Genomic DNA, 57,671 nt, shown 5'->3' with positions numbered 1-57,671 from the left:
CTTCTAAACCAATTGAGATATTGCTATCGCATCTTGCCGACCTTTGCCTTGGGCCTAGGTCTCAGCTTCTTACTGTCATCGCTTGTTCCCAGCCAAGCCATTGAAGTGTCTGCCGTTCCCAACCCGCGTCAAAACAACGTCTGGGTCACAGATATGGCCAATCTGCTCAGTCCCAGCAGTGAAGATCAGCTCAATCAGATGCTCTCAGCCCTGGAAGCCACCAATGGTGCAGAGATTGCGGTGGTCACCGTACCGGATACGCAGCCCTCAGCATCGCCCAAAACGTTCACAACAGAGCTATTCAAGACCTGGGGAATTGGCAAAAAAGGGGTAGACAATGGGGTTTTGTTTATGGTTTCTAAGGGCGATCGCCGCACGGAAATCGAAACAGGCTATGGCGTAGAAGGAATCTTACCCGATGCAAGGGTGGGCAAAATCATAAGGCTTGAAGTGACGCCACAGTTTAAGCAGGGCAACTTTGATGAGGGTATCGTCAACGGAACCCAAGCCCTGATCGCCTTGTTAGAGAACGAAATCTTTGAGCCACCGACACCCTTAGAGCAAATCAATCGATACACAGGCGGGCTATTTAGCAGTGCAAATGCTGTGGCCGTAGTATTCGTCGCCATCGTAGCTGCGCAGCTAAAGAGAATGCTCAAGGGAGGGCAGCAGGCTATTTTAGTTGCGCCGCTGGGGCGCACAGTCTCTGTAAAAACGGATGACTGGAGAGGGCAGTGGGTGGCGGGCCTCCGTTGGTTAGCCGGAGACTGCTCGCCTTTGGAGGGTACAGAGCGACGCCCCCTCAAGCTGGGTATTGTTCTTAATCCAACCCGAACAGTGTTTCAAGGCTGGTGGACCTTGTTTGGCCTTTTTGCGGGGCTTTGGGTTGTGTCCTCCATAATTGCAGGAGGCATACTGCTGAAGCTTCTGCTCATTTGGGCCTGGTTCGGCTATGAGCTTTGGTGCTGCGCTAAACGCGATATTAAGGGAAGAAAAGCACTAAAGACCGTTATGGTTACGCTCTTTACGTTTAGTTTCGTAGCTTTGTTTATGATGCTCGTGATATTTAGCATCTTCGAGGAGTTCTTTTTCCTACCCTCCTTGTTTTTGGCGGCTTTTGGTGGTGCCTGTGCGGGGTCACTACGGCTGTTGCGATCGCTCTGTGAGCATAACGAAGTTCTGTGTTTATCGTGCGATGGCCCCATGCAGCCCCTCGCGGAAGATGCTCTACAACAGCGTCTCAAGCCAGCAGAACAAGCGGCGAAGAAAATCAAAAGTACGATTTACGAAGGTTGGCAGTGTCCGGCCTGCAGTCCTGTTCTGGCTCAGGATGGCTTTGATCTGCACCTGTTCTCTGAAGTCATGCGGTCCCAGAAATTTGAGCGCTGCAGCGACTGTGATGCCCTCACAGTGACGAAAATATCAAAAGTTCTCACACCTGCGACAACCCGTGTGGAGGGAGAAAGACTGGTGACGAGACACTGTGCCTGCTGTGACAAAACAATTGAAAAACGAGTGGCTATTCCGCGCCGCTCTAGCTCTTCTTCCAGCTCTTCTAGTAGTTACAGCAGCTATAGCTATAGCTCATCGAGTTCTTCCAGCTCTTCCAGTAGTTCTTCCAGTAGTTCTTCCAGCGGCTCCAGTTTCGGCGGGGGCAGCAGCGGTGGCGGTGGTGCGGGCGGGAGCTGGTAGTGCTCCGATTCTCTTTAATTTCGATTTGCTAACCCATTTTGCTTCCTGCTATGAATTCTAAAAACGTCATTCCTGAAGAACTCGTTCCTGTCGTGCTAGAAAAGGCAGGCCAGCTTTATCTACAGAATACTGGCCCTGAGGGCTACTCCCTTGAGGAACTGATGGATGCAGGTTCAGAAGCTCAGATTCCAGCCGAGCTGATTCAACAGGCATACAGACAGCTTCAGCGAGAGCAGGAGGATGCAAAGCGGCGTCAGACACAACAGCGGCAGTATTTGATGATCGGAGGTGCGATCGCAACTCTCCTCCCTCTCCTCGGAACCATCTGGTTTGGCGCAACCTACAATTCTCTCAACGCCTCAAAATCCACCGTCGAAGGTAAATGGGCACAGGTAGAAAACCAGATGCAGCGCCGTGCTGATTTGATTCCACAGCTAACGCAGGTGGCGCAGTCCTACGCCAGTTCAGAACAGCAGATGATTCAAGAGCTAGCGAAGGCCCAGACTGCTTTTCTTAATGCGGAAACGATTGCCCAGAAGCAGGCTGCAGATGGGGGGGTGAAAGATGCGATCGCAAACTTCCAAACTATCACCGCTCGCAATCCCTCCCTTCAATCCAACGAACTGTTCATCAACCTGCAGTACGAAATTGCCGGAACCGAGAACCGAATGGCCACTGAGCGGATGCGCTACAACCAAGCAGTCCAGATCTACAATCAGTCACTACGAGATTTCCCCACCGTTTTGATTGCTGGAGGCCTGAAGTTTCAAGCTCAGCCCTTTTTTAAGAGCGTCCAAAAGTAAGGACTGGTTGAGATACGCTTTCCTACAGCCAGCGACAAAATATCTAGGGTGAACGGAATTATGGCGAGCCAAAAGAAAGAACCCCAAGGTTGCGGATGCGGCAGTATTCCCTTCTCCGTCATTCTGCTCTTCTTAGGGGCTGGATATTGGTGGTTCAGTCAACCGCAAAATCGAGAGATCAGCCGATACGTCCCCCCCGATCAAACCCTCACGCTTCCGGTTCTAGATCTAACCGTCAATCTAAATCCATCAACTCCTGCAGTGCCCCCGGTGCCAACGCCGCTCCCCACCGCCATTCTTCCGGCCACAGATCCACCTGAGATTGAGAAGGCACCCGAGACGATCACAGCAAAGCCACCGCAGGAGAGAGACCAGCCTCAGTCACCTTGGTATCAAAAAGAGATGCGAGGAATTTATCTGAGCCGCTATCAAGTCACCAACAACGCCTCGGAAGAAACCATTCGCGAAAGAGTCCGCTACTACCGTTCCCAGGGATTTAACACCATTCTCCACGGCGTTTGGGGGAATGCCTGCACCATGTACAAGAGCAAGGTGATGGCAAAAAAGCTCGGCTACGATAGCTGCCCCAATAAGTTTCAAGCTCAGTGGCTAGACTGGCTCATAGATGAAGCCCATAAGCAAGATATGCAGGTTCATGCCTATTTTGAGAAAGGCATCAAGATCGATAAAAACAGTCCGCTTTTCGATTTAGCCATGTCACAGAAATGGACGGTTCCTGGTATTGACCGCACCTACAGTAATGTCGAACATCATGTCCTAGACGTAGCAAATCCTGAGGTGTCTGATTTTTTCAGGGATATCCTGGCTGAGTTTGCTCAAAAGTATCCCACCATTGATGCGGTTCAGTGGGACGACTACTTGGGCTACCATGCCGAACTCCCTGGAGATGTCGATCGAACAGAAAGTCTGACTAAATTTTCTCAAGCGATGATTCAGGCGATGAAAAAGGTCAATCCTGATGTGAGCTTCGATCTCTGTCACCACAACCCCTACTGGTCCAAACGATATTTCGCTGCTGACTGGAAAAACTGGGATGTGGACCGCGTCTTTGTGCAGGCCTATAACGAGGCTAATTTTGACAAGGAGCTAGAATATGCCAGAAAACATGCAGGCATTGCGATCACCGACAATCAGCTCCATCGTCTACCCGAGCTGATCGAGAATAAAGCCATTAAGAGCGTGTTGGTTTTTCCGCTCTCCGGCAAGCCCGAGACCACTGCGGCCAACGTCAATCGCCTGGTTTCAAAGAGTGTGCAGGATTCCTGATTTCGTCAAAAGCATAGAAAAAAGGACCGCCACATCTGACAATCCCTGTTTTGTATTGCGTATACCTTATAGAAGGCATAAGTATCATGACGGCCGGGGTGACGGGTCGCTGTGCTAGAGATCACAGACTACTGTGATCTAAATCACTGCAAAAAGTTAGGTTCACTATTCTTTATTCAAGATGTTGGCTTCAGGCTTGATGCAGTGATCCAAGATGCTTTGTATTAGACCTTCTAGCGTATATTCTGACGCTTCTACATCGACCCGTCCCAGAAGCTGTTCACAGGTGGCAGAGGTTTGGGGACCGATGGAGGCAATCTGAGCCTGTTGAATCCACTGCAGCCAGTTTTGTCCTGCAGCCGTGGCGGTATGCTGCAAAAGCTGACAGAAGCACTGAACGGTCTTAGAGCTGGCAAAGGTAATCACGTCAACAGACCGCGTCTGCAGCGCTTCTAGCACTGAGGGGCTGATGCTGCGGGTACACTGTGATTGATAGGCAGGGGCTTCGGTGATGTCTGCCCCCTGAGCTTTGAACTGAGCAACCAATACGTCACGCCCTCCGGTTTCAACCCTTGGGAACAGCATGGGTAGATCGCGAAGATCTTGCTGCGGGAAATGTTCGACTAGGGAGTCGGCCACAAAGCTGGGAGGGATAAAGTCAGCCTGCAGTCCTCTCTCTTTGAGGGTGGTGGCGGTTTTGCGACCCACAACAGCAATTTTGAGGTGACTGAGCGATCGCAAGTCTTTCCCATTCTCGATTAGCCGATCTAAGAAGTAGTTGACGCCGTTGGCAGAGGTGAGAATCAACCAGTGGAATTTTTCTAGGGTTGCGATCGCATCATCCAATTCACTCCAGTCAGAAGGCGGAACAATCTCGATAGCGGGCATCTCTAGGACCGTGGCTCCGGCAGTAGAGATGCGATCGCAAAACCCTTTCGCCTGAGACGCCGAGCGCGTCACAAGGACTGTTTTACCCGCAAGCGGTCGATTGGCATCAGTCATGGATAGAGAACGTGACAGCAGGACATCATTGGCTGGCGACACCCGCTTGAAATCCTCGGCAGATTGAAGATGGCTGGGAGCCGCAACCTCCAAGGATGATCGTAGAGTGACCACCTCACCCACAACAATAACCGCCGGAGACAGCACTTCACCTTGGATTTGCGGCTCAATTGTTGCCAGTGTTCCCACCCAAACCTGCTGCTGCGGCCATCCACCCCGACGAATAATTGCGATGGGGCGGGCTGGATCTTGCCCCTGCCGCAAAAGCTGCTCAATGATTGTCGATAAAGTCTGGGTGCCCATCAAAATCACCAGAGTCTCTATGTGCGCCACTGCCGACCAGTTGATGAGATCAGGCGCGTGACCACTGATGACGACAAAACTTCCGCTCAATCGCGCATCTGTAAGCGGAATGCCCGCCAGCAAAGGAGCCGTAAACACAGAAGAGAGTCCCGGCCACACCTGGGCCGCACAGCCATGTCTTTTCAACATCTGCAACTCAGCCGCTGTTCGTCCAAAAATGAAAGGATCGCCGCACTTTAAGCGCACCACCCGTTTACCTTGCTGACACTGCTCGACCAGAAGCTGGTTAATCTGGTCCTGTGGCGTGCTCGGCTGCCCTCCCCGTTTGCCGACTGACAAACGCACACAGTCTTCTGTCGCCAAAGTTAATATTTCGGAATGGATCAGGGCATCATAAATAAGAACCTCGGCCTGAACAATCAGGCTTTTCCCAGCCAAGGTTAGATAGGCTAGACCCCCAGGTCCAGCACCAACAATATCTACCTTGCCCTGCTGCTTACTCATTTCCCTGAGAGGTACAGGTCTCCGTTGACCCTGCCCATTATTGCGACCAAGCTGTTCAATGACATGAGTACAATGGAGCTAACATCTAGACTGCATTGTACGGTCAAACAAAGCTGGTTCTAGATTGGGGGTGCGATCTTGATCGCGCAAAGCCAGTTCTCAAGCCCGTCACTGGCTGATCGGGAATATTTCAGTTAGTTTTTTAGATGTGACCTTTAAGGAGGAGCAGATGCGTCGATCTGCAGTTGGAGTAACCTTAACGCTCCTGGCAATAGCTTTAAGTGGATGCAATTCTGGCAGTGAGCTAAAGTCAAATGCCATTTCAAAAGATACAAAAGCTGTGCCGTCTGACACTGTAGAGGCGACATCAGTTCCAGAGGTTGTCTCGATCGCTGCAGTGGATCAGAGCACAACAGCCCCGGCCACCGTGGCCCTGATCCGTCCAACAGATCCTGAAGAACGGGTGCGCACCATCCAGAGCGGTCGGGCCGATCCCTTCCGTCCTTTGGTTTCGCCAGCTCAGCCTCAAAGTCGCCCTGGTTCTGGCGTTCGTCCCAGCGCAGGCGGCAGCGGCGGGCGGACAGCGCCAGGTGCTAGACCAACAACAAGGTCGACAGCAGCCACGCGGGGCAGCAGCACTCGCCTCAGCCCACCCAGTACGGCTACTCCTAAATCGTCACCGAGTACTTCTCCGGGTAAAGCGGTGCTTCCCCCTTTACCAGCCCCCGAACCTACGGCGGCAAAAGAAGTTCAGGTTCAGGGAATTGTCGTGATGGCTGGCAGACCGCAAGCCATCGTCCAGGCACCGGAAGAGAAGACCGCTCGCACGATCAGCTCCGGCGATCGGGTTGCTAACGGTCGGGTTCTGCTGAAGGGCTTCGACATGAGCAACCCCGTTGCGCCTAAGGCCATTTTTGAAGAGGCCGGCATGGAAGTTGCCATCGGCGTTGGTCAAGAGCCTATTGTGCTCGCGTCTGCCAGCTCTCAGGCTCCCGTTCGGGGCTTGTATAAAGTCGGATTGAACTAGTCCGAGCCTCAGGCTTGGGTCGTCCTTTCTGAGTACAAAAGGGTAAGACTCCCCGATACAATAGCTAAGCAACCCATACCGAGACTGCTGATTCAGGTCGTCTCGGTATTGTGCTATTTGGCCTAGAGTCGTATCGGAGCGATTATTCCCTTGGCAAAACTCCCTCGATGGTTACGCAGACTACAGAGTCGCAGCGTCTGGAGCACAGCTTTCCAGCGACCGCTACTTATCGCTTTATTCGGTCTTTGCATGGTCGTGACGGTCGGTTGTCGCCAATGGTTTAGTTCTGCGCCAACGCCCAGCCCGACGCCGACTCCAAGCACTAGTCCGCCCGCGATCACTAGTACGCTGACGCTGGGAACCACAGCCAAAATTCGCACGCTGGACCCGGCAGATGCCTACAAAGTGTTCACGGGCAATTTGCTCTACAACCTCGGGGATCGCCTCTATACCTACAAAGAGGGCGAACTTGTGCCGCAGCTCGCAACGGCAATGCCTGAGGTTAGCGAGGATGGTTTGGAGTATCAAATCGATCTGCGTCAAGATGTTGTGTTCCATGACGGGACGCCTTTTGATGCCAAGGCGATGGCTTTTTCACTGCAGCGGTTTATTGATAACGGCGGGCAGCCCTCCTTTCTGCTGTCAGATACGGTAGAGAAAGTAGATGAGATCGCATCTCATAAGCTCAAGATTCGTTTAAAGAAGCCCTTTGTCGCCTTCCCAGCCCTACTTGCATTTTCGGGACTGACTCCCGTTTCTCCCCAGGCCTATACAGATCAGGTCGAAACCTTTCGGCGATCAACATTTGTAGGCACAGGCCCCTATCGCCTGACCAGCGATACCCTAGACAACCTCAAGCTCACCCCCTTTGACCAGTATTGGGGCGACCCCCCTGAGAACAAAAGCGTCACCGTCAAACGCTACAACAACGCAGCCAGCCTCTACAATGCCTTCCGTTCCGGCCTAGTGGATATTGCCTATCAATCCCTCAACCCCGATCAAATCGGGGTATTGGTGAGTACTGCAGAGCAAACGGGTGACTGGCAAACGATTACCGGTCCTGGCAGCAACATCACTTACTTGAGCCTCAACCTCCGAGATCCGCCGCTGAACAAAATAGAAGTACGGCAGGCCATCGCTCTCGTCATTGACCGGCAAAGTCTGCAAAATCGAATCTCTCGAGATCAGGTAGAGCCACTGTACAGCCTCATCCCCAGTATTTATCCAGAGTCAAAGTCTGTTTTTCGGACTGCCGCCGATATTAACCCAGCAGCTCAGGCAAAGGAGCGGCTCAGAGCAGGAGGCTATTCCAAAAGCAAGTCCATCAAGCTGACCCTTGGCTATCGCAGTAACGTCCCGAGCGATGCTCCAGCCGCTCAAGCCATCAAATCATCAATAGAGCGACAGCTTGATGGCTTGGTCACCGTAGATCTTGAGAGCATGGACTCTGCACAGGCTTACATCAGTCAAAATCAAGGGCGTTACAACCTGTTTATGCTCGACTACACCGGAGACTTTTATGATCCTGACACCTATATCCAGCCCTTCTTAGCCTGCAGCAAAGGATCAGAAGAAGAGGGCTGTCAGACCGGAGCGACGGTTGTGCAAGGGTCGTTTTACTATCGAGAACGCATGAACCAACTCATCGATCAAGAGCGCCAGTCTCAAGATCCACAGGAGCGACAAAAGATTTTTGCAGAAATTCAAGACATCGTGGCGGAAGATGTCCCCTATATTCCGCTCTGGCAGCGGCGTGAGTACGCATTTGCCCAGGATAATGTTAAAGGCATTCGATTGGAGCCGACCCAACATCTCCCCTTCTGGCCCCTCAAAAAATCCTAAAGCCTCAAAAACATTGAAGGTTAACGCCCTATGTCTCGCTCCCATGCGCTCCAGGCCTACATCATCACCCGCCTCATGCTGGCTCCCCTTATGGTCTGGGTGATTAGCACCGTGGTGTTTTTACTGCTGAGAGCGACCCCCGGAGACACCGTAGACGTAATCTTGGGGCCGCGCGCACCAGAATCACAAAAGGCTCTCGTCCGGGAGCAGCTCGGGCTAGCAAAGCCACTGCTCGAGCAATACTTTGACTACCTCAAGCACCTGCTGAGCTTCGATCTGGGTACTTCTCTCACCAGCAGAGGTCAGCCGGTTTGGGATATTATTCAAGATTTTTTCCCCGCCACCGCTGAACTCGCGATCTGCAGCATGGTGTTTGCCCTCTTGATTGGCGTTGGAGCAGGTGTGCTCTCGGCCTCTCGTCCGGGCACTGCTCTAGATGCAGGAGGACGTTTGTTTGGCATCATCACTTACGCACTACCGCTTTTTTGGGCTGGCATGTTGCTGAAGCTGCTCTTTGCCGTCAAACTGGGCTGGTTTCCCAACGGGACTCGTTTCCCGATTCGAATGCTTCCCCCCGAGGGTCCGACCGGTCTATATCTCATTGACAGTCTCCTGAGCGGTAATTTCGAGGCATTTGGTGCCACGCTCTACTATTTAGCGCTGCCTAGCTTCACGTTAGGGCTGGTGCTGAGCGGTATCTTTGAGCGTATTGTTCGGGTCAATCTCAAGCAAACACTGAGGGCCGATTATGTTGAAGCGGCCAAAGCCAGGGGCATCCCTGAACGGCGGGTACTTTTGAGTCACGCGCTACGTAATGCCTTGATTCCCGTTGTGACCATTTTGGGGCTAACAACGGCCTCAATGTTAGGGGGTGCTGTGCTCACAGAGGTAACGTTCTCTTGGCCAGGGCTCGGCAATCGTCTTTATGCAGCGATTGGCGATCGCGACTACCCCACGGTGCAGGGCGTCATTGTCTTTTTTGCACTAATTGTTGTGCTTACCAGTATTGCGATCGATATTGTGAACGCCTACATTGATCCCCGCATTCGGTATTGATATTTGCTTGGACTTCAACCTACAGCAATAGAACCTGCTTTAGAATACTGCTGTTCTGCTGTCGCTCCTGATGGGGTCGCGGAATGTCGCAGTGTCGCAATATGTAGGACAGACAAAACTAGCCGGTTCCAATTGGGCTGATTAAGCGAGAATAAGACTCCTCCAGCTAATGCTGCCCACCCGACAGGGCCAAGAACGAGTGCAAGAGTCTGGCTCACGCCCATATAAACAGCAAAGGGTAAGGTGATACCTAACGCACCCGTCAGGCTCCCTAGTACAGTGCTCGCGAGCACATAAACACCGAAACCGCTCATTCTTGCTGCAAGCATTGCGCCGCCGCCTAGCAGAAAACCTTCAAGATGAGGATCGTCACTTTCTCGTGTCAGATCCATTAGGAGGTGTTGCCGTTGTTCTGGTCTTAACTGCTCCAACAGATGTTGAAACTGCTTCACAACGACGGCATCTTCAATCTCTTGCGTCGATAAGTCATGCCATGTGCGATCACCCAAGACCTCAGACCAGCTGATAGCCACTTGATCTGCAACATCTGTCACAACTTGCTTCCAAGAGGTGTAGCAGAAGATTTGCCCGATGCTTCCAAATCTTAAATACCGGATATGATTGCAAAGAGTATCTGGTGCGCTACCAAATCCTGAACCAGTCAGCTCAGCTAAGTTTTGGCGCTGTTCTTCGGTGGCAGCACTTGTGATCTCATAGAAGTCTTGCACGGCTCTAGTAGGTATTCGACTCTTGGACTAGAGTACCCACGTGCTCAAACAGCACATCAATGCGAGATCTAAAGCAAGCAGCAACTTAGAACACAAGGCTACATCTCTCTCACAATGGGCTGACCATCTTTGATCTCACCGATCAAAACTAAATCGGTCACATTTACAAAAATTCCGTTTTCGAGCACACCAGGAATATTGTTGAGGATCGCTTCTAGCTCCGGTGGATTGGCGATGGATTCAAATTTCGTATCAATCACCATATTGCCCTGATCAGTGATCACTGGACCATCTTTATTGACACCCATTCGCAAATCGGTCTTACCGCCCAACTTCTCTAAGGCTCGCATGACAGGGGCAATCGCCATCGGCAAAACTTCTACAGGGACCGGAAAGGTGGAACCCAAGGCATCGACAATCTTGGACTGATCGACGACAACAATAAACTCTTCGGCTAAGGAATCTACAACTTTTTCGCGGGTATGAGCTGCACCACCGCCCTTAATCAGATTCTTGGCAGGATCGACTTCATCTGCGCCGTCAATGCCGATATGGATACGCTCAACTTCATCTAGCGTTGTGAGGGGAATGCCGTACTGCTTGGCTAATACAGAGGCTTGAAACGAAGTAGGAACGCCTTTAATGTCGGTTAGCTCACCGGACTTGATGCGATCGCCTAAGAACTGAATGGCAAAGGCTGTCGTCGATCCAGTGCCTAAACCCACAATGGAGCCTGATTTAACCCGGTCAGCGGCGGCTTTACCCACCTGCTGCTTCATTAACTTGACCGGATCCATTGCGTCACTCATGCTTAACCTCTGGCGTCTGTATCGTTGACCAGTGTAAACCGAAATCTGTCTCTGCCTTACTGCGCAGAGGCTTAAAAAGCGCTGACGACTTCCATGACCTGTGAGACGTTGACATGAAAATTTGTGTAATGCACGTTTTTTTCACCCAAAAGATAGTGAAAATTATGGCCTAGAGATTTACTGATGAAATAGAAATAGGGCGTTATTGCAGTCCGTGGCGTTAGAGCTAAGAGGTTGATGGCCTCCGAGAAGATACAGTGCGTAAGTCCAGCCCCCTCCGCTCCAATCACAGATTCTGCATCGTAGAATAGCTCGATCTTATCTGCAATCGTCATATCTTCTAATACATATCTCTGATAACCCAGTCCCCTTAGTTCTTTATACAGCGCTTGCTCATTGAGAATGTGACGTTTGGATAGCGTCTCAGCAGCTTTGATTCGAGAAATCAATATCCGCTTGTTTTTACGCCGAGGTCGATCTGGCATAAATCTAGAGCGAATTTCATCTAGACAGAAGGAAGGTAAAAGATGCGTACCTTCTTCGGTTAGATAAGAAGGGAAGATAAGCTTTTCAATGTAGTAGAGCTTTCCAGAAATAACGGGATACATGCTCACGTTCTTTGGCAAGAGTCTTTCAAGAAAATAATTTTCTAGATCTTGTAAAGGATATGGATAGGGGCATAAAAGCTTGATCTCTTCGATGCAGGAGTATTCTGGGTGGCCAAGCAAGAACGCCCGAGAAATATTATCAATAACGGCGTGTGAATATGAATCGGGAGACCCTCGAATAATGCTGCTGTAGCCGCTGATAACTTCTAGGTTCTCTTGATGAAGTGCCTCCCACGTAACCCCGCGCTTCAGATGCGCATTCATCCAACCCGAGAGAACCGATTCAGATATTATTTCTCTGTCTTCTGTTAACAGAAGATTATATTCAGGACAGTAAATAACCCCTTCCAATGTTGTTGTATAGCTTGAGGGCGTTGTGTAGGTCTCTGCTTGAAATCGCCGATACTTGGGTAATAGAGGAAGTTGTGGGGCTTCCGGTGTTGCCATTGTTTCACAAGGCACTGCACTGATTTTGACAAGATCCTCTCCGTAAATTTTTTCAAGCGAGGTTATTTTGACTAGCTCATAGCTCTTAGCGGCAGTGATTAATATGCGAGCGAGGAATTGCTCTACTAAGTTTTGGCTACATAAATCTTCTACCCTAGATATTTTTAGAAATATCCTAACCACAGGGTATCTAAAGGGTCTTAGGAGAATTTTCATGATCTCCCTAAGAGTTATCATCGGAGATAAATTTTTCGCTGATGCTATTGGCTGCACAGATTTTACATCGCAGAGATAAAAAGATAATAGCGTATAAGGAAAACATGGATTATAAAGATTCCTAAAAGGACTATAAGTGCATGAATTCAGCGCTAGAAAAATATTTTTTGCCGACTTTAGATCCATAGATCAACAAAAAATACAAGTAGATATTGCTAAAATCATTCATATCTTGGTAAGGTGTTAATCCAAGTCGCTTTTGGTATGATGGCCTATCAATTTTGCTTTATAAATAAAAGACTGAGAGAACCTTCTCACTTGGCGGTTGCAACCGCAGCGACACAAGCAAAATCCGCCTTGTATGTTGAGAAAAGGTGGCAGGCCGATTCCGCCTAGGTCTCTAAGAGGATGTTTGAGAATTCGAGATTTCCATAAGAAAAGCCCTTTGGTTATAGGCTGTCGTTACCAAACAATAGCCACCAAAGAGCAATGCGTAAATCATATCCGAGCGACCTCACTCTAGAACAAGGAGAACTCTTAGAGTCTCTTTTGCCTGTAGCCAAACGCAGAGATCGCCCTGGAACAGACCTGCTGCTCCTCAATGCTATTTTCTACATCCTGTGTGAAGGCCGCACTTGGCGAGGACTGCCCGGTGACTTTCTCGCGTAGCAAACGGTCTACACCTACTTTCGCAACTGGCGTAAAGGCTGTCGTACATCCACTTCGAGGCTGTACGTCGTTTAAATTTTTAATGCAATACAGCAGTACCCGGCTGAGTTAGGACAGCCCTTCATTAGCACAGATGGGTTTCAGACATTTTTGTGTACTCAGCAATACGTGTGCCGCTACAGATCTGGGTTTACGGCCTTCAACAATCACGCGTGACCGTGCCAGGGTAACCCTTAGGCAAACTCTTGTCCCAACTGCATTGGGTTATGAACCGTGATCTTTTTCTTGTGGATCGAAATTTTTTCTTGATCCCTCAGCTCGCCTAGCAGGCGGGTGACCGTGACCCTCGTTGAACCAATCGCTTCCGCAATCGCTTGGTGAGACAGCTTGAGGTCAATGGTAATACCTGGACCGCTTTGAACCCCAAAATCCTTGCATAGAATCAGCAAAAAGCTGACTAGCCTTGACGCCATATCCCGATGGGCTAGCGTTTCAATCATCATTTCTGTTTGCAAGATCCGAGAAGACAAACCCCGCATCAGCACCATCGGCAGCTCAGAATCTTCTTTCATGGCTTTTTCAACCTGTTCAGTCGGCACCGACAACAGCTCTGTTTGCGTAAAAGCCACCGCATGATAGAAGCGATCAGACCGTTGCTGAGTCAACAGTGACAGAACACCGAACACGCTGTTTTCTCGCAGGAGCGCCACCGTAATCTCTTCCCCCGCTTCGTAAACTCGGGATAACTTAACGGCGCCTCGAATCAAGAAATAGACCCGCTCTGCAGGATCGCCGGGGAAGAAAATGGTCTTGCCACGCTCAAACGTCTCAGCCACTGGCGGAAACTGACCGTTGCTCATCTGACGAAAAACGGCTGCTAGAGGACTAACTTGAGTCATAATCATGCTTGCTTTGCCCCGGATTTTTCTCTACTCATAGGACTTAAAGAAGGCACGACATGTGAAACACTTGATATAGATGCAAGGCTCTTAACTGTCGGTACCACTTGATTTTCGCAATGAGATCGCCTGTGACCTCGCTCCTGCGTCTATAGCCGAGGAAGTCCAATCACGTCTAGTCCTCGCCTAAAGAGGCATCTAGACTACTTAAGCGGACTCGCAGAGGTTTGTGTGTATTATTTGATACAGAATCGTTCGTGCAAAATAAGAAACAGCTAAAAAATATCTACTTTAGCGGTATTTTTTAGCAAATTAGCTTTTATTTCGCCATCTCTACGCTTTTTAAGCGATATTTCAGCCTCATTGTCCAAATAGTCTGTCACTTAAACATAAGCCATGCTGAACTTGACCGGAAAGAATGCCCTCGTCACTGGGATTGCAAACAATCGCTCGATTGCTTGGGGCATTGCTCAGCAGCTCCAAGCAGCCGGGGCCAATTTAGGGGTCACCTATCTCCCCGACGACAAAGGTCGCAATGAAGGCAAGGTAAAGAAGCTGGTTGAACCACTTGCGCCTAGCCTGTTCCTGCCCTGCAACGTCCAGGATCAGGCCCAAGTTGACACCACGTTTCAAACGATTAAAGATCAGTGGGGCAAGATCGATATTTTGATCCACTGTCTGGCTTTTGCGAATCGAGATGACTTGACGGGTGATTTTAGTCAGACGAGCCTAGAGGGCTTCAACTTGGCTTTGGATGTCAGTGCCTACTCTCTGATCCAGCTTAGTGCTGCTGCAAAGCCTTTAATGACTGAGGGAGGCAGCATTATCACGCTAAGCTACCTCGGAGGGGTACAGGTGATTCCTAACTACAATGTGATGGGGATTGCGAAGGCGGCCCTAGAGATGAATGTGAAGTATTTAGCCTCTGAGCTTGGCTCTCAGAATATTCGCGTCAATGGTATCTCGGCTGGCCCCATTCGCACGCTGGCTTCATCGGCGGTGGGCGGTATTTTGGATATGATTCACCATGTTGAAGAGATGGCACCGCTCAAGCGCACCGTCACTCAAACAGAAGTCGGAAATACGGCTGCTTTTCTGAGCAGTGATTTGGCAAGCGGAATCACTGGCCAAATTATTTATGTGGATTCTGGCTACTGCATTATGGGTATGTAGATTTTAGGGCGATGATCATGCCCTGATCGATAACAGCACTCTAAGAACCTCCCACTTTCGCAAAGCACTTAGCACTCGAAATCGTGGCTCCGTTACAGCGCAGTTGTTGATGCTGATGACCTAGGTCTTTCGGTCAAGCTGCAGTGTCACCTATGGATCTGATTGCTACAGGCTTAATTGCTCAATGCCAAGGTGGGATGTTTCCAGAGTGGACCATTGGCACTGCGCGATGGCCAGATATTCTTAGATAAGTTAGGGTAACCTAATAGAATGATAATTGAGCTTATGGCTCTTGATTTATCTCCTAGATATTCACCTGCATGATTTGCCAGCAGTTATCTCTACGTTTGTTGTCTAGCCTTTTATTAGGGCTACAACTGCTGCTGCGCCTTGGGCGCACTATCTAATCACATATCACTTTTACCCGCTTTCAATAAGGGACTGTCACCTCTGACCTAGAGGGTGAGTTTTTGCTGACTAGGTTTCAGAACAATTTTTTGAATGTCTCTTCTATATGGACATGCACTTTGATGTGCGCTTGCTCATTCTATTTTTTGCTGATCTGGAGTAATTCTATGCTGCGACTTCAATCTTTTCTGGGGCTACGACTATTGGTGGGTTGTCAGAAGACAGCTCGGCACACTGACAGCCCACTCTCCGCCGCATACAAACCACACCGGAGAAAACGAAAATGTTGATTCAGCCTCAAACCAAGTACCAATCTTTTCAACCCATTGATTTGTCCGACCGTACTTGGCCCGCCAAGAGTATTTCGAGGCCACCTATCTGGCTCAGTACCGACCTGCGAGACGGTAACCAAGCACTGATAGAACCGATGAATCCGGCTCAAAAGCTGCAGATGTTCAACCTGCTGGTTCAAATTGGATTCAAAGAAATTGAAGTGGGTTTCCCCTCTGCTTCTCAAGCCGAGTTTGATTTTGTTCGCTATTTAATTGAACACTGTTTGATTCCCGACGATGTGGTCATTCAAGTGCTTGTCCCTGCGCGAGAAGATTTGATTCACCGTACTTTTGCCGCATTGAAAGGGGTTCCCCAGGCAATTGTGCACGTCTATAACGCGACTGCCCCAGCCTTCCGTCGTATTGTATTTGGGCGGGATCAAGACCAAACCATCGACCTTGCAACAACTGCGGCTCAGCTTGTCTACGATCTTGCTGCTGAACATCCTGAAACGCGGTGGCAGTTCCAATATTCTCCAGAGGTATTCACTTCAACGGAACTGGATTTTGCTCGAAATATTTGTAACGCAGTCCTGGATATTTGGCGGCCCACGCCTCAGCATCAGGCGATCATCAATCTGCCTGCCAGTGTCGAAGTGGCAACGCCTAATGTCTTTGCTGACCAAGTGGAGTGGATGCATCGACACCTCATTCCTAGAGACAGCGTTATTCTTTGCGTACATACCCACAATGATCGCGGTTGTGGCATTGCAGCGGCGGAGCTGGCCCAGATGGCGGGGGCAGAACGTGTTGAGGGCTGTTTGTTCGGCAATGGAGAACGAACCGGCAATGTTGATCTGGTGACCCTGGCGATGAATTTATATACTCAGGGCATTCATCCGGGGCTGGATTTTAGCCAGATTGATGAGGTGGCTCAAGTCGCTCAGGACTGTACACAGTTGCCGATTCATCCTCGTCATCCCTATGCTGGAGAGCTTGTTTTTACTGCGTTCTCAGGCTCTCATCAAGATGCGATTAAGAAGGGTTTTGCGGTTCAAAAATCAGATGAACTATGGCAGGTTCCCTATTTGCCGATGGATCCGGCAGATGTGGGTCGCACCTATGAGTCGGTGGTACGGGTCAACAGCCAGTCTGGGAAAGGGGGCATTGCTTTCTTGTTGGAGCGTGATTATGGTTTGGTGCTGCCGCGTCCGCTGCAGATTGAGTTTGGTCAAGTCGTGCAGAAAACAATGGATACGGTTGGACAGGAGCTGTCATCAGCCGATTTATGGCAGTTGTTTACGCGTGAATATCTGCAGGGGAGTCCGTTTAAGTATCAGTCTCATCAGATGAGTGAAACTCGATCAGGATGGAAAATTGTGGCTGAATTGGAGCGTGAGCAACAGCCTCTCAAGATTCAAGGGGAGGGGAATGGGCCGATTGATGCTTTTTTGAATGCTCTGGATCAAGATTTGCAGGTTTGTCATTATGAGGAGCGCGCTCTGGAGCAGGGGAGTGATGCGGTTGCGATCGCAACTATCCAGCTAAAGTCAGCGCAAGAGCAAAAAGGCAGCTACGGCGTGGGAATTCATCCCAATATTGTCACAGCTTCCCTATTAGCCATTCTCAGTGCTTGCAACCGAAAGCATCCATAGTTAGAGCCTGTCGTAGCTGGTCCCGTGAAGTTTATGCCTCACGGGACCATTGAGAACAACAGGAGCATTTGCTGTGCATTCACCTATCGGAGCGAGCGAGACCTGCCCCTTACTCCGTATGGACAACCTTGCCGCTCCAGCGAAATTCACCAGGGATAAGTCCTTTTTGCTCCGCTAGCTTTGCCGCTAAGAGCTGAGGGCCTAAAATCTCCAGAATGGGGCTGAGGGCTTCATCGACCTCTGGCAGAGCTAGATGAGCATGGGGAGCAGCATCTGAAATTGCCTCTCCAATCGTCACCAACTGCCCGCCACGATTCGCAATATCTGTCGCTAGATGCTGACTGAGTTCCAGCGTTTGACCGGGAGTTGTAAAGACAATGCAGCCCACCTGCGATGACAGCAGCTCCATCGGTCCGTGACGGAAGCGACCGCCTGAGAAACCTTCTGCCGGGAGTCTGACGGCTTCTTTGAGAATTAAGCCGCCATTGAGCGCTGAGGTTAACGATGGGCCTCTCCCGATTAATGCAACGTAGGTGGTGTCCTGGAGCCGTTGATAGGCTGACTCGATCCAGGTCGACCAATTTTCTAAGACCTGCTCAGTGGCAGTTGCGATCGCATCCCCTGCAATATAATCTTCCGGCTTGAGCTGTCCCGCAATCGCCCGTCCCAGCCAGTGCAGCAGCAACAGCGTACTGGTGTAGGTCTTGGTGGCGACGCCTACCTCCGCTCCTGCTTGCGTACAAAGCTGTAGATTGCTGTTCTGTGCCAAATTATTATCGGCATTGGTCGTGACGCTAACAATAAAGGGCTTAGCACCGCTGGCCTGAACGCGCTCAATGATGCGGCCAATCTCAACGCTGGTCCCTGATTGCGAAACCACTACTAACAAACAGCGCTGCTTTAGAAGCGAGTCGCTGTAGTGAATCAGCTCAGAAGCTTCAATGTGGACCGCCGGAATGCCCTGCTGATGCAGATAAAACCAGGTGGGATAGAGGGCGTTGAACGATGCTCCCATGCCCGTGAGGACAACGGTAGTGTGATCTTGCTGCTGGATTTGCTGCCAGATTTCGTGTTCTTTGTAGGTATGGAGTTGCGATCGCAACACAGCAGGCTGCTCTAAAATATTCGCCAGATAGCTCATATCCTTGACCTAGTCCCTCTGTAATAAGTCAGCTCTAAGGACCCACAATTATAAGACTTCACCACCGATTGGCACTTCGCCAATTCCATCAACAGAACGTCCACAAAAGGGAGCGCTAAAGGCAGGGGCATCCGCTTTAAGGACAACCTGCTTTTGCAGATCAGTCCAGCGGACCCAGCCCACTTGAGGCTGACTGGTAGCGGATGTCTCTCCGGGTGGCGAAGCAACGGTCGGCGGCTCCTCTAGTAGCGGTGAAGCTTGACCCGCTGCTTCTGATTCAACCGCCACTCCAGGAACACTCCCTGGCGTAGCATTGGAAGACAGCACGGGCGAACAGATTTGAATCTTGAGCCAGACATCGGCATCAGAGGTCGGTGGCTCTACATCTGGAAAATTCTCGAGTAAACCCACGATCCGCACAATACTCCCTTTTGCAAACGGGATGCTTGCTGGTGTGCTACCGGGATCGGTTGTCGGAGGCTGACTCTGCGGCCAAACCTGCAGGGCCGTCTCTTGTTGATTGCTCGGCTGAATCTCTAGCAGGGTATCTGCTGCCAGTTGCTCAAATGACAGCTCAATCTTCTCAGGAACCGTGGAAGTGGCAACTAGAAAGGGGTCAGGCTTGGGGCGCAGAAAGAAATAGGCCAATCCTGCGAGGGCAAGCGCCCCTAAGAGGCCCGCAAGCGCCCAGCTTTTCCATGAACCAGAGGCTGGATCGCTAGGCGAGGCCATTGCCGCCGGGGGCGCTGGTTGGGCACTGGTTGTGACAGGACTCTGAAGCTGTGTCCGACGTGAGCCTGCTGTGGTTCTAGGCACACGAGACCGATCCACACGACAATGTAAAAGTGCCACTGTAATGTTGTCGTGACCATTCAATTCATTGGCCTGCTCAATTAAGCGTTTGGTGACGGTGACCAAGTCCGTTTCTTGACGCAGCAGCGGTAGCACCTCGGTCCGCCACAGTGCCTCAACCCGATCGTAGTCACTGAGGCCATCAGAGCAGAGCAGAATCACGCAGTCTTCATCTAGAACTAGGCGCTGTACCGTGGGCCGCAGAACGGATGATGGGGCCATCCCTAAAGCCTGTGTCAATGAGCCGGAAGCAGGCTGCTTCAAGGCGTCTCGATAGGGGATATAGCCCAGCCGCACTTCTCGACTGGCGATATCGTCATCCACCGTTAACTGATAGCAGCCCACCGCCGTAATTAGGTAAGCTCGACTATCGCCAATATGGGTCAGGTAGGCCTGCTGATTGTGAATCAGGGTCGTGACCAGCGTTGTCCCCATTCGTCGGCGCTCTTGCCGTTTCTCTTCGTCATTTCGCTCACTGATTAGATCGTTGGCCTGAAACGTGGCGGCCTCTAGTTCAGCAATGACAACATCAGTGGGTAAAGCCCCCTGCTGCAGCTGTGTGAGATGAGAGGTCATTGCCTCAATCGCAATAGCTGACGCTACTTCACCGCCATCATGTCCACCGACACCGTCACAGACCACAGCCAGCCGCTCTAGGGAATTTTGCTCAAGAATGGTGTGACCCGGGTAGCAGGCATCTTCGTTATGATTCCGCATCTGCCCTGTGTCGGTGCGGGCAGAGATATCAATCTTGAGCTGGTAAGGTTCCTGGTGACGTACTAAAAGCTGTTCAAGCTGATCTAGGAGCAGCTCGGGTGAAGAGAGAGAGCCTTGGATGAGAGCCTGACACAGCTTCTCAAAATCTGGAGCCAGCGGTTCTGCTGCTCCGGGTAGCCACTGCTGCCATAGACTCCCTAAATGTGCCAGAGTCGGGGTCTCTTCAAACTCTGGATGCAGCTCTAGCACGCGTAGCAAACGCTCTTCGACCCTTAAGAGATCGGGCTGGAGTAAGGTAGAAGCAACGCCTTGAATCAAGAAGGGCTGCCAAAGCTGGGCCATTTGCCAAAGCCAGTTAACCTGGCGCAGCGGCTGTGCGTAGGGCCAAGAGTCGATCAGAGAAAGTCCTGGACTGACTAAAAAATCAGTTGCCCCATTGACGCTCTCTGTCTCAAAAAAGTCAGCGGCACTGAGAGGAGCCTGCTCCAGCAGCACGATGGGGAAGTCTTTTTTGCGCTTTGGCGGAATCACCGTATAGAGCTGTGGCACATGCAGCCGATAGGGAAACAGCTTCAGATAGGGAATTAGGCCGTTGGGAAGATCGGTATTGAGCTTGAGCGGCAGGTTGATCTGCGTGTCTAGGACTACGTTAGGTCCACGAAACGCGTAGCGATCCGCGAGGGTTTCGCCTGGTTTGCCATCTAGCCCCATCACCCACAGATAGCGCTTGGGTAGTGCTGAACCACATTCTTGGCACTGCGGGTCAAGTTCGGTGTTTTTTGCCTGACATCTAGGGTTAGGGCAATAGAGAGTCGGTAAGGTATTTGGCATAAGCTTTCCCTATCCAGTGCACCACTTTGGGCCAGCACTCGTCAATTTGTCTGTTTCTAACCCATTTTTAAACTTCATTTTCTTTAACCTGACACTCAATTACCAAGGGCAATCCTGACATAAAAAACCTAAGAAGATATTCCGCAAAGTTTTGTAACTGTACTTCCCGCCGTATCTTTGCCAGAATAGCGGATCGCAACGAGGGTCTAACGGCGTGATGCCAATCCGAACCTGCCACGGTTCCCCCTCACCGATCGACTGCAATAGCAATAGGATGCCCTGAATGTTCAGGTTATACGTCAGGTGATGCGACTGCAGTTGAGAGAATCCACTAGATTAGAAGGCAGTGGTCCTCTAACCTAGCTCAATTCTGCGTGTCTGCTTTCCGTTCTGAACATTTACTTTTTACGCCAGCGTCGCCCGATTCCGAGGCCATTTCGCTGATTTTTGCTTTTCCTAATACCTACAGCGTTGGCATTACCAGTTTGGGGTATCAGACGGTGTGGGCGCTACTCGCCAGTCAGCCCAGGCTGGCCGTCAGCCGTCTGTTCACTGACCTGCAGGAGCCTCTACCGCATCAGCCAGACCTGCTGGGGTTCTCGATGTCTTGGGAGCTGGATTATGTCAATATCTTGAACCTGCTAGAGCAGCTTGACGTTCCAATTCGGGCCGCAGAGCGCTCGTCGGCTCATCCCCTGGTTTTTGGGGGCGGCCCGGTGCTGACGGCGAACCCAGAGCCATTCGCAGAGTTTTTTGATGTGATTCTGTTGGGGGATGGCGAAGATTTACTGAACCAATTTATTACGGCTTATCAGCAGGTCCGTAGGGCAGAGCGATCGGTGCAGCTTCAAGCTCTGGCACGGGTTCCAGGTGTCTATGTTCCTAGCCTTTATGAGGTGATTTATGAAGATCGAGAAGGTGCGATCGCAACTATCACCCCGCTCACCGACATCCCACCCTGCGTAGAAAAGCAAACCTACCGAGGCAATACCCTCTCTAGCTCCACCGTCGTCACCGAAAAAGCCGCCTGGGAAAGCATCTACATGGTGGAAGTGGTGCGGAGTTGCCCGGAGATGTGTCGCTTTTGTTTAGCGAGCTACCTAACACTGCCGTTCCGGACCCCAAGCGTTACCGATTCGCTCATCCCCGCCATTGAGCGAGGTTTAAAGGTGACCCGTCGAATTGGATTGTTGGGAGCTTCCGTGACACAGCATCCCGAGTTTGACGATTTGCTAGCCTACTTTGATCGACCCGCTTGTGATGACGTGCGCCTTAGTATTGCCTCGGTCCGCACCAATACCGTGACGGAAAAGCTAGCGCAGACGCTGGCCAATCACGACACGAGATCGGTCACCATTGCCATTGAAAGCGGCTCTGAACGGATTCGTGAACTGATTAACAAGAAGCTGGAGCAAGATCAGATTTTTGAGGCCACTGCCAACGCCAAGGCAGGTGGTCTCAAGGGCATTAAGTTCTACGGTATGGTTGGCCTGCCGCAAGAGACTGAGGCAGATGTAGAGGCCACGATTAAGCTACTCCTAGATCTCAAGCGACAGGTTCCAGGTTTTCGGCTAACGCTGGGATGCAGCACCTTTGTCCCTAAGGCTCACACCCCTTTCCAGTGGTTTGGGGTCGATCCGACCGCCCAAAAGCGACTGAAGCTGCTGCAAAAAGGGCTACGCTCGAACGGCATTGATTTTCGACCAGAAAGCTATAACTGGTCGGTTATTCAGACGTTGCTATCGAGGGGCGATCGTCGTCTATCCCGGCTGCTGGAGCTGACCCGCCACTATGGTGATTCTGTTGGCAGCTACCGTCGCGCTTTCAAAGAACTGCGCGGTCAGCTTCCGCCGATGGAGTTCTACGTGTTTGAGACCTGGCCGACGACTCAGGTTTTACCTTGGTCACACTTGCGGGGGCCATTGCCGGAAGCGACGTTAGTGAAGCATAGCCAGCCAGCAATGGTGGCGTAACGGGTATCACAGTACCCGGCTGAGTTAGGATGTCTCCTCTTTAGCAGACAGGGTGTTTTGCGATTTTGATGTCGTCATCAATTAGGTATACCGCCATATAACGAAACCCCACGTCTGACAGGATGCTGCAAGATCCCGAGAATGAGACTTCAGCACCCTAATCTGGGTTCAGATATGAGTTGTACGATAGGCATTGGGCGTCATGCCCGTATGCTGTCGGAAGTAAATGGTTAGGTGACTCTGGCTGTTGAAGCCGCACCGGTACGCAATTTCAACAATGGACAAATCACGATTTAACAGTAAAAGCTTTGCTCGCTTGATGCGCTGTTGAATCACATATTGATGGGGAGAGGTACCCATGCGTGCTTTGAACTGATGACAAAAGCTGCTCTCGCTCATGTTCGCCACCTCTGCCAGCTTGATAAGTCGTAAATCTTGGTCGAGAGACTCATCAATGTAGTCGATGACCTTGTTCAGCCCCTGCTTAGATGCCGTCTTAAGCGGGGCCGGGGTGGTTAACTGACAATCGGCATAGGTCTTAAGCAAGTGGATCACGAGTACATTGATCAGTGAGTCAAGATAGAGGTGATCAAGCGTCTCAGCACTTAGGGTGGATCGCATGGTGAGGGCAAGGGACTGAATGAGAGAATTTGCGATCGCATATTGCTCCTTCAGTTCAATGGAACTCCCTTGAACCCAGTCGTGGGCCGTGCGTTGTAAAAAAGTAGGACGCAGAAAAATAAAAATATATTCAGCCGTATCTTCCCACCAGAGACTATGAAGTTGCTGAGACGGAATAATACAAAGCTGGTTACTCCCTAACTGTCGCTCTTGGTGTTGATTGCGACTCGTCTGCCACGCCACATGAACCTCAGCAGCATTGAGAACCAGTACAATCTCAATTTCTGCATGCCTGTGATCGTGATAGTGGACGGATGATTCAGTACCGGCGTAAAACTCAAACCCTTCAGATATATAATCAGGTTCACCTAACTGCTGTTGAATACTCATTGTGAAGCTTGACTGTTTTTATTTTCAAGAGAAGGCAACACTCTCTTGCAAATAATTCAATAGATCAGCGGTTAGCATTCATTATTCATTCGCGAAAAGGTATTTTTTATCTCTGCAATCTGATGCATAAGCCCATTGATATGCTGGATGTCTTGAGAGCGGATTGTTGTAAAAAATGTGGGTATATCTATCACACCATTTGCTTTACCACTCTCAACATCTGCCTCAACTTTATGGGTGTGAACGTGACTTGCCATCCCGCATAAAAACTGCGGAATATTAAGACCCGCCTGATCCGCATAGCTGACTAAGTCACAGTCATCTAGTGCGAGATGATTTCTTGCTAGAATATCGTGCATTTCCCAGAACTTACCTTGATCAGAGGCCACCTCCGCAGCTTCTGCAGCCTTCCAGGCTGCAGATCGAGAAGCGGCCTGAGGAAAGTGTCGATAGACAAAACAAAGTTGATCATTAAAGGTCTTTAGTAAATTTTTGATCATGAAGTAAGCTTGACCTGAACGAAGATTCTGGTAGTCGCCATAGGCCACCAACGTAATATTTTTTTCTGGCCGACCTTGAATGTGATCGCACGGACGCAGGAGCGTCATGGGGGAATAATCTAGATTTGAATCTATCATTATGAAGTGTTGCCTTCAAAACTAATCCTAGGAAAATATATGCTAGGCGTCGCCTGCAGTCAGGCATGACTTTTTATAGCAAGAAAGACTAGTGAGGTCGCTAGCCGTGGGGCAAAGAATCAACCTAGTCTTTCTGCCGGATGATATCCCTAACTTTTGGCTAGGTTGGTCATCTGAGTACAAGTACTGTTGGCAAACTTCCTCCCGCGAATAAAGTACGGGCTAGTCAGAAAAGTTCACTGCAATGGACTGTGCTTGCAGCATTAGGACAAAGATGGAGGGCGATCGACGACAGGGAAGTTTTGCCTTTCTGGTTAGGGCAATCTGCTTTAGTCGGTTTATCAAACTAGCCCGCTCAGGTTCGGGTGGTTTCTCTGCTAATCGAGACGTGCGAGGCCCCGCTTCAAAGCTGTGATCACAGCCTGGGTGCGATCACTCACTCCTAGCTTAGAAAAAATATTATTGATATGGAACTTGACGGTTCCCTCAGAAATAGAAAGGTGACCGGCAATGTCTTGGTTGCTGTTCCCCTTACTCAGAAACTGCAGAACTTCCAGTTCGCGGTCGGTTAGAGCCGTACCGTCAATTCTGTCCGCCAGCTTGAGCGCAACTTCAGGGGGAATATAGCGCTGCCCCCCGTGGACGGTGCGAATGGCGTTGATTAGCTCTGGGGCGGTGGTGTCTTTGAGAATGTAGCCTCTGGCCCCGGCATGGAGTCCTCGATAAATGTCTTCGTCAGTGTCGTAGGTGGTCAGAATGATGATGTTGGCGCTGGGGGTTTGCGCTCGGATTTTTGCGATCGCATCCACCCCGTCGAGGTTTGGCATCCGCAGATCCATGAGAGTGAGGTCCGGCTGCTGAACGGCGTGTAGCTCTACTGCCTCCAGGCCATCTTGGGCCTCAGCAATGACGGTGATATCAGCCTCTTGGCTCAAAATAGAGACAATCCCCTGACGGACAACGCTGTGATCTTCAACGACTAGCACGCGAATAGGGGCTACGGACATTCCACTTTCCTTAGACAACGATTGTCTCTAGACCTTAACAGCTAGGGGCATCGTGACTTCAAGCTGAGTGCCGTGACCCGGGCTGCTGATGAGTTGAACATGACCGTCGAAGTGGGCCACCCGCTCTCGAACGCCAATCAAGCCAAACCCCGTCACATTTGTCCTAGATTGCGGATCAAAACCGATGCCATCATCAACGATGCAAAGACTGATGTGCTCAGGTGCAAAGGTCAGGGTGAGCATCAGGGTTTGGGCCTGGGCGTGACGGAGAATATTCGTAATTGCCTCCTGGCCGATGCGGAGCAGGTTGAGCTGCACGTCATCCGCGAGCGGGTATGGCATCCCCCGCTGTTGAAATTGGGAATGAATGACTGTGCCCTGGGTCATCTCGCACAGGGTTTTCTGCAGCGCCTCAGCAAGGGTATCGCTTTCCAAGGCTTGAGAGCGGAGGGCACGGACTGAACGACGTGCTTCTGACAAGCCCTGACGGGCAAGGTCACTGGCCTGGTTGATGTGAGTTTCAGCCTGAGTCGGTTGCTGGGTCAGAATGCCCTTGGCCGCTTCAAGCTGCAGCGAAACGCCGGTAAAGACTTGGGCTAGCGTGTCGTGAATTTCGCGGGCCAGACGGTTGCGTTCTTCGCTGAGTAGGGCACTGCGTTCAACCTGTTCATGATCGCGTCTCATGTGGTCGAGACAGATGGCGCTGCCAACGCAGGTGGCGGCGGTCTTGAAGACCGCCACCTCAGACAAACTCAGATGCTTGGCTTCATGGCAGTGGTCGAGGGCCATCACCCCCCAGAACTGTTCGTCAACCAAAACCGGAACCGTGTAGGTTGACTTCACACCTAACGCCTTCATTGTCAGGCTGAGGGGATCGTCTGCGTCAGCATCAATCATGCCCCCCACCCATTGGCCTGACATAAGCCGAGTAAACCAGTTCTCTAAACCCGCACTTGAGATGTCTCTGAGGTCAGGATGATGAAGCTGAGAATGTATGTTGGGGGCATCCCATTCATAAATGGTTCGCATGGTGCCCAGGGTGTTGGGGTCCGGGAGGTGGCGCATGACCACGATGCGATCACAACCCAAATTTTCTCCAATCCTCTGCAGCGCCGCATTGACGCTAGCATCAACATTCACCGTAGACAGCAGATCGTGTGCCGCCGCCGCCGTCGTCTCTAGCCAGCGTTCCCGCACCGATAGAATGTGATTTGCGGCTTCTAGTTCCGCCGCCCGAGCCGCCCGTTCGCAAGCCATCAGCGCCTCTCGTTCAGACGCTTCGCGAGTTTGACGAGCGCGGTCTCGCTCCAGAGCCGTACCGATAGAGGTCGCCGCCGCTTCCAATACCGCAATTTCAGCCTGGCTCCAGACCCGTTCCTTTACGCAGTCATCAAGGCCGAGTAGGCCCCACCACTCCCCGGCAACCGTAATGGGAACGCCGACTAACGAAAGCGCTTGACCTTGTTCTCGTTCCTTCAGGCCATCCAATTCAGACGCTAAAAACTGTGTCGCACATCCTGCCTTAAGCGGTGCCGTGAGTCGATCTGGAAATGTTTTGATGGGCACCGGGAACCGCCCCCCAGCTTCGCGCTTCGTCGAGACGTTCGGCGCATCCCACTCTAGGGTGAGGTCGAACAGTAGGTTGTCGGTTTGCTGATCATGCAGGTTTTGCAAGATATAGGCGCGACATTGCCCCGTTCCCTCTCCCAAAATCTTCAACACTGCCGGGAGGGCAACGGTCAGATCTTCGTTAGCGACCAAACATTGAGCCGCGACATTGACGCAGTTGAGAAGACCATCACGCACGCGAAGCTGGTGGTTATAGTTGCTAATGATGCCAGCCAATTTACTGTAGGTCTCAAACATATAGCCAATCTCATCCTGCTGATACCCTTCTGCAGGATGATAAGTTTGGTCTAACTCTGTTGCGAATGGATGACCCGCAACATCTAGCCCATCGTGATCGAATACGGTTTGGCTGGCCTGCCGTGCAGAATGGCGCTCTTCTAGAAATCGCGTAAAGCGAACCACGCGACGAATGGGATCGGTAATGATTGTTGCCAGCAGTCCAGAGCAAGTAACGATGACTAAAATTAAGCCCCCCGTGCTCACCACTAGAAACTGCTGCATATGTTGCTCTTTCTCAAGGACGAGCTGCTGCCGATCGGCCTTAATTTGCGCCAGTATTTGCGTCAATTCTGCCCCAACATCGCTCCCCTGTCCTCTCACGTACTGATCGCCTGCCGTCTGCTTTTGGGTTTCTTGAAAAATATTGAATCCTTCTTGATAGACCGTCATCAGTTGCGTGTGATCGCTCATGAAGGTCTGCAGCTCTGTCTGGTAGGGTTTCGATAAAGGATTCTCTAAGACAACATCAACCTGAGTATTAATTTTCTCAGTCATCTCATTGATATGGCCCCAATATTTATCGAGATCCTTCGGGTTTCGACCGCGCAGAAACAGGTTTTTTCGATCTTTTGCCTGACGAATAAAATACTCATCTACATTTTTAATATCTTGGCTGAGGCGATCAAATTCAATCACTGAGCGATTCATCTGTTCTAGACTGCGGCCAATGTAATACCCCCCCCCCGCTAGCGTGACGATGAGAAATAAGCCGTATCCTCCTAAGGCGAGGAGTGTTTTGGTGAGAATGCCTCTCTGATGAGGGGGCTGTAGGATGCCGTGATCTGAAGTGCTGCTCTCAGCTCTGTGAGTCACCATACATTCGATTCGGTAGAGGATTGACACTCACCTCATGTAAGTATCCCTACTATAGGCTCACAATGGCCGCAACTCCCACAGAAGAGATAGAGAAAGTGTTCTATCTCTTCTCAATCAGGACTGCTGTGTCTATAACTCTCTGATTTGGGCCATTTGACTTTGCCCTAGCCCCATATTGCGTCCCCTCGGACAGGGGATCTAGGGGGCTGATGCAGGGAAGTCAATCTTTTTCAAACATCCTCTGCACGGTGAATGGGAGAAGCGAGAAAACCCTGGCCCGGAAGAAATCATGGTTTCTGGGTAAGGCGTCAAGCTATAAAGTATTGAATTTATCAAAAAAGCTAAAAAATGTAGCTTCGATGACATTTTTGAAATGTTTCGTTTTTCCGAATGGATTAAAGACATTCGAAAACTGCAAGATTTTGTTAGTTTCTGCAGAATTCTAAAAGACCGTTAGCAAGGGACGGAGGCTAATGTGATGGTGCGTTATTGAAAATGACGTTCAATCAAGAGTGAGTTTTGATTACTTTACGCCCTGAATCAGGGTATCCAGATTAGGGCTAGAGTGCAGCAGTTCTTGCAGGTAAATTGCCTGCAAAGCTGCTATCAGATTATCTAAGTGAGGTATGAAAATGTCTTTTCCCTACAGACTCAGCTCCATTGCTGCGGTTATGGCTATGTGTTTCGCCGCTCCTGCAGGTGCTGCACCGCTACAAAAGAGGCCTTCCCATACATCTAATTTGCCAAAATCAGGCCTTTTGATTGCCTCTCCTTTTCGCAAGGAAATCAGTCCGGCTCACCAGCGACGTAAACAGCTAATGGAAATGCTGGTGATGCAAATGGAGGTCGCAGATATGGCCTCGGAGTCTTTGACGTCTGATGACCCTGACATCAAGCAACTCGCTCAAGAAATGCTGGATGAAAGCAATAAAATATCTGCCAAAATCCTGGATATGCTAGACCCCAGAAACCCACCCTTCAGGAATGATCGCTAGCGTCTGCTAGTGGCCATGACCCCTTCTGATTGCAGCGTTGGTTGATGTTGGCGCTGCTGTCTTTGCCCGGTTGGGTCGCGTATCATGCTGTTGTTTTTTTGCGGCTCAACTTCATGCCGGAGATAGAAGTGCGATCGCAAAGTCCACTCCATCCTTGATGGCATCAGACTTGAGCGGCATCATCTTCACTACTTTTTGCTCTTTCCCCTAGAGTCGTCTGCTGTTCAACGCCTTTGCTCGGCAGAGGTTATGGACAGGCGTGGGGGCAAAGCAAGCGCTGCAGTCGATTACCAAGCCGAGTCGGCCTCTACCCGTCAGACGCTGGGGGCCAAGCGCCAGATTCTCGACCATCCCTAATCTTATAGAGAGCGATGCATAAGATACAGAGACTCTTCGGATTAGCCCTGATTGCGAATATCCTGATCATTGCACCCGCATTGGCTCAGGGCAATGCTGCTAGCTTCAACCCCCAGGCACTGCTGCGGACATCCCTTGAGTGGGTGGATAGCTTAGGGACCCTTGGATTTGTTGCCTTTATCGCCATCTATGTCATTGCAACCATCGCATTCTTGCCGGGTTCTGTTCTGACCTTGGGCGCGGGCGTTGTCTTTGACGTGATTCAAGGATCAATCTGCGTGTTTATTGGCGCAACATTAGGGGCTTCACTGGCCTTTCTGATTGGTCGCTACCTGGCAAGAGGTTGGGTTTCAAAACGCATTGCGGGCAATGCTAAGTTCAACGCCATTGATCAAGCCGTTGGCCGAGAAGGTTTCAAGATTGTCTTGCTGACTCGGCTGTCCCCTATCTTTCCCTTCAACCTACTTAACTACGGGCTAGGCGTCACAGGGGTTTCCTTTCGGGACTACATTTTAGGCTGTGTTGGCATGATTCCCGGCACCATTATGTATGTCTATATTGGCTCGTTGGCAGGTAGCATCGCGATGATTGGGGCTGAAGATCAGCCCACTGATCCCACAGTGCAGTGGGCTATTCGCATTATCGGCTTTATTGCCACCGTTGCTGTGACCCTCTACGTCACCCGTATTGCCCGCAAGGCTCTCCAAGAAGCTGTCCCTGAAACCGAAGTCGTTTCGAAGATGAAGGTAAGGTCATGACGTTTGCAGATAGTCTCACCGATTCTCCAACGGTACACCGCAGGACACATGGGAGGTCTGCCTTCAAACCTAGTGACAGCCCATTCTCATCGATGAAGACTGGAGTAACAGAGAGCTCAGTGACATCTGATATTGATAAATTACTGCAGAGTATTACCCAGCAGCCCCAATCACGCCTCGCTAAAATTGGCGAACGCTCCGCGATGATTGTTCATGAGGTGCGTAATCCTTTGACCACTATTTTGATGGCGCTGCAGTCATTTGAAAATCTCAATTTGCCAGAGACCTCGCAGCAGCGGTTGAACTTAGCCCTAGAAGAGGCCGATCGACTGCAGCACTTGCTCAATGAAATTCTGCAATATGCAAAACCTTACCCACTAGAGTACTCAGCTCTAGAAGTAAATGCTTTAATGACAAATTTTTTAGAGCTAATCCAGATGATGCCCAAAATAGCTGATCGAAAGATTGTCTTCATTCCAGCTCCTGAGCCTATTAGTCTGTTGGGCAACGCAGACAAACTCAAGCAGGTGATGATCAATTTACTCACCAATGCTTGCGAAGCTTCTCCAGTAGAAGATGAGATTACGTGGCAGGTTGTACCTCTTGCAGCAGACAATGCGGTTCGTATTCAGGTTCATAACTGGGGTCTCCCCATTTCACCTCAGGCACTGCCCCATTTGACAACCTCCTTTTTCACTACGAAACCCTCTGGCAGTGGCCTTGGCCTTGCGATTGTGAAGCAAATTGTCGAAGATCACGGTGGACAGCTTCATATTGAATCAACGCTGCAGTCTGGCACGCGGGTTTCTGTCCAACTCCCTGCACCGTCGATATGAGTTCACAAATTCTATTGGTTGAAGATGAGCCGCGTCTAGCACAGTTTTTGAATTTAGAGCTAACGTCAGCGGGTTACGGCGTCACCGTGTGCAATGACGGGATGTCGGGCCTGATGGGCGTGCGTCAGCTTGACCCCAATCTTGTAATTTTAGATTGGATGCTGCCGTGCCTTTCGGGGTTAGAGCTCTGTCGTCGTCTGCGGCAGACGGGTAGCAAAGTGCCCATTATTCTACTGACGGCCAGAAACTGCATTGCAGATCGAGTCGCAGGTCTAGATTCAGGGGCTGATGACTATCTTGTAAAGCCCTTTAGGGTTGAAGAACTGTTGGCGAGAGTCAGAACTCGTCTCCGAAGTTTTCAGAATCCACAGGTACTCCGATATTCAGATTTGGCGCTCAACCTTGAGTCCCGTGAAGTGCTGCAGGGCACTCAACGGGTTGAGTTGACCGTGAAGGAATTTGACTTGCTGACGTATTTTCTGAGAAACCCGAAAAGCGTATTATCGCGATCGCAAATCGTCAAAGAGGTCTGGCACTATGAACACCAGCAAAACTACAACCTCATCCACGTCTATATCTCTCATCTACGGAAAAAACTAGAGCAGCACAATCCGCGACGCTTAATTCATACCGTCAGAGGGTACGGCTACATTTTACGTTGAAGGACTACCTGCAACGAATCAGTTCATAATAGGGTTTTGCCCCGTTCTGGTGTGCTACTGTCCGGACGCGGTAACAGGCACCTCCTGGAAGGTCTGAATAATTTTTTGCAGGGTTGGCTGATGCCGCTCGAAGCCAAACCCAGAGGAGCCAGCCAAAATCTGGTGGAAGTAACTGGGAGACTCAATGACCGTATGTAGCAGCACCGTCTCAGCGCCCTCAACTTTTCCCTGAAATTGATACTGAATCGCGGGATATCCATTGACCAATGTGACCTCTGTTGGCCCTGTAATCTTGAGATCTGTCATTGTCTGGAGACCAGCTTCTCGCCCCATTTTTGCAAATTTTTCGAGACTGAATTGAGGCAAGTCTTTTTTTGCGCGAGTTTGCAAGGTTAAATGCGCATCGCCCGATTCATTCGACATTTTTAGATTTAAGGTATCTTCCTCTGCCAGCTGATCGGTCCAACCTTGCGGGCGGTTGAGCTGCACAATGCCCTGGTCGCTCACTAAGACTTCACCGGCAATCGCAGGCGTGGGATTGGGGGCAGGCGCAGTAACTTCAATGGTTGTGGGTTCTGAGCGACAGCTACTGATGCCCAAAGTGACGGCAAAGAGGAGGGGCAGAAGCCTATATTTCATGGGGGTCTGTGGTTGCAAAGTCAGAGATAAGAGGCTGTTGCCCGTTCGTTGATGTTGCCTGCTGCTCTAGAAAGATCGTCAGCCATTCTTTGACCGCGTAGGTGGCACGGCAGTCGTCTTCGTTGTATATCAAAATGGTTTCTAAGAAGGTGCGATCGCAAGTTTCTAGCCACTGACTATACCAGTAAATCGACTGCGCGCCATTGGCCTCTGAGTTGCGCCATTCAAACCCGATCCAGCGGGCAATTAGCTTCAGCGTATAACTTTCAATCGGTAAGACAACGGTTTTAGTGACCCAAATGTGGAGATCGACAAACCGCTCCAGCAGCGTCTCAATCATCGGCATAGGGGTGTCATATAGACGAGCTAGCCGCTCCACCGTTTGCACCTCGTAGGCGCAAAAATGAAAGATGGGTGCATTGGGGTAGCGCTGTACTAACGCTAAGAAATCTTCCCAGACCCGCTGTTCCTCTTCTGGGGTTTGAGCCAACAGCGGATAAAAGGTTTGCTCCTGGGTTTGGCGATTGATGACCAATACGCCATGGAGATAGGCCAGATTTAGGCTCGGTTCCGCTTCAATATCAAAATAGAGTTCAACCATCGCCGTCGGCAAAGGCAGATCATACCCCGGTGGGCGCAGGGCCAGCGTGACTGGCTGATCCTGAACAAACGCCTGGGCCTGATGCACCATCTTCACGGATACATCTTTGCTAAAACCTGTTAGAGCCTGTAGATCAAACGGCTCAATGGCTGCAATCGCCTCAGTTGTTGTCAGATTGTGGGCCTGTAGAATCGGATAGCGACTGGGGGTAATGCCAGGGATGAGCGATAGGTGTTTTTGAGACTTTGCGATCGCATAACAAGGTTCATACCAACCACATAGGCTACAGCGATTGTTAACAATAAACGCCTCTGGCTCCTGCTGCTGTCGCAGCATCGTCAGCAGCTCAGAAAGGAGGTCCGCTAGCTTCGGCCGATTTTTCTCTAGATCCACCGTATACCAGCCGCGTTCGCGCAGATAGAGATAAGCCACCTCGGGCCAAACCCCCTGGCAGTCAGCCAGCACCTGCGCCTGAAACGTTGCCAGTAGCTGATACTCCAGCTTCGGACGCTTACTCAACTGAATCGATGTCGGGACATACTGCCAGCCCCCAAAGAAAGAATCCCCGGGTACCTTAGTTAGCAGGTCGGGGATCGCAACGGAGACTAAATCGATGTCAGACTCAACCCGCAGGACGCCTCGATGAATCTGTTCAACGCCCGCCTGCATCAGCTCTAGAGTTGCTTGGGCACCCGCGATCCAGTCTCGTGCAGGGTAATTGGGTCTCTCGTACGTGTAGTTAGCTAAAAATTCCTGTTGGTGCTGCGCTTTGTCTTGCCTCAGCTTTGTCAAAAAGTCACTAGGCTCTGCCTTATTTTGCAGATCACCAAAGGCGTCGAGATAGGTTTGACGATGACAGCGTTGAAAACTCAATAACTGTCGGGCAGTGAGCAACATGCATTCTCGACGTGACAGAATCTAATCTGTGCAAATCCTAGCAAATCCTGTACACATCGCTGGGATTAGCCACCGATTAAGCCACGACTGAGCTTCTTAATCGCACTTTCCGCGACATCGCCGTAGCGTGCTTCACCTGAGAGGATTTGCCCCATGCGCCGGGTGGCGCTTGACTGCTTAATACCAATCTTATATCCCAGTCCCGGAACGCGATAGAAGACCCCGGCCAGTCGCTGTGCCCAAGCCATATCAGCCCCCCACTCTTCACTAATCACAGCGGTATAGCGCTCCAGTGCATCGATGTCACCGCTCAAGGCTAGATCAATGGCCTCAGAAGCCTTGAGACCACTAAACATAGAGGGGCGAATTCCTTCTGCCGTAAACGGGTCTACGACACAGGCCGCTTCGCCCGCCAGCAATGCCTGCTGCGTATGCAGTTTCTGATTTCCTTCCCACAAACAGAGGGGATGGCCATGCTGCTTAATAGAGGTAAAGTCGACGCCAAACATCGTGGAATACTCGGTGACGATCTCTCTCAAGTTTTGGGATAGCCCTCCGCGAAAGGCACCAATGCCGATGGAATAGCCGTCCGCCTTCGGAAAATTCCAGATATAGCCGTTTTTAACCATCCCAAACTCAAAATGGGCCGTTTCCGGATTTTCGATTGGGGTTATGGCTTCGGCCTCTAAGGCTCCGCCAATCCGACGCTTGCGCTCTTTAAAACCGAGCCATCGCGCCATTGGCCCCTTGGCACCGTCGGCCGCAATCAGGTAGCGCGCTTCTACTGGACCGTTGGCGGTGTCAACCTGCCAGCGATCGCTCTTGAACTCAATGCCTTTGACCTCTGTCTGTTCACGCAGCTCCGCCCCTTGTTCCTGGGCCTTCTGAATTAAAAAGTGATCGAACAGATCCCGACGCACCATCCAAATCGGCTCCGGTGTATGCAGCTCAGCCTCCACCGGATCACCCATATTCCAGGTATAGCGGATGGTCTTCACTCGCAAAGAAATCGCGGGTGAAAAGTCAAAGTCAAACCACTGGGCCACTACTGGGGAAACGCCTCCTCCGCAAGGCTTATAGCGCGGTAAAGACTCTTTCTCTAAGACCAAGACCGAACGACCCCGCTTTGCCAGATGATAGGCGGCAGTGCCACCGGCAGGTCCGGCTCCCACAATGATGCAATCGTACATAGATAAACAGCGTCAAACTGTCAGGATTTCTTTTTCTTTGGCCGCTAGGAGCTTATCAATTTCTGTTGAATACTTATCTGTTAGCTTCTGGATCGAATCTTGAAGATCGAGAGCTTGGTCTTCAGATAGGTCACCGCTCTTGCCTTGCTTTCGAGCATCATCGACCGCATCACGGCGGATGTTGCGAACCGAGACCTTACCCTCTTCCGCTAGCTTCGAAGCCATTTTGACAAACTCTTGGCGGCGCTCTTCCGTGAGCGGCGGAATATTGAGACGAATAATCTTGCCATCATTGTTGGGCACCAGTCCCACATCTGACATTGAGATCGCCCGCTCAATATCTCCTAGACTGGTAGCATCAAAGGCCTGAATCGTGATCGTGCTAGCGTCAGGGGTACTCATGGTCGCCAACGACTTCAAAGGGGTGGGTGCACCATAGTAGTCCACCATGATCCGATCGAGCAGAGAAGGATTCGCTCGCCCGGTGCGAATGGTATTAAAAGACCGCCGCGCTGCTTCAACGGCCTTCTTCATTAAGTCATCTGTCTCAGCTAATGTCACATGAACCTCCTACAAAGGTGCCAATGGTTTCCCCCATCAGGGCGCGGCGAATGTTGCCGCTGACGGATAGAGCAAAAACGGAAATAGGGATGTCATTGTCTTTGCACAGTGCGATCGCGGTACTGTCCATCACCCCAATATCGTGGGTAAGCGCGTGGCTGTAGGTGAGACTTTTGAATCGCCGAGCGTTGGGATTTGTATTTGGGTCACTATCGTAGACGCCGTCAACTTTCGTCCCTTTAAAAATAATTTCGGCATCAATCTCTGCGGCTCTCAGAGCTGCCGTTGTGTCGGTGGTAAAAAATGGATTGCCCGAACCGCCGCCAAAAATCACCACTCGCCCTCGTTCAAGGTGCCGCATAGCCCGCCGCCGGATATAGGGTTCAGCAATTTCTTGCATTGATATGGCGGTTTGGACTCTGGTGGGCACTTCAATCTGTTCTAAGGCATCCTGGAGCGTCATTGCGTTCATGATCGTAGCGATCATGCCAATGTAGTCGGCGGTGGCCCGGTCCATGCCGCCGGCAGCCCCCTTAACGCCCCGGAAGATATTTCCGCCTCCGACGACGATGGCAACTTGAATATCTTTGGCGACGACATCGGCAATTTCTGCTGCGAAGCTCTGCACAACGGCGGGATCAATGCCGTAGGGGAGAGACCCCATAAGAGCTTCCCCGCTCAGTTTTAGCAAGACCCGCTTGTACGTTCGCCCCATGCAGTTGCCCTGTGATGATCAAATTCTCCCCACTTAAGATAGCAGGATAACGGCGATAGCGGGAACTTCTGCCTCAAAAACTTCGGGGTGTCAGGGGACCAAAAATGGGAGTTGGCAGTGTCGAGAACCAAGTAAAGTCAGGTCCTTCAACGATCTGCTTGATGATGGGCTGTCAACGTTGTCTGTGGATCACACTGGGTCAGGAGTCATGTGATGCTCACCGGCTGCACGATTCTCAGGCTATCGTTTAGAGTGAGTAACGTTAGCGTCAGAAGGGTTCTCTTGGCATGAAGACTTCAGCCGAAATCTGTTATCCACTGCAAACGTTGCGATCGCTGCTGATGGGATTGGTGGTGTCTCTCATTCTCTTGTTTGCGACGCCTGTGGGGGAATCTGTTGCCGTTGCCGTTCCTGGCCCGTCTGCTGAGGTTTCAGAGGCAGATCTCGACGCCCTTTTTGATCAGGCGCTAGAGGCTACTAATGTGGGTGATTTCGCGACGGCTGAGACCTATTGGACCCGGCTTTTAGAGCAGCAGCCTGTGAACCCCGCTCTTTGGAGCAATCGAGGAAATGCGAGGGTCAGTCAAAATAAGCTGGAAGATGCGGTCTCAGACTATAACCACGCCATCGAAATTGCCCCTGATCAGCCAGATCCTTACCTCAATCGCGGTGTGGCGCAAGAAGGATTGGGGCAATGGAAAGATGCGATCGCAGATTACAATCACGTTTTAGAAATTGACGATCAAGATCCGGTCGCCTATAACAACCTCGGCAACGCCAATGCCGGACTCGGTAACTGGGAAACTGCCGTTGAAGAATATCAACATGCTGCCGAACTTGCGCCTGACTTCGCCTTTGCGCGCGCCAACTATGCCCTTGCCCTTTACCAAGTAGAAGACACGCAAGAAGCGATCCGCACCATGAAAAATTTAGTGCGGAAGTATCCGCAGTTTGCCGATATGAGAGCAGCTCTAACGGCAGCACTCTGGGCTGAAGGGCAAACGGGTGAAGCTGAAAGCAATTGGGCTTCTGCCGTCGGCTTAGACCGCCGCTACCGCGATATCGAATGGGTGACTCAAGTGCGGCGCTGGCCTCCTAAGATTGTGAGCGCCCTCGATAAATTCCTGGCGCTACAGCCCATTTCCTAATAATTGACCCATGGCTCTAGAACCTGTTGATCGCGTTCTCGGAACGCTGCGTAAAGCGCAGTGGAAACAGCAGCGCGAGTTCGGCAAACTACAGCATGCCTGGGCTGAAGTTGTTGGCTCCGTCGTTGCGGCTCAGGCACAGCCGACCCAAATCAACTCACAGCAGGTTTTATTTGTCGCAACTTCCAGTGCAGTTTGGGCACAAAACCTCGCTTTTGAACGACAGCGTCTTCTGGCAAAGCTCAATGCTCTTCTCAACAAACCCCTGACTGATATTCGCTTCTCTACAAGCCAGTGGCGGTCGCGCAGCACGCATTCGCAGTCCGCCAAGCCTTGGACTCCACAATCACTGGTGATGGGTCCAGATAATGCCGTAAGCCCCAAAGCTGTGACGAGTCATCAGGAAGTTTTTCTGCGGTGGTCAGAGCGCGTCAAAGCTCAGTCTCAGAAATACCCATCCTGTCCCCAATGTCACTGTGCAACGCCCCCAGCAGAACTGCAGCGGTGGTCGGTCTGTTGTCTTTGTGCTGTCCGCCCCAAGGAAAACGACGTTCGATCAGAGATTTAAGTCGATCTTTTCATGTTTAGCCAACTAAAAATCTGAGCGGCCGTGAGGTTGAGGTCAAGCTCTGCTAGGACAATCGGTGACTGGTCACTACGATAAATTTTAGGTTCTTGCTGAGGCTGAAAGACTACGATTGCCCGCTCCTCTGGATCGATTAGCCAGCCGAGACGGCTGCCGTGGGTCAAGCAATGTAGAACGTTATCGATTACTTTTGTTTGCTTTTGATCCGGCGACAAAATCTCAATCACCCAGTCAGGAGCGAAAGAAATAGCGCCATCTTCTAGCTCACCCGAAACTGTTAAGGGAATATTCTGCCACGTCAGCACAACAATATCAGGAACGACCGAGCGCTCCCCAAATGTACAGCGCAGCTCTGGAAAGGATGCGACTAACTGGTCATCGGCCGACTCAATTGTGCTGGCAAGCTTGAGCTGGAGACGCGAATGATGAATTTGAGGCATTGGCTTCTGAACGACCTTGCCGTCAATGTATTCCCAAGCGGGCGACGCTTCAATCTCTAGCCTTTCTAGGAAAGCCTTAAGTGTGAGAGACCGGGCTGATGATATCATTCATCTACTCTACCAAATCGGCAAGTGCAGCCTTAGATAGGACGATAAACGCGATAGTTAATCTCAGGGAAAATATTATCCATCGCCTGTACCTTTTCTAGCCAGCCCGCGTCAACCTTACCTTGCTTGATCTCGTCATAGAGCTTATGGAATCGAGACAGATGAGAGCGAGTCCGCCGCACGGCATAGGGCACCATCGTGCCGGTTCGCATAATGAAAGCCCAGTCTGATGATTGTGCCAGCAGCAGCTCTCTTGCTGCCTGGTTGAGTGCCTGCCACTGCAGGTCATCCGCTGGTTCGATGTGAGCCAATTCGATCATCCGTTCCGCAGCTTTGTGTAGGTGTGGGTAGATCCAAGTGTTTGTTTCATTGAGCCAATATTCATGAAACCCCTTATAGCCCCAGCTTGACTGGGAGGGACGGGCAACCTGCTGATTTGGGTGCTCGCGCAGGTAGTCTGCAAGGTGAGTCATGGTGTAAACCCCTTGGTCATACCACGACTTGCGGAAGAGGTAATCAATGAACCACGGTCCTTCGTACCACCAGTGTCCAAACAGCTCGGCATCATAGGGAGAGACAACAATGGGAGGGCGACCCATAATGCCGTTGAGCTTATGGATCTGCTCGCTGCGGTTAAACATGAAGTTACCGGCATGTTCAGCGGTTTTCTCCCTGGCCCAGTAGGGGTCGTAAAGGGCTTTATCGCTGAGCCCACCACCGCGCCCGGTAATTTTGTGATATTTGATGCCCACGTTTTTGCGTTGACCGTTGGGCATGATGTAGGGCTTGATATATTCGTAGTCCGACTCCCAGCCAATATCTTTATAAAATTCTCGATATTCAGGGGCGCCGGGATAGCCGACCTCTGAGGACCACACCTGCTGTGATGATTCATGATCGCGGCCAAAGGCGGCAACGCCGGTTTCTGTGAAGATGGGGGCGTAGGCTCCGAATTTCGGCCGAGGACGTGCGTAGAGCAGGCCGTGTCCATCCATCAAGAAGTATCGCAGGCCGGCATCGGCAAGCTGGCGCTCTAAACCTTCGTAGTAGGCACACTCAGGTAGCCAAATGCCCTTGGGGGGACGCCCAAAGTTCTGCTCGTAATGTTCACAGGCTACCTGAATCTGTGCCCACACGGCTTGGGGATACATTTTCATGAGCGGTAAATAGCCGTGGGTTGCCCCGCAGGTAATAATTTCTAAATTGCCGCTGTCGAGGAATTTTTTGAAGGCACCGACCAGATCGCGATCGTAGTTTTCCCAAGCTTGGCGAACTTCATGGAATTCATCGACGTAATGCTGGGCAAGATAGCGGAGGTGCTCGTTATGAAGGTTGTGTTCAACTTCTAGGGTTGCTAGTTCTTCTAGCTTTGCGAGGTGCTCGTCATAGCGCTGCTGCAGCAGTGGATCCCTCAACATGGACACCAGAGGCGGAGTCATGCTCATGGTGATTTTGAAGTCGATGCCGTCTCGCTTTAGCCCTTCAAAGACCTGCAGAAGCGGGACATAGGTCTCTGTAATCGCCTCAAATAGCCATTCTTCTTCAAGGACAAAGTCACTTTCTGGGTGACGCACGAATGGCAGATGGGCATGTAAAACCAGGGCAAGGTAACCAAGCGTCATGAGGTGTTCCTGTGGGCAAAGGATAGGGTCGAGAGCCGGGAAATCTGAAGACAATCTTAAACAATGGGGGAGACGCTTGGCTAGCGGATGTTATTTCCGAGGCCGCTGCCCTAGGGTGTGGACGCGGTCGTACCAACGCAGAATCACCCGTGCAAGTCGCTGTGAGCTATGACGAACATATTGGGTGGTGGGATCTTCATTCATGACGTTGGCGAGAATGACGCGGCAGCCCAGATGGACAAGGTTGCGTTGGTCTACCATGATCGGGTGAGATTCTTCTTTGGCATAGCGTGCTAGAGCCAGAGCTGAGGGCTGTTTTTTTTGCACGAGGACGGCATCGAAGATCCGCTTGCCGCAGACGGCATCCAAGGCTTTAATGTGGTCGGAAACGCTATAGCCATCGGTTTCGCCGGGTTGGCTCATGATATTGCAAACGTAGATGCGCGGGATCTTACGACTTGCGATCGCATCTACTATCTCAGGCACCAACAGGTTCGGAGCGATGCTGGTGTAAAGACTCCCAGGTCCTAGCACGATCAAATCTGCCTCTTGAATCGCCTCAAGAACACTGGGCAAGGCCGGTGGCGAAGTCGGCGTACAGCCAATCTTGACGATATTTCCCTTCGCCGCCGTAATCTGTGATTCGCCATCAATGCGACGTCCATCTTCAAGATCGGCCCACAATGCCACATCACTCAAGGTTGCAGGTAACACCTGCCCGCGAATGGCTAATACCTGGGAACTAGCTGCGATCGCATATTCCCAGCTATCGGTAATTTCATTCATCGCCGTCAAGAATAAATTGCCAAAGCTATGGCCAGCCAAACCATTCCCGGCCTCAAAGCGATATTGAAATAGCTCTGTGATCAACTTCTCGCGGTCTGCCAGCGCTGCCAGACAGTTGCGAATGTCCCCCGGAGGCAGCCCCCCCATTTCTCGCCGTAGTCGCCCCGAAGAACCACCATTGTCAGCCACCGTCACCACTGCTGTGATATTAGAGCTGTAGTCCTTTAAACCGCGCAGCATCGTAGATAGACCCGTGCCGCCCCCCACCACCACGACTTTCGGCCCACGATTTAAACGCCGATGAGCCAGGAGGCGATCAACCAGCTCATCCTGGCTTTCTGGCATCAAGACTTCTGTGATTGACCCCAGCGTGCGCGTTTGCCCCCACCAAACTAACAGCATGCCCCCAAGAATCACCAGCGGCCCGCTCACGTAGCGCGGAATCACCCCTGCGATTTGTCTCAGAAGGGTTTGCAGAATCTGAATCACAAAGAAAATGGGCGTCAGCCGAACCGAGATGGCAAGGCCCAGACTAATGAGAAGCACACCCAGCGCACTCAAAAACAGCCATCGTTTAACCGATAGCCCCGGAGATAACCACTTAAATGACCTCCCCAAGCGGCCTGAGAACTTTGGTGCAGAACGAGTTTTGAAGCGCAGCACTGCGCGTTTTGGGGACGCCATAGAGGGCTATCGGTGCAAAAACGACAGCTTAACACCCAGGTGACATTTAGAAAATTGGGACAGAACTAAATCCATGCCAAGGGCTAGAGCTGAGCAGTTACAACAGCTTATCAGCTTTATCATGACACTTCATTGATGGTTCAAGCACTTGAGATGCTGCGTTTCAACCCGTAGTCTCTCTTTCATCCTGCTGTGTTCGACGAATAGAGGTAGATAGACGAGATCTATGAGGGCGTCAAGGCTGTGGCTGAGCCTTGATGCGGCGGATTGGCAGATTAGCAATGAGAGCCGTGGCTCGTTGATCAGATTCAAGCGCAACCTCTAATCCCTCTGGATCAAGCTCAACGTAGCGCGAGACCACCTCTAAAATATCTCGACGCATGGATTCCAGCATTTCTGGCGATAAATTAGACCGATCATGCGCCAGTACAAGCTTTAAGCGACCTTTAACATCCTCGCGACTCGTATTATTGATGTCTGAGCCAAGGAAGAGTCGTTCCAGAATGTCGTTGAGCATGGGATTCGATCTGCAACAATAAGCGGGGCAAAAAACCAGGTTTGGTCAGACCCTAACACATGGGCAGGTCTGTCGTCTGCAGAAGGGCAAACTCACTTGCGAAACATTCTTTTTATTCGGGCAAAGAGTGTGTCATAGGCCGCATTCAAGTCTAAAAACTCAACCTCTTTTCCCTCAATCCGCTGGGCTATATTTCGTAGCGCTGTCCCCCCTAGCGTTATCTCTTCAGATAACACTAAAGGCTCGCCTCGATTGGTGGCGACAATCACCTGCTCATCGTCTGGAACAATCCCCAACAGCGGAATCGCCAAAATCTCCTGCACGTCTGCTACAGACATCATGTCGTTGGCCTGGACCATCGCTGGGCGGATCCGGTTAACGATCAGCTTTGAGGGAATCCGGCTAGCTTCTAGCAAACCAATCACCCGATCTGCATCTCGAACCGCAGAAATTTCGGGCGTGGTGACCACAATTGCTTCATCGGCGGCAGCGATCGCATTTTGAAAGCCCATTTCGATGCCTGCAGGGCAGTCAATTAAGACAAAGTCATATTTCTTGGTCAGTGCATAGGCTAACTGCTTCATTTGCTCCGGTGTCACCGCGTCCTTATTGCGATTCTGCGCCGCAGGCAAAAGCACTAAATCCTTGAGCCGCTTATCTTTAACCAGCGCTTGCTCAAGACGACATTGGCCCGCTAAGACCTCTAGGGCCGTATAAACAACGCGATTTTCTAAACCCAAGAGTAGGTCGAGGTTACGTAGCCCAAAGTCAGCATCAATCAGGGCAACGGAATGCTCCGCTCGAGCCAGTGCCATGCCCAAATTAGCGGAACAAGTGGTTTTACCAACCCCTCCCTTACCGGAGGTCACTACAATAATTCGACCCATAAAACCGAGACCATCACAACTGCTAATCTGAACGGGCGTTTGCCAAAATCACTAATACCTTAAGCTGAAATTGGCCGACGGGTCTAGTCGTTGCCTTCCTGTTTTGCGAACAGGCTATTATTTCTTAGGGGAGTCAGTCGTCCGCGTGATTTGGATCCGATCCTCTTCAATATAGGCGACCTCTGGATAGAAGTAGGTTGGTGGGTTCTCCGGTGCTCTGGCCACGAGTTCAGCGACCCGGAGCTGGGTAGGCTCCATCTGTAGCGCCATGATCCGACACTGTCGGTTGCCCCCGGCTCCCGCATGGGCCATGCCTCGAAGACGCCCCCATACTAAAATATCGCCATCTGCAATCACCGCACTGCCGGGATTGAGATCGCCCAAAATCACGACGGTTCCGGGATGGCGGACTTCGTTACCTGAACGAAGTGTCGTTTGTAAATACAGAGGTTCCACCACCGACGGCTCGGATGGCGTTTTGCGGAATCGAGCCAGAGGTGATTGAGACAGCGGCAAAATGGGAGACTGCTGCTCGACGGAATACCCTGCTGTGACGGCGGCAACTGCGGTTTGCCGACGATTCGTGTGCAGACACTGTAACTGTAGGTTAACTGCCGAAAGTGCCGTCGCTAGCTGCTGTAGCTGTCTTCCATCAATGAGTCGATCGCCCACTACCACGTTCACGGGGGTAATTGTATTCCAGAATCGCTTGCCCGCGTCCAGCCGCTGCTGTAGCTGCTGCCACAGTTCTAACCAATCCAGCGCTGTTGCCGACGGCGGTGGAATGAAGAGTGTGAGACAGTCACGTTCTGTCTTGAAATGGACCTGCAGAGAGTAATCGCCGTTCCCCTCCTGCGGTAAGGGGAATGGAGTGGCAGCACCCGACTGCTCTGAAGTCATAGTTTTATGGCGTTAATAGTAGGGATTGCTTAGTATCCGCTGTTTGCTTAACCACCGTCAAACGACGACTGATGACAACCATCCCTCCATCCTGGACTAAGACAGCTGAAATCCACTCGCTAGTTGGCTTTTTCGGGGCTTTTCCCACTTTAAACAAACCACCTGCGGGCAGCAGCTCAAGCTTGAGGTTGGGCTGCTTTAAATATCGTTCAGGCGAGATCTCTTCTTCAATAGCGGTTCCTAAGAGCAGCCGCTTATCTAAGGGCTCGTCCACAACGACGTCAAAGTTAAAGGTGCCGCCCACTTTCACCTGTTCTGGCAGATTCACGGTAATGGCAGGGGGGTTCTCGCCGCTTGTGAGCTGACTTTGTTCAGCAATAATGGTCTGCTCTAGCATCTGATCGTCTCGCCAGCGCTGGCGAGACTGGATCGTAGCCGTTAGCTTCATCTCCTGATCTTCCACCGAGCGAAGGCCAGTGATCGTGGTTTGGGTGGTTGCGATGCCGCCCCCTTTTGGGTCTGCTTCCCAAGCCAGCACATCGGTTTTATAGTTCAAATCTTGATGCTCGTCCCAGAAGGCCTTTACCACTGTTCTGAGAGACTGACGGGTCAGACCGTCGCTGTGGGTAAATTCTGAGCTGTAGAAACGCAGCAGGCGCTTCAGTTGCTGATCAGTAGCCGCGCTATCCATGGCCGCTAAAGTCTTGGCAACATCTTCGGGGACTTGAACGCGAGGCGCTGTTTCTGCCGCAGGTTCAATAACCTCAGGTGAAGGTGCAGGCTGCTCTACGTCACTTTGGGCAAAAGCCACGCCACCTGACATCAAAGTCGTAGCTCCCAAGACCGCCGCGATTAGACTGCTTTGTAGAGGCAGAAGCGATTTGAAAGAACGTGACTTGATCGCGGAGTCGTGCATACGAGATGTCCAGAAACAACCAGCAGAAGTGAAATTCAAAAAGAGCTTGCGAAATCCCTAGGCAGAACCCATCATCAGGAGGTCAGATGCTTGATACAATCACTAGGTCTTTTTGATATTTCAGCATTTTCACTTTAAGAGTAACCTAGCGTTTAAAGCTTGAAGCCGCTACTATGCCCACTGATGCTCCAGACTTAAATTCAGGTCAGACAGTTCCAGCCTCGCCGATTAAGCTTTTGGTCGCAGCCAGTGGCACAGGGGGGCATTTATACCCGGCATTAGCGGCAGCAGAGGCGCTAGAGGCACAGGGCTACGACATCACTTGGCTGGGCGTTAACAATCGGCTAGAGACGAGTTTGCTGCCGTCAAAGTACCCCCTTGTTCAAGTGCCGATGGAGGGTTTCCAGACTCGCCTGGGGCCGAAGACGGGAATTGTGCTGAGTAAGCTAGTGCGGTCTATTCGCCAAACGCGGCGACTGCTCCAGCAGGGCCAGTTCCAGGGTGTGATCACGACTGGAGGGTATATTGCGGCACCTGCGATCATCGCGGCCCGATCTCTAGGTTTGCCGAGCATTTTGCATGAGTCTAATGTATTGCCGGGAAAGGTAACGCGTTGGTTTAGCCGCTGGTGTAGCGTCGTGGCCCTGGGGTTTGAGGCGACGACCCAGTATTTACCCAAAGCAAACGCAGTGACAGTGGGAACACCGGTACGGGCAAATTTCATGTCACCCACGCCGCTGGATTTTGATATCCCTGATGATGTGCTGTTGATGACGGTGGCCGGGGGAAGCCAGGGCGCGGTGGCGGTGAATCGGCTTGCGCGTAAATGTGCGCCTGCCTGGCTGGAGGCTGGGGTCTGGATTGTCCATCTGACAGGGGAACGAGATGATCAGGCGGATAGCTTTACCCACCCCCACTACCGAGCGATACCGTTCTGCGACAATATGGCGGGACTGCTACAGCGAACGAATCTAGCAATCAGCCGTGCAGGAGCGGGCACTCTAACTGAATTAGCAACCACCCATACGCCGTCTATCCTGATTCCCTATCCCTATGCGGCGGAGGATCACCAGGCATACAACGCCGAGATTTTTGTGAAGGCGGGGGCTGCGCGGATGTTCCGTGAGGCTGAACTCACAGATGAGCTGTTTACAAAAACGGTTTTGGACTTGTTGCGATCGCAACCCCAGCTCAAAGAGATGGCAGCCCAGTCTCAACAGCTCTCCACTGCAGACAGTACCGAAAAATTTGCCCAACTGATCCGCGAAGTTATCCAGTCCGCGAACCTACGCTGACCGTACAGTCATCTTTAAGCTAGCCTCTGGTTCTAGCACCCAAATCACGTAGGCCTTAGGCGTGCAGGTTATCACCGTTGACTCACCTTTTTTAAAAAGCTTGGTCACCACTGCGATTGCCTTTTCGCGATCGGTCAACGCCCGGAAAAAACTATAAAGGTGTGAACCAGTTGAGATCGCAGCCAAACGATCCGCAGAATCAGGCACATAGATATGGCAGGTACGGTAGGCTTTTCTAGAACGTAAAATCTTAGGTGGATGGGACTTTACAGCCTCTAAGGTAGCAGGTGACATCAGTGAACTTCCATAACAGCAACTCAACAAATTTCATGGCGATCGAACTCCATGAACTATTAAGCATATTATTAAGATATGTAAATAGCCTAGGGCGCGACCACCGTAAATTCCCTGAACCTGAAGGACGAGCCGAGCAAGTCTGCAGGCTTAGTCTACAAACTCACAGTGCGCCAGCAGGGCGTCCGCCGTGGCTGCGAGGATCGTCAGACCCGCGAGGCTGGGTCTCAGCAGTGAACATCGAAACCTGGCCTGAAAGCTGCTGCTCCGGTAGTGCCTGACCTGCCGCTAGGGCCGTCAAGTCGCCCGCCATGATTGTTCGCGGCTGCTGTCCAATTGCGTTGGCTAAGGCCTCGCCTGAGCGATTGATAAAGACAAAGTGTGGGATGCCATCGACCCCGAACCGTGAAATCTCAGGAAGCCACTTAGTATTGTCAACGTTAAGCATGACAAAGTTCACCTCCTGATACTGCTGCTTTAGTGCTGCCATATCAGCAGCCATGGCCTGACAGCTTGTACACCAGTCGGCGTAAAATTCTAGCAGCGTCGGCTGACCGTTGGCGAGCGCAGTATCCAGGGGAACAGAGGCTGTCGCTAGAGCCGTAAGCGATGGGCTTTGGGTTTGACCACGTACGCCAAAAAACAGCACCACCGCCAACACAGCAGCCGATAAAGCGATGAGAAGATTTCTTAATCGACTATCGCCAACGTCTTCTGGCCCCGTAGGGGGAGTCATTTGATCCTGTGTCATTGTGCTTTAAGTCTCTACACGACAGCATTTGCTCTAATCTTACGATTTTTCCTTTACAGGAACAAAAACGGAGCAATCGCTAGAATATCTTGTCATCTGACTTGCTATTGTCCAAAATCAGCTCTCATGAGAAATTAAGAAAGGGGAAAAATTGTAGTCGGCGTGTGATTTATCTCACTGGCAGACTCAAGCCACTTCATTACTGTATTCACTAACGGGGTTGAACGACAGTGTTTCTGGCATCAGTTCACTAACTTGACGTTCGCGTCACTGCTTACTGAATCGCTCGCCATCTGACACCGTTTTTGTTCAATGCCTCACCCACTGCAATCTTCTAAACTAACTGGTTCATTGTCTAACGGTGATGGTATGCAACTGACAGAACAACGCAGGACTATCGAGGAGGAAATCCGCTCCCTTGTAGCTGAAGCTCGTCGATACTCGCCTGGTCACTTTAAACGTCAGCAATGTCTGACTCAAATTATTCGGCTGATTGAGCAATCACAGAAGCTCTGGCACGAAAACACACCTTTTTACGAAGATGCCAAGCAGCAGATGTGGATCTATTTCTGCCAGAATATCTGTGAGGCAGGGACTGGACAGCGGTACGATCCCGACCGCAGTAGCGTCATTACTTGGCTCAATCGCTATCTGAAATGGCGGCTGCAGGATTTTCGCATTGCTAAACAAACCCAGCAAAAAAAGTTTGCCTATGCTCCCCCACCGGGAAGCATGAACAGCCAGAAAGATATAACCGAAAATCTCCCGTCTAGCCCTGATGTACCGCCCATTCTAGAAGACACTCGCACTTGGGCTGAGCTAGATGCCACTGGGGAACTGCGCAGTACCCACGTCCAGAATCGACCTGAAGTCAACTGTCAGGCTCTGATCCTCCGTCGTTTACCGCCCGAAACGAGCTGGGAAGACCTGTCGACTGAGTTTGGTGTTGCCGTTTCTACCTTGAGTAGCTTCTATCAGAGAAAATGTGTCACGCGCTTGCGTAACTTTGGGCAATGCCAAGGATATTTATAATAGGAGTCTCTATTAGGCCCATTAATGCAAGTTGAAGATCAGTCTCTTGTCCTGCCAATTACCACAGCTGCTCGTCAGATGGCTGCAGCGTTTTCGGCTCAGCAGGCCACACCCGATAAGGCCCAACAGGTTTGTCTTAACACCTTAGCCGTGTGGGTGACCCACGACTACCTGCAAATGATGGGTATTCCCTGCGATCTGGATGCCGGTGATAGCTGGAATCCCGTCGTACGGGCCTGTAGCAACGTCGCTGATTTGGAGGTCGCGGCCTCAGGACGCTTAGAGTGTCGGCCTGTCCAAGGTCACGAAGACGTCTGCTACCTCCCCCCTGAGGTTTGGGTTGACCGAATTGGGTATTTGGTGGTTCAAATTTCAGAGAACTTGCGTCAGGCGAGGCTGCTGGGGTTTACGCCCACTGTTGCTGCAGAACATCTGCCGCTCGGTCAACTGAGGCCACTGGAGTCTTTGCTGGCTCATTTGAGCGAGTTTAGCTTAAACCCACCTGCTATAAAATCGCCCTGGACTCAGCTAGAACTTTGGTTTAGCGGCCTTTTTGCCGATGGCTGGCAACCCGCTGATGCTCTTTTATGCCAATCTCAACCGGCGCTGAGCTTTAGGCGGGCGGAAACGATGGATGTCCAGATTGTCGAAGGGCAGGTGCAGCGGGCAAAGCTGCTCTCTTTAAAGCCCAATCAAGCGCCGGTGGTCTTGGTGCTGGACTGCAAGCCTGGACAAGATCAGCGCCTATTTTGTGTTCAGGTTCATCCCTTGGCCAGTGATGCCCACCTTCCGGCTGATCTGCAGCTAGTGGTGTTTGACGAAGGGGCTGAGCCGGTTTTGGAAGCCCGGTCTAGGAGTGCGGATGACTATATTCAACTTCAGTTTAGCGGCCATCGAGGCGAGCGGTTTAGTCTCAAGGTGATGCTGGGAGATTTCTCAGTGACGGAGCAGTTTGTTATCTAGCGCCATTGGGGGCAGCAATGGCCGATCAATTTGTTGTTCTAAAATTTGAGCAGGGCAGCTTTGAGGAAGGCTTTATGCTCACCTTGCAGGTGGGCCTTGAGGGATGTCGTCCCTCTACAGAAATAGCAGGCTCTCTACCCCCTGCAGAACACCTGCGCCAGCACTATCAAGCTTGGCAATCTGTTTACTGGCAGCTAGGGGTACCATCCCGTATTGAGCCTGTGACTGACCAGGTTACAAATGTTTCTCGCCTAAAGGACTGTCTGCAGGCGGCGGCAGTGCTTCGTCGATCGATGAATGACTGGCTTTGCGTTGCCGTCTTTCGGCCCATTAGAGAGAAGCTGCTAGAGCAACTGTCACCTTGCGATCGCATCCGCATCCTCCTACAGACCGACGACCTACAGCTCCAGAAATTACCCTGGCATACATGGGATCTCTTAGAGCGCTACCCGTTGACCGAAATTGCCCTAGCGGCCCCCACCTATGCCAATCCACCCCTTCGGTCCCATTCACCTGGGGACGTTCGTATTCTTGCGATTTTGGGCAACAGCAACGGTATTGATGTCAGCGCTGACCAAGCCCTATTAGAGCAGCTACCTAACGCGCACATTTATTTCTTAGACGAACCCAATCGGCATCAGCTTAACGAACAGCTATGGGAGCAGCGCTGGGATATTCTATTTTTCGCAGGTCATAGCTGCAGTCAAGGTGCAACCTCAGGCACGCTCTGCCTCAATGCAGAAGAGCGTTTAGAAATCGAGGATCTCCGCTATGCTCTGAAGAAGGCGGTGGGTAAAGGCCTCCAGCTCGCAATCTTGAACTCCTGCGATGGCCTCGGTCTGGGCAGAGCATTAGCTGATCTGCAGATCCCGCAGCTGATTGTGATGCGCGAACCCGTGCCTGATGCCGTTGCCCAAGAATTTTTGAAGTATTTCCTGCAGAGCTACGCCAAGGGCACCGCCCTTTATCTCGCCATGCGAGAAGCACGGGAGCGATTACAGGGCCTAGAGCAAACTTATCCCTGCGCCACTTGGCTACCTGTTATTTGTCAAAATCCAGCGGTGGTTCCCCCCACTTGGCTAGAGCTTTCATCTCAGGTGCAGGCGGATGCGCCGATTGCCTTGCCCACAACGCAGGCCGCCACTTCTCGCTCGCGCCCATCGCGCCGGCGTCAGTCCTGCCTCTCAGTGCTTCAAGTCAGCCTCCTGATGACAGTCTTGGTTCTTGCTGGACGCTGGGTGGGCTGGCTGCAGTTTCCCGAGCTGTGGGCTTTAGATCGGCTGCTTCAGCTCCGTCCCCTAGAGGCCCCCGACTCTCGTCTACTGGTGATCACCGTCTCAGAGGCCGAGATTCAGGCCCAGAAAGAAGACTCTCGCCGTAGCTCCCTCTCAGATGCCACCTTGAGCCAGCTACTTGCAAAACTAGCACCCGCTCAGCCTCGCGTTATCGGTCTTGATGTTTATCGAGACTTTCCGGTACGCCCCGATCAGCCCCGTCTGAGCAAGCAGCTTCAGGAAACTCAAGGCTTAGTGGGCGTTTGTAAAAACCTAGATACCAGCAGTGATCCCACAGGCATTGCGCCACCACCAGAAATTTCAATGGACCGGATGGGGTTCAGCGATTTTATTGCCGATCCAGATGGCGTTCTGCGGCGGCAGCTTTTGTATTTGACCCCTGAGCCTGCGTCACCCTGCAAAACCCCTCATGCCTTTAGCTCTTTGCTTGCCTTTCACTATCTTTCGCACTTGAAGATTCAGCCGACTTTTACCGCCCAGAATCAGTTGAAACTGGGAGCTGTCACATTGCCGACCCTGCGACCCCATACGGGCGGTTATCAAACAGTGGATACGCACGGCATTCAAATTCCGCTGAATTACCGAGCCCTGAAATCACCCCAGAATATTGCTCCCCAGGTCACTTTGACCCAGGTGCTGGAAGAACAAATTGATCCCAGCCGTATCAAAGACCGGATTGTTCTGATTGGCGTTGCGGCCAGCAGCAGTAATGATGATTGGGCAACCCCTTATGGGACCGGTCGCAAGGTTCCGGGGGTCTTTATTCAGGCTCAGATGACGAGTCAGCTTCTCAGTGCCGCTTTAGATCAGCGCCCTTCCCTGTGGGCATGGCCTCTCTGGGGAGATGCGATTTGGGTCTTCTGTTGGTCCGCCGTTGGGGGCGCTTGGGCTTGGCGATGGTCTATTTCTAAGCCAATGGCGATCGCTGGAATTGCGATATGGGGGGGGCTCACGGGAAGCTGTGCTGTCTTATTGATTCAGGGCCTATGGCTACCTTTGATTCCTAGCATACTCGCCTGCCTCGCAACGATCTTGAGCGTTGCCTATGTCCGCTCTCTAAACTATCCTGCTCGTAAGGAACTTGAACCATGAAACGCACTCAGTCCTTGATTTATTGTTTAGCAGCGGGCAGCCTGCTAGTCGCCGGTTCTGCGGCCTGGCCAAGCCGCTTACAGGCTCAGAGCGTGATTTCGCTCGATCGCTCCTCGGCCTTCCGGTTGGTTCTGCCGACACCTCCGAAAGATCCTAGAGCGCCCCAGGGGCGTCAGAAAGGTGGATCCAGTCGCGGGGGGAGCGCCCTGCCGTCCGTGTATCCATTAATGGCACTGGTACCCGCAACCACGGGGCCCAATCAAGAAAAGTTTGTTTGGGGATTGACAACTGCGGAGCGCCCGGTGCTCTGGTTTATGATGCCGGAGCTAGAGTCTGCTCCTGTTGAATTCGTTCTTCAGGATGAGCATGATCGCTACATCCACAGAGCAAACTTTACGCTCCCTTCCTCGTTTTCGCAGGGGTTGGTCCAAATTGGCTTACCCGAGTCGATGCCTGCGCTGGCGTTCGACAAGCGCTATACCTGGACTTTGGCTGTTGCCGCTACGCCTCGTCATCCCACGATGTTTGTACAGGGCACCATCTATCGCGTGCCCCTAGCAAGCAGCCTCAAGGAGCCTATCGGACAGGCAACGGAGCTAGAAAAGGTCGCGATCTATGCTCAATATGGGCTTTGGCATGATGCGATCGCAACTCTAGCTCAACTTCGTCAGACGTACCCCAAAAATGCGCAAGTGAAGACAGCGTGGGCTGACTTACTAAAGCAAGCCCAACTTGATGAAATTGCGAATCAACCTTTATTACCCTGCTGCACTGATGAGCTACTGCTAAAAAATGACGGCAAACATCTGCGTTCTCAGGATTAAGGACCAATATCAAACTTAGATAACAGCAAACGGTAACCCATGCGTCCAAAAGTTTCCGTTTTTATTGCAACGAGCCTCGATGGCTATATCGCACGCACCAACGGTGACCTTGATTGGCTTGATGCTGCCCAAGCCAAGGTGCCTGCTGGTGAAGATTGCGGCTATCAATCCTTTATGCAGACTGTCGACCTCCTGATTATGGGGCGCAAGACTTATGAAAAAGTCCTTTCATTCGGCGCGTGGCCCTACGGCCAAACAAAAGTGATCGTATTGAGCAGAACTGCAATTTTGTTCCCGGAGACAATCCCGGCCACGGTTACGCACTCTTCTGAAGACCCACATACGTTATGCGAACGACTATCGCGTGACGGCATCCGTCATATTTACGTTGACGGTGGCAATACGGTTCAGCGGTTCCTCTCAGCGGGGCTTGTTGATGAATTAACGATAACGGTCATTCCAATCCTACTGGGCAAGGGTATCCCATTATTTGGCTCGTTGGGTGCCGATATACATCTGTCCTGTGTTGACACAAAACAGTACAAGTTTGGGTTCACCCAGCTAAAGTACCGTATCAAGAAGGATGCTTAAGAAAAAGGATGCACTGGTGTTGCCGACTGTGCAGGCCTGAAATCAAGGTCGTTGGCGGTAATCTGTTGATCCTATATGCTATTTTCCCTGTCTCCCATTTCAGACTCCGCCTTCTTTGCCACGATAAACACAGCCTTTGCTACGATGAACCCAACCTTGGCTGTATCCGGCTGCCATTGGTAGTCAATATAAAAGCTAGCGTCAGTTAAACTATTCTCTAAATCCTTCACCGTAAAGACTTTAACCAAAGGGAAAAATCCGAAGAACTTGCCAATCGGTGCAATCAATTTGAACCACGCCATCGTATCGCCCAGGCAGACGGTGTTGGTGACAAAGATCCCGTCTGGTTTGAGCATTCGATGAACCTTGGCGATCACCTCTTCTTTGTTTTCTAGCAAATGCAAAAGACTAAGTCCTAACACGGCATCGAAGGTTTGATCAGGCGCACTGAACTCATCAACGGCAGCTTGCTTAAAAGTTATATTGCCGATATCTTTTGCATCAGCCTTGCTTTGAGCGATCGCAAGCATTTTTGATGAAACATCAATGGCTTGAATATGCTTTACATAAGGAGCATGGATAATGGCGGTCGATCCCGTACCGCAGCCTAGCTCCAGTACCTCCATCTCCGGTTGCAGGTATTCCTGCGTGACCTGCAGCTTCTTCTGATAAGCCGCTTCGTCAGCAATGGGTTGTTTTGAGTAGCGTTCTGCAATTTTGTCCCAAAATTTAACTGACCGATCCATAATCACGACCTGCTTTGAGAAATCTCAGCACTTATCTAAAGTCTACTTTCCTGCAAGAGCGATTGAGGTGGACGCTTTTATCACAAAATCTTGCAACACAAACTTGAGGGAGTTGTGAGGAAAGCGAATGGTCTCAATACACGCTATGGATTTGCACTATTTAAGGAAGACTATCCTATTCGTCGATAATGCCTGGGCGCGTCTATGGTGAACTTGTTCCCAGCCTTCTCTGCAGTCGTTCTAAATCTTGCTTGGACTGCCGTCGATTTTCTTTTTTTAGAACCCGCAGCCTTTGTTGCGATCGTTCTCGCTGCTGCTCAAGGTTAAGCCGGATTTGCTGTTGCTGTCTGTTGCGAATCTGGCGGTGCCGATTCAGCTGTTGCTGCAGCCTGCGCTGATTATGACGCTGCATGTAAAGCTTGTGCCGATTCCGATGCTGGCCCAACTGAGGCTGAACAGGTGTGGAAAATGCTGAAGGTGGAACAGCCCAGAAAGATAGCAACAGCATCGCTGTCCCACCGAATCTAATCACAAACATATGAGTGGACTCCTGATGACAAGGGTCAGGTCGTCAGGGCTTACCTCTACTCTAAGGCTCCCGGTTCTCATTGTACTGTCGCTGAATTAGCTTGGAAAAATGATGTCGAAGGTGATTGCACTAGGGATAATCAAGATAGCCTCGGCAGCCATTGGTAAAATTTTCTTCGATGCCGTTACCGCACCATCGCCGTTCTAAGCTGCTGCTCAAGCTGAATCAGATCAAGGCCAAATACATCTGTCAGGATCTTGCTGGCGACGCCGCCACCTTCCTGAGCTTCGAGCAAAATGCCCAGCAGCAAGTGCCCCGGATTGGCGCGGACTGGCCCTGCAGGTTGTTGAGCCGCACTTTGGTTCAAGGCTTCGAGGGCTAGCTCCATCACTCGGTAGGCTCTGGGGGCAAACCCCAATTGCTCAGGCATATCTTCAGGCAGAATCGCTGAAGATGCCAGCCATTCTTGGATCACCTGCTGAGTTGTACCAAAGCTGACGCCCGCATCCATGAGCACTTGAGCCGCCACGCTCTTACCTTCGGCCAGCAATCCGAGCAGCATGCCTTCGGTGCCAAAGAAATTGAAGTTCAGCTCACGGATAGCCTGTTGCCCCACAGCAATAACTTGATTGGCCTCTACATTGAAGCGCTTAAACGTGACCACAAAATCCATGTCTTCCGCGAGGGAAAGGAAAGAAACGGCCTTCGAGATGTACTCAAACGTGTCGTTATCTAATGCTCCTATGCCTGCCGTCTCAGATCCCTCGTGCTGATACATCTTGACAAACGATTCGTAAATTTGGCGATCGCCATGAATCAGGGAGGCCATATTTGCGCGCCAAGCTCCAGCCAAGCGCTGCACATTCGGATCGTTGACCTCTGTGCCCCTATTCATCTCAGCTCGGATTTCGGTTAGCAGATCTTGCCACTCTACTGCCCGTTTCTCGAATCGTGCCTCTAGAATGGCTTGCTGTTCTGGGGTGAAATATTGTGTCGTCATAGTAATCGTCTCCATTGCTTGAATTAGGTTCTCAACCGCAATCGATTGGGTCGTTTGGAGCTGGGTTGCGATCGCATCCAGTCGATCCAACAAAGTCCGCGACAAGGCCATCTGCTCTCGCAGCCGCGCCCGATGCAGATTAATCACCTGCGGCAGCGCAAAGTCAGGATTCTCCAAACACTCACGGATCTCTTTGAGCGCAAAGCCTAACTGCTGCAGCGAAATGACTTTCTGCAGCCGGATGATATCGTGATCGCGATAAAGTCGATGCCCTGCCTCCGTTCGATCTGAGGGGGAGAGCAGACCAATTTCGTCGTAGTAGTGCAGTGTGCGAATGGAGAGTCCGACCTGTTGGGCCAGTTCGCCAATCTTCATAGACTTAGACACGCTCAGCTCCGCTTTACCCAAGAAATACGGTTGATGCGCTCATCCTAGAACCTGACGTTACGTGAGGTGCAAGGGCTATTTACAAATTTGTGAGATCGAAGAACGGTAACTAGAGCGCAACGACTTAACTGACTTCCCGGACCAAAATAAACAAGCTGCCGTCTCCGCCACGGCCAATTCTCAGATCTTCATCGAGATAGGTGATATCTAAACTGGGGATTCTATCCTCAGGCGTCTCAGCATCAAAAACCTTGAGAGGTTCTAAGTTAGGAGTTTTGAACCCCAGCAACGTTTGGATATTGAGAGAGCGCTTCTTGAAATATACGTTTATACATCGATCACGAACCGTTCCTTCTGCCTCGGGCTTAGGTTCAAAAGTCGCGGTAATGCGAACGTAGCCTGTGATAAAGCCCAACGGATGCTTCACATAGGCTTTATTCTCGAAAGAAGTGGAGGCTACATCAATAATTTGGTAGACCTTACCCACGGTCAACCCTACGGGCAGAGACGATAGAGATCGAATTTCACGGGCATTGGAATAGCGCAGCAGCCATGTACCATCTATGTGCTTTAGCGCTTCTTCATTGGTGAGCGGATGTGGGTAGGGCGCTAGTTCTTCTAAAGATTGAGAGAGTGAATTGAGGGACTGATGCTCCTCTTCCGGTATCTCTAGGTCAGTAATCGGAGCCTCTGGCCTCGTGACGTGCTGCAGTTTGTGCAGGCTTGCGTGTAGTTCTTGCTTCAGTTCAGTTCGAGGATCCAAGGGTTCACTCCCTGAGCGAGATAGTCGTTCCATCGGTGGTGCCTAGCCGATAGCGAACCGTCTGTTGAGCGCTTCGCCGTGGCTTCACTTTAATGCATTGAGCAAAGGCTTGGGGGGTGATTGGCATACGTCAAGCGTAACCCCATCAGTGCTATCCAAGCAGCGTGACGTCAACAGGGTTCCGTTGCACGGATGCTCGAAAACGCTACAGATGGCGTTCAGGCATTAGGACTCGCTCATTGGAGCTCGTGCTTGTTTCGATCTTCGCAACAAAACCCGCACAATAAGAGGCAACGATGGGCTGATGTGTAGACAGGAACAAGTTGCTAAATAAAGAACCCCAGCTCAACGGCCAGGGTTTTAGTGATGATATGTGTTACCCAAAAATGCAGATATCATTGACTTAAGCCAGTGATAATTGGGTGACATCTATATCTACATAGTGCCTGGGCTTTTTAATGATGTGCATCTCCAGTTGGATGATCTCTTTCTCACCCAATGGGATGAGATTGCGAAAGGCATGAAGAATTTGGCTGATGCGAGATAGCAACTCTCCAAGCATCTCAGCTACTGCCCTAGAGCTGAGTTGATAACGAAGAGACCAGCGTACCGCTTGCAGAATAATGCAGGAGGATATTGACGCCATTGAAACGGGCGATCAGGGGGCATCATTGGAGTCTCAGAATAACGAAGCTGCCAACCGACCCTTCCAAAAAGCTGAATGGATAGTCCCCTCTTCGCAACGGTCAAACCCGCAGCAGTTCGACAGCCTGTCGTTTGACGAACAATGGTACAGTCTGTTTCCCTGAAGGCAGGCCATGCCATCTCTGTCGTACTTTGCCTGCAGCGAATCTCGTCCAAAAAGTCCCCTATCGACTCGGGGTTCACCGCATGTCAGGCGCGACACCACACCCACTTCCCTACAGGACTCGTTGTCAGTGCAACCCACAACTCAAATCACACCGGCTCAGAAGAAGCTTCCATGGCTTTCAATTGGCATTGAGGCACAT

At 51.2% G+C, this 57,671-nt stretch carries 54 protein-coding genes (2 of these 54 running past the window's edge); 24 read left to right on the top strand and 30 right to left on the bottom strand.

Features of this window, described 5'->3' with window-relative positions; all coding sequences use genetic code 11:
* The 3 genes in view from C1752_RS08750 to C1752_RS08740 are tightly spaced (at most 60 nt apart) and all read left to right on the top strand, a layout consistent with a single transcriptional unit that may run on beyond the window.
* Window positions 1-1,692, top strand: partial view of a TPM domain-containing protein gene (locus C1752_RS08750; RefSeq protein ID WP_233501469.1) — the 3' portion only. Its footprint begins 3 nt before the window's first position; 1,692 of the gene's 1,695 nt are visible here — the last part of the coding sequence; its start codon lies beyond the left edge, outside the window; its stop codon occupies window positions 1,690-1,692.
* A gap of 50 nt (window positions 1,693-1,742) precedes the next feature.
* Window positions 1,743-2,495, top strand: coding sequence for a LemA family protein (locus C1752_RS08745; RefSeq protein WP_110985677.1), 753 nt, complete (start codon window positions 1,743-1,745; stop codon window positions 2,493-2,495).
* Between the two features lie 60 nt (window positions 2,496-2,555).
* The gene (locus tag C1752_RS08740; RefSeq protein ID WP_110985676.1) at window positions 2,556-3,782 is read left to right on the top strand and encodes a family 10 glycosylhydrolase; all 1,227 of its coding nucleotides are present in this window, start codon (window positions 2,556-2,558) and stop codon (window positions 3,780-3,782) included.
* Between the two features lie 165 nt (window positions 3,783-3,947).
* Here the strand turns inward: C1752_RS08740 and cobA are convergent, their stop codons facing one another.
* Window positions 3,948-5,591 (bottom strand): uroporphyrinogen-III C-methyltransferase, encoded by a 1,644-nt coding sequence (cobA, locus tag C1752_RS08735; RefSeq protein ID WP_110985675.1) that lies wholly within the window; start codon window positions 5,589-5,591, stop codon window positions 3,948-3,950.
* Between the two features lie 229 nt (window positions 5,592-5,820).
* Between cobA and C1752_RS08730 the strand changes: the two genes are divergently transcribed.
* From C1752_RS08730 to C1752_RS08720, 3 genes are all read left to right on the top strand, one after another.
* The gene (locus C1752_RS08730) at window positions 5,821-6,618 is read left to right on the top strand and encodes a hypothetical protein (protein WP_110985674.1); all 798 of its coding nucleotides are present in this window, start codon (window positions 5,821-5,823) and stop codon (window positions 6,616-6,618) included.
* Between the two features lie 150 nt (window positions 6,619-6,768).
* Window positions 6,769-8,460: an ABC transporter substrate-binding protein gene (locus C1752_RS08725; RefSeq protein ID WP_233501467.1), complete on the top strand. Its 1,692-nt coding sequence runs from the start codon at window positions 6,769-6,771 to the stop codon at window positions 8,458-8,460.
* Window positions 8,461-8,490: 30 nt separating this feature from the next.
* The gene (locus tag C1752_RS08720) at window positions 8,491-9,516 is read left to right on the top strand and encodes an ABC transporter permease (protein WP_110985673.1); all 1,026 of its coding nucleotides are present in this window, start codon (window positions 8,491-8,493) and stop codon (window positions 9,514-9,516) included.
* A 14-nt stretch (window positions 9,517-9,530) separates the two neighbouring features.
* On the opposite strand, the gene C1752_RS08715 is transcribed toward C1752_RS08720, so the two are convergent.
* From C1752_RS08715 to C1752_RS08705, 3 genes are all read right to left on the bottom strand, one after another.
* Window positions 9,531-10,244, bottom strand: coding sequence for a hypothetical protein (locus C1752_RS08715; protein ID WP_110985672.1), 714 nt, complete (start codon window positions 10,242-10,244; stop codon window positions 9,531-9,533).
* A gap of 98 nt (window positions 10,245-10,342) precedes the next feature.
* A complete protein-coding gene (gene rpiA / locus C1752_RS08710) occupies window positions 10,343-11,053 on the bottom strand; it encodes a ribose-5-phosphate isomerase RpiA (protein WP_110985671.1) in 711 nt (236 codons plus the stop codon).
* Window positions 11,054-11,124: 71 nt separating this feature from the next.
* A complete protein-coding gene (locus C1752_RS08705) occupies window positions 11,125-12,324 on the bottom strand; it encodes a glycosyltransferase family 61 protein (protein WP_158535045.1) in 1,200 nt (399 codons plus the stop codon).
* A 489-nt stretch (window positions 12,325-12,813) separates the two neighbouring features.
* On the opposite strand from C1752_RS08705, the gene C1752_RS08700 reads away from it, so the two are divergent.
* Window positions 12,814-12,993 (top strand): transposase, encoded by a 180-nt coding sequence (locus C1752_RS08700; protein ID WP_110985669.1) that lies wholly within the window; start codon window positions 12,814-12,816, stop codon window positions 12,991-12,993.
* Between the two features lie 233 nt (window positions 12,994-13,226).
* Here C1752_RS08700 and ntcA read toward each other — a convergent pair whose 3' ends face one another.
* Entirely contained in the window at window positions 13,227-13,892 is a 666-nt protein-coding gene (gene ntcA / locus C1752_RS08695) for a global nitrogen regulator NtcA (protein ID WP_110985830.1), read from the bottom strand.
* 396 nt (window positions 13,893-14,288) lie between these two features.
* Here ntcA and fabI point away from each other — a divergent pair, with 396 nt between their 5' ends.
* Complete coding sequence (fabI, locus tag C1752_RS08690) at window positions 14,289-15,065, top strand: enoyl-ACP reductase FabI (RefSeq protein WP_110985668.1); 777 nt, start codon at window positions 14,289-14,291, stop codon at window positions 15,063-15,065.
* A gap of 691 nt (window positions 15,066-15,756) precedes the next feature.
* Window positions 15,757-17,400 carry a 2-isopropylmalate synthase gene (gene leuA / locus C1752_RS08685; protein WP_110985667.1) on the top strand — a complete coding sequence of 548 codons (1,644 nt, stop codon included), beginning with the start codon at window positions 15,757-15,759 and terminating at the stop codon, window positions 17,398-17,400.
* Between the two features lie 109 nt (window positions 17,401-17,509).
* On the opposite strand, the gene C1752_RS08680 is transcribed toward leuA, so the two are convergent.
* Together C1752_RS08680 and C1752_RS08675 are read right to left on the bottom strand one after the other, a co-directional pair.
* Window positions 17,510-18,541: an SIS domain-containing protein gene (locus tag C1752_RS08680; protein WP_110985666.1), complete on the bottom strand. Its 1,032-nt coding sequence runs from the start codon at window positions 18,539-18,541 to the stop codon at window positions 17,510-17,512.
* Between the two features lie 48 nt (window positions 18,542-18,589).
* Window positions 18,590-20,941 (bottom strand): PP2C family protein-serine/threonine phosphatase, encoded by a 2,352-nt coding sequence (locus tag C1752_RS08675; RefSeq protein WP_110985665.1) that lies wholly within the window; start codon window positions 20,939-20,941, stop codon window positions 18,590-18,592.
* Window positions 20,942-21,315: 374 nt separating this feature from the next.
* On the opposite strand from C1752_RS08675, the gene C1752_RS08670 reads away from it, so the two are divergent.
* A complete protein-coding gene (locus C1752_RS08670; protein WP_110985664.1) occupies window positions 21,316-22,914 on the top strand; it encodes a B12-binding domain-containing radical SAM protein in 1,599 nt (532 codons plus the stop codon).
* 168 nt (window positions 22,915-23,082) lie between these two features.
* Here C1752_RS08670 and C1752_RS08665 read toward each other — a convergent pair whose 3' ends face one another.
* The 4 genes from C1752_RS08665 to C1752_RS08650 form a co-directional block, all read right to left on the bottom strand.
* On the bottom strand, window positions 23,083-23,925 hold the full coding sequence (locus C1752_RS08665; RefSeq protein WP_110985663.1) for a helix-turn-helix domain-containing protein: 843 nt from the start codon (window positions 23,923-23,925) through the stop codon (window positions 23,083-23,085).
* A 71-nt stretch (window positions 23,926-23,996) separates the two neighbouring features.
* Window positions 23,997-24,563 (bottom strand): DsbA family protein, encoded by a 567-nt coding sequence (locus tag C1752_RS08660; RefSeq protein WP_110985662.1) that lies wholly within the window; start codon window positions 24,561-24,563, stop codon window positions 23,997-23,999.
* Between the two features lie 377 nt (window positions 24,564-24,940).
* Window positions 24,941-25,570, bottom strand: a complete 630-nt coding sequence (locus C1752_RS08655; RefSeq protein WP_110985661.1) for a response regulator — start codon at window positions 25,568-25,570, stop codon at window positions 24,941-24,943.
* 27 nt (window positions 25,571-25,597) lie between these two features.
* Window positions 25,598-28,294, bottom strand: a complete 2,697-nt coding sequence (locus tag C1752_RS08650; RefSeq protein ID WP_110985660.1) for a GAF domain-containing sensor histidine kinase — start codon at window positions 28,292-28,294, stop codon at window positions 25,598-25,600.
* Window positions 28,295-28,926: 632 nt separating this feature from the next.
* On the opposite strand from C1752_RS08650, the gene C1752_RS08645 reads away from it, so the two are divergent.
* From C1752_RS08645 to C1752_RS08630, 4 genes are all read left to right on the top strand, one after another.
* A complete protein-coding gene (locus tag C1752_RS08645; RefSeq protein WP_110985659.1) occupies window positions 28,927-29,289 on the top strand; it encodes a hypothetical protein in 363 nt (120 codons plus the stop codon).
* A gap of 371 nt (window positions 29,290-29,660) precedes the next feature.
* The gene (locus tag C1752_RS08640; protein WP_110985658.1) at window positions 29,661-30,404 is read left to right on the top strand and encodes a TVP38/TMEM64 family protein; all 744 of its coding nucleotides are present in this window, start codon (window positions 29,661-29,663) and stop codon (window positions 30,402-30,404) included.
* Between the two features lie 119 nt (window positions 30,405-30,523).
* The gene (locus C1752_RS08635) at window positions 30,524-31,240 is read left to right on the top strand and encodes a sensor histidine kinase (protein WP_158535044.1); all 717 of its coding nucleotides are present in this window, start codon (window positions 30,524-30,526) and stop codon (window positions 31,238-31,240) included.
* Complete coding sequence (locus C1752_RS08630) at window positions 31,237-31,902, top strand: response regulator transcription factor (protein WP_110985656.1); 666 nt, start codon at window positions 31,237-31,239, stop codon at window positions 31,900-31,902. Before C1752_RS08635 ends, C1752_RS08630 begins: the two co-directional genes overlap by 4 nt.
* A gap of 54 nt (window positions 31,903-31,956) precedes the next feature.
* Here the strand turns inward: C1752_RS08630 and C1752_RS08625 are convergent, their stop codons facing one another.
* The 5 genes from C1752_RS08625 to pyrH form a co-directional block, all read right to left on the bottom strand.
* Complete coding sequence (locus C1752_RS08625; protein WP_110985655.1) at window positions 31,957-32,541, bottom strand: hypothetical protein; 585 nt, start codon at window positions 32,539-32,541, stop codon at window positions 31,957-31,959.
* Window positions 32,531-34,039 (bottom strand): TM0106 family RecB-like putative nuclease, encoded by a 1,509-nt coding sequence (locus tag C1752_RS08620; protein WP_110985654.1) that lies wholly within the window; start codon window positions 34,037-34,039, stop codon window positions 32,531-32,533. The genes C1752_RS08625 and C1752_RS08620 overlap by 11 nt, the downstream gene beginning before the upstream one ends.
* 65 nt (window positions 34,040-34,104) lie before the next feature.
* Window positions 34,105-35,229, bottom strand: coding sequence for a geranylgeranyl reductase family protein (locus tag C1752_RS08615; protein ID WP_110985653.1), 1,125 nt, complete (start codon window positions 35,227-35,229; stop codon window positions 34,105-34,107).
* 12 nt (window positions 35,230-35,241) lie between these two features.
* On the bottom strand, window positions 35,242-35,763 hold the full coding sequence (frr, locus tag C1752_RS08610; protein WP_370664147.1) for a ribosome recycling factor: 522 nt from the start codon (window positions 35,761-35,763) through the stop codon (window positions 35,242-35,244).
* Between the two features lie 13 nt (window positions 35,764-35,776).
* The gene (gene pyrH, locus C1752_RS08605) at window positions 35,777-36,505 is read right to left on the bottom strand and encodes a UMP kinase (RefSeq protein WP_110985651.1); all 729 of its coding nucleotides are present in this window, start codon (window positions 36,503-36,505) and stop codon (window positions 35,777-35,779) included.
* Between the two features lie 287 nt (window positions 36,506-36,792).
* Between pyrH and C1752_RS08600 the strand changes: the two genes are divergently transcribed.
* Both C1752_RS08600 and C1752_RS08595 read left to right on the top strand, forming a co-directional pair.
* Window positions 36,793-37,653, top strand: a complete 861-nt coding sequence (locus C1752_RS08600; RefSeq protein WP_110985650.1) for a tetratricopeptide repeat protein — start codon at window positions 36,793-36,795, stop codon at window positions 37,651-37,653.
* Between the two features lie 10 nt (window positions 37,654-37,663).
* The gene (locus tag C1752_RS08595; protein WP_110985649.1) at window positions 37,664-38,221 is read left to right on the top strand and encodes a DciA family protein; all 558 of its coding nucleotides are present in this window, start codon (window positions 37,664-37,666) and stop codon (window positions 38,219-38,221) included.
* On the opposite strand, the gene C1752_RS08590 is transcribed toward C1752_RS08595, so the two are convergent.
* From C1752_RS08590 to C1752_RS08560, 7 genes are all read right to left on the bottom strand, one after another.
* A complete protein-coding gene (locus C1752_RS08590) occupies window positions 38,218-38,787 on the bottom strand; it encodes a Uma2 family endonuclease (protein ID WP_110985648.1) in 570 nt (189 codons plus the stop codon). The genes C1752_RS08595 and C1752_RS08590 overlap by 4 nt on opposite strands.
* A gap of 32 nt (window positions 38,788-38,819) precedes the next feature.
* The gene (locus C1752_RS08585; protein ID WP_110985647.1) at window positions 38,820-40,409 is read right to left on the bottom strand and encodes a glycoside hydrolase family 57 protein; all 1,590 of its coding nucleotides are present in this window, start codon (window positions 40,407-40,409) and stop codon (window positions 38,820-38,822) included.
* Between the two features lie 90 nt (window positions 40,410-40,499).
* Complete coding sequence (locus C1752_RS08580) at window positions 40,500-41,879, bottom strand: gluconeogenesis factor YvcK family protein (protein ID WP_110985646.1); 1,380 nt, start codon at window positions 41,877-41,879, stop codon at window positions 40,500-40,502.
* A gap of 235 nt (window positions 41,880-42,114) precedes the next feature.
* Complete coding sequence (gene minE / locus C1752_RS08575; RefSeq protein ID WP_110985645.1) at window positions 42,115-42,396, bottom strand: cell division topological specificity factor MinE; 282 nt, start codon at window positions 42,394-42,396, stop codon at window positions 42,115-42,117.
* 92 nt (window positions 42,397-42,488) lie between these two features.
* Complete coding sequence (gene minD, locus C1752_RS08570) at window positions 42,489-43,283, bottom strand: septum site-determining protein MinD (protein ID WP_110985644.1); 795 nt, start codon at window positions 43,281-43,283, stop codon at window positions 42,489-42,491.
* A gap of 117 nt (window positions 43,284-43,400) precedes the next feature.
* Window positions 43,401-44,183 (bottom strand): septum site-determining protein MinC, encoded by a 783-nt coding sequence (gene minC, locus C1752_RS08565; RefSeq protein WP_110985643.1) that lies wholly within the window; start codon window positions 44,181-44,183, stop codon window positions 43,401-43,403.
* 4 nt (window positions 44,184-44,187) lie between these two features.
* Window positions 44,188-45,099 (bottom strand): DUF8623 domain-containing protein, encoded by a 912-nt coding sequence (locus tag C1752_RS08560; protein WP_146242306.1) that lies wholly within the window; start codon window positions 45,097-45,099, stop codon window positions 44,188-44,190.
* Between the two features lie 173 nt (window positions 45,100-45,272).
* Here C1752_RS08560 and murG point away from each other — a divergent pair, with 173 nt between their 5' ends.
* Window positions 45,273-46,394 carry an undecaprenyldiphospho-muramoylpentapeptide beta-N-acetylglucosaminyltransferase gene (gene murG / locus C1752_RS08555; protein ID WP_110985641.1) on the top strand — a complete coding sequence of 374 codons (1,122 nt, stop codon included), beginning with the start codon at window positions 45,273-45,275 and terminating at the stop codon, window positions 46,392-46,394.
* Here murG and C1752_RS08550 read toward each other — a convergent pair.
* Window positions 46,386-46,688, bottom strand: coding sequence for a hypothetical protein (locus tag C1752_RS08550; RefSeq protein WP_110985640.1), 303 nt, complete (start codon window positions 46,686-46,688; stop codon window positions 46,386-46,388). The two genes, murG and C1752_RS08550, sit on opposite strands and share 9 nt — an antisense overlap.
* A gap of 163 nt (window positions 46,689-46,851) precedes the next feature.
* Window positions 46,852-47,439, bottom strand: coding sequence for a thioredoxin family protein (locus tag C1752_RS08545; RefSeq protein WP_110985639.1), 588 nt, complete (start codon window positions 47,437-47,439; stop codon window positions 46,852-46,854).
* 369 nt (window positions 47,440-47,808) lie between these two features.
* On the opposite strand from C1752_RS08545, the gene C1752_RS08540 reads away from it, so the two are divergent.
* From C1752_RS08540 to C1752_RS08520, 5 genes are read left to right on the top strand one after another with little or no spacing between them, the layout of a single operon-like run.
* Entirely contained in the window at window positions 47,809-48,471 is a 663-nt protein-coding gene (locus tag C1752_RS08540) for a sigma-70 family RNA polymerase sigma factor (RefSeq protein ID WP_110985829.1), read from the top strand.
* A gap of 24 nt (window positions 48,472-48,495) precedes the next feature.
* Complete coding sequence (locus tag C1752_RS08535; RefSeq protein WP_110985638.1) at window positions 48,496-49,434, top strand: DUF1822 family protein; 939 nt, start codon at window positions 48,496-48,498, stop codon at window positions 49,432-49,434.
* Window positions 49,435-49,451: 17 nt separating this feature from the next.
* Window positions 49,452-51,821: a CHASE2 domain-containing protein gene (locus C1752_RS08530; protein ID WP_110985637.1), complete on the top strand. Its 2,370-nt coding sequence runs from the start codon at window positions 49,452-49,454 to the stop codon at window positions 51,819-51,821.
* The gene (locus C1752_RS08525) at window positions 51,818-52,645 is read left to right on the top strand and encodes a DUF928 domain-containing protein (protein ID WP_110985636.1); all 828 of its coding nucleotides are present in this window, start codon (window positions 51,818-51,820) and stop codon (window positions 52,643-52,645) included. Before C1752_RS08530 ends, C1752_RS08525 begins: the two co-directional genes overlap by 4 nt.
* A 39-nt stretch (window positions 52,646-52,684) precedes the next feature.
* The gene (locus C1752_RS08520) at window positions 52,685-53,236 is read left to right on the top strand and encodes a dihydrofolate reductase family protein (protein ID WP_110985635.1); all 552 of its coding nucleotides are present in this window, start codon (window positions 52,685-52,687) and stop codon (window positions 53,234-53,236) included.
* A 71-nt stretch (window positions 53,237-53,307) separates the two neighbouring features.
* On the opposite strand, the gene C1752_RS08515 is transcribed toward C1752_RS08520, so the two are convergent.
* From C1752_RS08515 to C1752_RS29685, 5 genes are all read right to left on the bottom strand, one after another.
* Window positions 53,308-53,982: a class I SAM-dependent methyltransferase gene (locus C1752_RS08515; protein WP_110985634.1), complete on the bottom strand. Its 675-nt coding sequence runs from the start codon at window positions 53,980-53,982 to the stop codon at window positions 53,308-53,310.
* A 202-nt stretch (window positions 53,983-54,184) separates the two neighbouring features.
* Complete coding sequence (locus C1752_RS08510) at window positions 54,185-54,520, bottom strand: hypothetical protein (RefSeq protein ID WP_110985633.1); 336 nt, start codon at window positions 54,518-54,520, stop codon at window positions 54,185-54,187.
* 175 nt (window positions 54,521-54,695) lie between these two features.
* The gene (locus C1752_RS08505; RefSeq protein ID WP_110985828.1) at window positions 54,696-55,898 is read right to left on the bottom strand and encodes a MerR family transcriptional regulator; all 1,203 of its coding nucleotides are present in this window, start codon (window positions 55,896-55,898) and stop codon (window positions 54,696-54,698) included.
* Between the two features lie 124 nt (window positions 55,899-56,022).
* Window positions 56,023-56,661, bottom strand: coding sequence for a PAP/fibrillin family protein (locus C1752_RS08500; protein ID WP_110985827.1), 639 nt, complete (start codon window positions 56,659-56,661; stop codon window positions 56,023-56,025).
* Between the two features lie 4 nt (window positions 56,662-56,665).
* Window positions 56,666-56,788 (bottom strand): hypothetical protein, encoded by a 123-nt coding sequence (locus tag C1752_RS29685; protein WP_274704506.1) that lies wholly within the window; start codon window positions 56,786-56,788, stop codon window positions 56,666-56,668.
* Between the two features lie 496 nt (window positions 56,789-57,284).
* On the opposite strand from C1752_RS29685, the gene C1752_RS08495 reads away from it, so the two are divergent.
* Together C1752_RS08495 and C1752_RS08490 are read left to right on the top strand one after the other, a co-directional pair.
* On the top strand, window positions 57,285-57,470 hold the full coding sequence (locus C1752_RS08495) for a hypothetical protein (RefSeq protein ID WP_110985632.1): 186 nt from the start codon (window positions 57,285-57,287) through the stop codon (window positions 57,468-57,470).
* A gap of 9 nt (window positions 57,471-57,479) precedes the next feature.
* Window positions 57,480-57,671, top strand: partial view of a copper resistance protein gene (locus C1752_RS08490; protein ID WP_110985631.1) — the 5' end (the start) only. 258 nt of this gene lie beyond the right edge of the window; 192 of the gene's 450 nt are visible here — the first part of the coding sequence; the start codon lies at window positions 57,480-57,482; its stop codon lies off the right edge, out of view.

Source organism: Acaryochloris thomasi RCC1774, from assembly GCF_003231495.1.
Taxonomy (GTDB): Bacteria; Cyanobacteriota; Cyanobacteriia; order Thermosynechococcales; family Thermosynechococcaceae; genus RCC1774.
This window is presented reverse-complemented; position numbering and strand designations above follow the sequence as displayed.

Coding starts and splice junctions, on each gene's coding strand:
- C1752_RS08595 (WP_110985649.1), top strand. CDS start 37,664: ATGGCTCTAGAACCTGTTGATCGCGTTCTCGGAACGCTGCGTAAAGCG.
- C1752_RS08650 (WP_110985660.1), bottom strand. CDS start 28,294: ATGGTGACTCACAGAGCTGAGAGCAGCACTTCAGATCACGGCATCCTA.
- murG (WP_110985641.1), top strand. CDS start 45,273: ATGCCCACTGATGCTCCAGACTTAAATTCAGGTCAGACAGTTCCAGCC.
- C1752_RS08615 (WP_110985653.1), bottom strand. CDS start 35,229: ATGTACGATTGCATCATTGTGGGAGCCGGACCTGCCGGTGGCACTGCC.
- C1752_RS08640 (WP_110985658.1), top strand. CDS start 29,661: ATGCATAAGATACAGAGACTCTTCGGATTAGCCCTGATTGCGAATATC.
- C1752_RS08520 (WP_110985635.1), top strand. CDS start 52,685: ATGCGTCCAAAAGTTTCCGTTTTTATTGCAACGAGCCTCGATGGCTAT.
- C1752_RS08545 (WP_110985639.1), bottom strand. CDS start 47,439: ATGACACAGGATCAAATGACTCCCCCTACGGGGCCAGAAGACGTTGGC.
- C1752_RS08515 (WP_110985634.1), bottom strand. CDS start 53,982: ATGGATCGGTCAGTTAAATTTTGGGACAAAATTGCAGAACGCTACTCA.
- C1752_RS08740 (WP_110985676.1), top strand. CDS start 2,556: ATGGCGAGCCAAAAGAAAGAACCCCAAGGTTGCGGATGCGGCAGTATT.
- leuA (WP_110985667.1), top strand. CDS start 15,757: ATGTTGATTCAGCCTCAAACCAAGTACCAATCTTTTCAACCCATTGAT.
- C1752_RS08680 (WP_110985666.1), bottom strand. CDS start 18,541: ATGAGCTATCTGGCGAATATTTTAGAGCAGCCTGCTGTGTTGCGATCG.
- C1752_RS08660 (WP_110985662.1), bottom strand. CDS start 24,563: ATGATAGATTCAAATCTAGATTATTCCCCCATGACGCTCCTGCGTCCG.
- C1752_RS08675 (WP_110985665.1), bottom strand. CDS start 20,941: ATGCCAAATACCTTACCGACTCTCTATTGCCCTAACCCTAGATGTCAG.
- C1752_RS29685 (WP_274704506.1), bottom strand. CDS start 56,788: ATGCCAATCACCCCCCAAGCCTTTGCTCAATGCATTAAAGTGAAGCCA.
- C1752_RS08600 (WP_110985650.1), top strand. CDS start 36,793: ATGAAGACTTCAGCCGAAATCTGTTATCCACTGCAAACGTTGCGATCG.
- cobA (WP_110985675.1), bottom strand. CDS start 5,591: ATGAGTAAGCAGCAGGGCAAGGTAGATATTGTTGGTGCTGGACCTGGG.
- C1752_RS08530 (WP_110985637.1), top strand. CDS start 49,452: ATGGCCGATCAATTTGTTGTTCTAAAATTTGAGCAGGGCAGCTTTGAG.
- fabI (WP_110985668.1), top strand. CDS start 14,289: ATGCTGAACTTGACCGGAAAGAATGCCCTCGTCACTGGGATTGCAAAC.
- C1752_RS08550 (WP_110985640.1), bottom strand. CDS start 46,688: ATGTCACCTGCTACCTTAGAGGCTGTAAAGTCCCATCCACCTAAGATT.
- C1752_RS08625 (WP_110985655.1), bottom strand. CDS start 32,541: ATGAAATATAGGCTTCTGCCCCTCCTCTTTGCCGTCACTTTGGGCATC.
- minD (WP_110985644.1), bottom strand. CDS start 43,283: ATGGGTCGAATTATTGTAGTGACCTCCGGTAAGGGAGGGGTTGGTAAA.
- C1752_RS08510 (WP_110985633.1), bottom strand. CDS start 54,520: ATGTTTGTGATTAGATTCGGTGGGACAGCGATGCTGTTGCTATCTTTC.
- C1752_RS08655 (WP_110985661.1), bottom strand. CDS start 25,570: ATGTCCGTAGCCCCTATTCGCGTGCTAGTCGTTGAAGATCACAGCGTT.
- C1752_RS08495 (WP_110985632.1), top strand. CDS start 57,285: ATGCAGGAGGATATTGACGCCATTGAAACGGGCGATCAGGGGGCATCA.
- C1752_RS08720 (WP_110985673.1), top strand. CDS start 8,491: ATGTCTCGCTCCCATGCGCTCCAGGCCTACATCATCACCCGCCTCATG.
- C1752_RS08525 (WP_110985636.1), top strand. CDS start 51,818: ATGAAACGCACTCAGTCCTTGATTTATTGTTTAGCAGCGGGCAGCCTG.
- minE (WP_110985645.1), bottom strand. CDS start 42,396: ATGCTCAACGACATTCTGGAACGACTCTTCCTTGGCTCAGACATCAAT.
- C1752_RS08745 (WP_110985677.1), top strand. CDS start 1,743: ATGAATTCTAAAAACGTCATTCCTGAAGAACTCGTTCCTGTCGTGCTA.
- C1752_RS08730 (WP_110985674.1), top strand. CDS start 5,821: ATGCGTCGATCTGCAGTTGGAGTAACCTTAACGCTCCTGGCAATAGCT.
- pyrH (WP_110985651.1), bottom strand. CDS start 36,505: ATGGGGCGAACGTACAAGCGGGTCTTGCTAAAACTGAGCGGGGAAGCT.
- C1752_RS08620 (WP_110985654.1), bottom strand. CDS start 34,039: ATGTTGCTCACTGCCCGACAGTTATTGAGTTTTCAACGCTGTCATCGT.
- frr (WP_370664147.1), bottom strand. CDS start 35,763: ATGAAGAAGGCCGTTGAAGCAGCGCGGCGGTCTTTTAATACCATTCGC.
- rpiA (WP_110985671.1), bottom strand. CDS start 11,053: ATGAGTGACGCAATGGATCCGGTCAAGTTAATGAAGCAGCAGGTGGGT.
- C1752_RS08590 (WP_110985648.1), bottom strand. CDS start 38,787: ATGATATCATCAGCCCGGTCTCTCACACTTAAGGCTTTCCTAGAAAGG.
- minC (WP_110985643.1), bottom strand. CDS start 44,183: ATGACTTCAGAGCAGTCGGGTGCTGCCACTCCATTCCCCTTACCGCAG.
- C1752_RS08540 (WP_110985829.1), top strand. CDS start 47,809: ATGCAACTGACAGAACAACGCAGGACTATCGAGGAGGAAATCCGCTCC.
- ntcA (WP_110985830.1), bottom strand. CDS start 13,892: ATGACTCAAGTTAGTCCTCTAGCAGCCGTTTTTCGTCAGATGAGCAAC.
- C1752_RS08700 (WP_110985669.1), top strand. CDS start 12,814: ATGCGTAAATCATATCCGAGCGACCTCACTCTAGAACAAGGAGAACTC.
- C1752_RS08580 (WP_110985646.1), bottom strand. CDS start 41,879: ATGGCGTCCCCAAAACGCGCAGTGCTGCGCTTCAAAACTCGTTCTGCA.
- C1752_RS08585 (WP_110985647.1), bottom strand. CDS start 40,409: ATGACGCTTGGTTACCTTGCCCTGGTTTTACATGCCCATCTGCCATTC.
- C1752_RS08705 (WP_158535045.1), bottom strand. CDS start 12,324: ATGAAAATTCTCCTAAGACCCTTTAGATACCCTGTGGTTAGGATATTT.
- C1752_RS08630 (WP_110985656.1), top strand. CDS start 31,237: ATGAGTTCACAAATTCTATTGGTTGAAGATGAGCCGCGTCTAGCACAG.
- C1752_RS08535 (WP_110985638.1), top strand. CDS start 48,496: ATGCAAGTTGAAGATCAGTCTCTTGTCCTGCCAATTACCACAGCTGCT.
- C1752_RS08645 (WP_110985659.1), top strand. CDS start 28,927: ATGTCTTTTCCCTACAGACTCAGCTCCATTGCTGCGGTTATGGCTATG.
- C1752_RS08560 (WP_146242306.1), bottom strand. CDS start 45,099: ATGCACGACTCCGCGATCAAGTCACGTTCTTTCAAATCGCTTCTGCCT.
- C1752_RS08665 (WP_110985663.1), bottom strand. CDS start 23,925: ATGAGTATTCAACAGCAGTTAGGTGAACCTGATTATATATCTGAAGGG.